A 55443-nucleotide genomic window follows, 5' to 3' on the forward strand; every position below is an offset into this window, starting at 1 on the left:
CCTGCTCAAGCTTTTGTTGCTGTCGCCGGACTTGCTCAAAATGCACGCCCACGGCTATGCCGATCTGGCGACCGAGGAATGGGCGTTGCATGTGCGGGCTTGGCAAACCCGTTTGCTGTTTTATGCCTTGGGTACGGCAAGCTTGCTCCTTGGGGTCTTTTTGGCAGGGGTGTCCTTGCTGCTGTGGACTGCATTGCCTGAGGTCAATGCGCACAGTGCTTGGCTCATGTGGTTTGTGCCTTTGGCGCTGGGTCTGTTCGCGTTGGCCTGTTGGGCCCGAGCCAAGCGCATCAAGGTGGCGCGCCCATTTGGCAAACTCAAAGCACAAATTGCGCTGGACATTCTGGCCTTGCGCCAAAACCAAGAACCATGAGTACGCCACCGTCTGCCGAACAACGCCTGGAGGTCTCGCGTGCGCTGTGCCTTCAAGCCTTGCAGCAACCCGCATGGCTTTTGTGGGTGCAGCGCGTGTGTGCCAAACCGACACACAGCGCCAGCAACGCACCCGGCGACACACCTGGACAGAGTGTTGCTGAAGCGCTTTTAAGTCAATGCGTAAAAGCGTTTCTTGACCAGCTCGACGACAAACACATACGCCAAGGTCAAAACGATCATGCCCAGCATCAAGGGCCCCGGTAAAGGCACAAACCCGAAGACCGCACTGAAGGGCAAATAGGGCAATGCCAGCGCCACCACCAGCACCACCAACGTGCTGACCCACAACAACCTGCCTGGCCGGCTTTGGTAAAACGGACGCCGGGTCCGCACCACCAGGGCAATGACCAACTCGGTCATGAGCGATTCGACAAACCAGCCCGTTTGAAACTCTGGCGCAGCGGCTTTGAAAATCCACAACAAAGCTCCAAAGGTCAAGAAATCAAACACCGAACTGAGCAAGCCAAAAACCACCATGTAGTTGCGAATGAACCGGGTGTTCCAGTGCCGGGGTTTGGCCACCCACTCGGGGTCCACCCGGTCCCCCGCAATGGTGGCGGCGGGTATGTCCGACAAGAAGTTGTTGAGCAAAATTTGGGAGGCCAGCAGCGGCAAAAAAGGCAAGAATACAGAAGCCACCGCCATGCTGACCATGTTGCCAAAATTGGCACTGATGGTGGTCAGGATGTATTTGAGGGTGTTGGCAAAGGTCACCCGCCCCTCGTCAATGCCCTGGCTCAAGATGCCCAAATCTTTGCGCAGCAGCACAAAGTCTGCGGCATCCTTGGCCACATCTACGGCGGTGTCGACCGAGATGCCCACATCGGCCGCATGCAGCGCCAACGCATCGTTGATGCCATCGCCCATGTACCCCACCACATGCCCGGTTTTTTGCAAAGCGAGAATGATCCGCTCTTTCTGGTTCGGATCGACTTCGGCAAAAACAAGCGTGTTTTTTGCGGCATGCATGAGCGCGTCATCGGCCATGTCATTGAGTTCACGCCCCGTCAAAATACGCCCCTCAGGGAACCCCACCACCTGCACCAAATGCTTGGCCACCTGCCGGTTGTCGCCCGTGATGACCTTGAGCTGAACACCCCGCTGCGCCAAATCCTGCAGGGTCTGGCGCACATCGGGTTTGGGCGGATCCATGAACAACAAGAATCCATCAAAATTCAAGCCCGATTCATCCGTGCGCACATAAGGCGTGACGCGCTCGTCAATGGGCCGTGATGCCACGCCCAGGACGCGATAACCCTGAGCGCTCCAGGCTTCAAACAAGGTGACCAAACGGGCACGCTGGTCATCGTCCAGCGGGCTGCGGCCTTCACCCTGCGTGGTGCACAAAGACTGCACTTTCTCAAAGGCCCCTTTGGTGATCAGGGTGCAACGGCCTGGCCCATCCAGTACCACCACCGACAAGCACTTGCGCACAAAGTCATAGGGAATTTCGTCCACCTTGGTGACTCCCGCAATATCCACCTGCGCTTGGCGCACCGCCACACCAATGGCATCGTCCATCGCATTAGCCAAGCCCGACTGGTACTGGGCATTGATCCCTGACAGACGCAACACTTTGGCCGATGCCACGCCCTGGGTATCCAATGCCCCATCCAGGGCCACCACGCCAGCGGTCAAGGTGCCTGTTTTATCGGTGCACAACACATCCATAGCCCCCAGATTTTCAATCGCATTCAGCCGACGCACGATCACCCCCAGCTTGGCCATGCGGTTGGCACCGTGCGACAAGGTGATGCTGACAATCGCGGGCAACAGCTCCGGGGTCAACCCGACCGCCAAAGCCAGCGCAAACAACAAAGAATCAATGGGGGGCTTGTTAAAAAAAACATTGATCGCCAAAACAAGCACGACCATCACCAGCATGACGCGGGTCAACAAATACCCAAAATGCTGAACGCCCCGCTCAAAATCGGTCATGGGCGGACGCAAAGCCAGTTTGAGTGCAATTTTTCCGAACACACTGGCCTTGCCCGTCTGCACCACCAAAGCACGCGCTGTGCCGCTGCTGACACTGGTGCCCATGAAAACGCAGTTGCTGCGCTCACTCAAACTGGCTGACTCCGCCACCACGCCCGGCTTTTTCTCGACCGGAAAGGTCTCCCCGGTGAGCACCGCCTGGTTGATGAAAAAATCTTTGGATTCCAAAACCACGCCATCGGCGGGTATCAAGCTGCCAGCGGACAACACCACCACATCGCCAGGCACTACGCTTTCGGACGGGATCGTTTTCAACCGCCCATCGCGCAGCACCTGCGAGTGGATTTTCACTTTGGCACGCAAGCGCTTGATGGCGTTGCTGGCCACGTATTCCTGCGTGAACCCCAACAAAGTACTGCCGAGCACGATGGCCAACACCACACCCGCGTCGACCCATTCGGCAGCCACCATCGAAATGCCCGACGCCACCATCAAAATCAACACGAGGGGATTTTTGAACTGGCTGATCAGCAAACCCAAAAACGTGGACCCCTGTGTCGAATCCAGCGCGTTGCCCCCCCAACGCCGGAGTCTGTCGCTGGCTGTTTTTTGTGTGAGCCCGCCCGTTTTCGAGGCCATCTCCTGCGTCAAATCCTGTGCAGTCCGACTCCAATAAGCCCCCATGTCAGCCTGTGACGATGTGCTGGAATGGGCGCCATTTCTGGCATTGACCTTGAAGGGGGACACGACTGCTCCTTGACGCCATTCATTCGCAAGAGGATTTGCTGAACGAGGCAAGTCCGATCATGCGCAGCTCTTGCAGGGCAGCACATGACTTGGGTCAAGTTTTGAGCAGAGCCTTTTCTGGTTGGCCCGATAGGGTGGGGCCGATCTGGTCGGTGTTGAGCATCGTGCCCCGGCATTTTTTGGAACCGCAATGGCAGGCATAGCGGGCCTTGAGTGCGTCGGTCATCGGCTCGTCGCTGAACAGGCTGTAGTCAAACGTCAACTCTTCGCCCCGAAACACCGGCCTGCGCGTTTTGATGAAAACGCGCCCCTTCACCAGATCGGGCACGCAATTGGGTCGGCACGAATGGTTGATCCATTTGGAATCGTTACCGCCATACAGCGCATCGATCACCCGGCCATCATCCAGATGAAAGTAGAACGTGTGGTCGGGGTTGTTGGCATCGTGCGGGTGGCGGGCAATCGCCTCGGCCATGGTGATGACCTCGCCCACATACTCAATGACCCGCTCGACCGCAGCCAGATGCCGCGTGGCGAACACGCCTTTGCCGTGAACGCCCGAGGACTCCACCGCCCAACAGGCTTCGGGTCTTGACATCACAACGCCCCCTGCACCAAAGAACCGGCCTGCCCGTAGGGCAACACATCCACATCGGTTCTTGCTTGCCGAAGATCACCGCCATAAACCAGGTGCTGACTTTTCACACGCTCGCCCAGCAGGGCGCTGACGGTGCGCAGATTTTTAAACAACGGTGCCGCCACGGTTTGCGACGCCTTGATTTCGATCAGCTGAACGCCATCGGCATGCTCCAGCAACAGATCGACCTCGAGACCATTGCTGTCTCTAAAGAAATACAAAGGATCACGCAAGCCTTGGTTGCGCAAAGACTTCATCACCTCCACCACCACCAGATTTTCAAACAACGCACCGCGCAAAGGATGGTGCTGCAACTGCTCGACTGTCTTGATGCCAAGAAGCCAACAGGCCAGGCCCACATCGTAAAAATACACCTTGGGGCTTTTGACCAAGCGCTTGCCAATGTTCACGCTCCAGGGTGCCAGGCTGAACACCAAAAATGACGCCTCCAGCAGACTCAACCACTGCGTGATGGTGTTGCTGCTGACCCCCACTTCGTTGCCCAAGCTGGTCTGGTTCAACAGTTGCCCCGTACGCCCGGCCAACAAACGCACACACTGGCCGAACTCGCGCAGATGCCTGAGGTTGATGAGCTGGCGCACGTCACGCTCGACATAGGTGGCAAAGTAATCCGACAGCATGACCTCGGGCGGCAAGTCTTGTGCATGAATGCGCGGATAGCCACCTTGCAGCATCATTCGATTCACATCATCGGGGCCAAGGGTTACGCCATCGCCGACCGCTGCCAACTCTGACAAGCTCAGAGGCAGCAATTCCAGCACGGCGGTTCGCCCTGCCAAGGATTGAGTGATGTGCGCATTGACTTGCAATTGATGGCTGCCGGTCAACACAAAACGACCTTTGCGTGGATCGGCATCGGTCAACACCTGAAGCCACGACAGCAGCGTGGGCACGTTCTGGATTTCGTCGAGCACCGCACCATCAGGGTATTGCGCCAAAAAGGCTTTGGGGTCCTGCTGCGCAAAATCCCGCACATCGGGCTGTTCCAGATTGACATAGGGCTTGTCTGGAAACGTCATGCGGCAGAGCGTCGTTTTGCCCGATTGGCGCGGCCCGAGCACGGTCACCACAGGGTAAAGCGCGGCCCGCTGAAGCAATACGGCATGCGCTTGCCGATCAATTATTTTCATGCAAAATTTAACTTCAAGTTATTTTTTGCATGAATTTAAGCTGTTTAGGCGGTGGTGTCAATTACTCCACCGTCACCGACTTCGCCAAATTCCTCGGCTTGTCCACATCGGTTCCCCTTGCGCACGCCGTGTGATAGCTCAGCAGCTGCAGCGGCACCACATGCAAGATCGGTGACAACACGCCATAGTGCTCGGGCATGCGGATGACGTTGACGCCTTCGCTGCTTTCGATCTTGGTGTCGCCATCGGCCAGCACATAGAGCACACCGCCACGGGCGCGCACTTCTTGCATATTGCTTTTGAGCTTTTCCAGCAGTTGGTCGTTGGGGGCCACGGTGACCACCGGCATGGCGCTGGTCACCAGGGCCAGCGGGCCGTGCTTGAGTTCGCCGGCGGCATAGGCTTCGGCGTGGATGTAGGTGATCTCTTTGAGCTTCAAAGCGCCTTCAAGGGCGATGGGGTAGTGCGTGCCGCGCCCCAAGAACAGCGCGTTTTCCTTGCTGGCAAATTCTTCGGCCCAGCTGATGATTTGCGGCTCCAGCGCCAGCACGGCTTGCAGCGCGGCGGGCAGGTGGCGCATGGCTTTGATGTGCCCGGCTTCTTCTTCGTCGCTCAAACGGCCTTTGGTTTGCGCCAGTGCCAGCGTGAGCAAGAACAGGCCGGCCAGTTGGGTGGTGAAGGCCTTGGTGGAGGCCACGCCAATCTCGGCCCCGGCGCGGGTCACATAGGCGTGCTTGCACTCACGCACCATGGCGCTGGTGGACACGTTGCAGATCGTCAGCGTGTGCGTCATGCCCAGGCTTTGCGCGTGGCGCAGCGCGGCCAGGGTGTCGGCGGTTTCGCCGCTTTGGGTGATGGTGACGATCAGCGTGTTGGGGTTGGGCACCGATTCGCGGTAGCGGTATTCGCTGGCGATCTCGACCTGGCAGGGCACTTTGGCGATGGCTTCGATCCAGTACTTGGCCACGCAGCCGCTGTAATAGCTGGTGCCGCAAGCCAGGATCAACACGTTGTCAATCGCCTTGAAGGTGCTGTACGCGCCGTCGCCAAACAGCTCGGGCGTGATGCCCTCCACGCCCTCGAGCGTGTCGGCAATGGCGCGGGGCTGCTCAAAGATTTCCTTTTGCATGTAGTGGCGGTAAGGGCCCAACTCGGCCGCGCCGCTGTGCGCGTGCACCGTCTTGACAGCGCGGGTCACGGCCTTGTGATCACGGTCCACCACCCAGTATTTGCCCAGCTGGATGTCGACCACATCGCCCTCTTCCAAATACACGATCTGGTCGGTCACGCCGGCTAGGGCCATCGCATCGCTGGCCAAGAAGGTTTCGCCTTGGCCAACGCCCAAGATGAGAGGCGATCCGGCGCGCGCGCCAATCACGCGTTGCGGTTCGTCTTTGTGGAACACGGCAATCGCATACGCGCCGTGCAGTTGGCGAATGGCGGTTTTGACGGCTTCAAAAATGTCGCCGTCATACAGGCTGTCCACCAGGTGGGCGATGACTTCGGTGTCGGTCTGGCTCAAAAACACATAGCCCTTGGCTTGCAGGGCGGCGCGCAGTTCTTCGTGGTTTTCGATGATGCCGTTGTGCACCAACGCCACCTTGCCCGGCTTGCCGTCGGCCGCACCCGTGCCATGACTAAAGTGCGGGTGCGCATTGTGCACAGCGGGCGCGCCGTGTGTGGCCCAGCGGGTGTGGGCAATGCCAGTGCCGCCTTCGATGTGGTCGGCGCTGACTTGGTCCATCAGCTCGGCCACACGCGCTGTGCTGCGTGCGCGCTGCAGGCCGCCTTTAGGCCCGTTCGCGCCGTTCAGGCTGGCCGCATGAACGGCCACACCGCAAGAGTCGTAACCCCGGTATTCGAGCCTTTGCAGGCCTTGCACCAAGATGGGAACGATGTTGCGGGAAGAAACGGCGCCGACGATGCCACACATAAGGGGAACTCCGAAGATGGTGCTGGGATGGGACTGCGGCGATGTTAGACCTGCTGACTTGAAATTTCAGATCAATTTTTTGAATTTAATAAACGTTAATTTCATTAAATCATCACCATGAAATTAAATTTCAATAAAATACCATTCATGGAATCTATTGAACTCGACGCCATCGACCTGCAACTGCTGGACCGCCTTCAGCACGATGCCAGCCTGAGCAATGTGGCTTTGGCCCGCCAAGTGAATGTGTCGCCCCCCACTTGCTTGCGCCGCGTCAAGCGGCTGGTGGATGCGGGCTGGATCGAGCGGCAAATGGCCGTGCTGAACGCCGACAAGCTCAGCGCCCATCTGGGCCACGGACTGACCGCCTTGGTGGAAGTGTCGCTGGACAAGCAAGGCAGCGAGCACCTGGACGCGTTTGAGGCCCGGGCCGTGGCCCACGATGCGGTGCAGCAATGCTGGCGCGTCTCGCCAGGGCCAGACTTCATGCTGGTGGTGCAGGCCCGCGACATGCCGCACTATTTGGCCATCAGCCAGGCGCTGTTTACGCAAGACGCCAATGTGCGCAATGTGAAAGCGTTTTTTGCCACCAAACGGGCCAAGTTCACAACGACTTGGCCGGTGCTCGAATAAACGCACACTGTCGCTGTCGCTGCCGCATTCGATACCACTCTTGTCATACCTGGGCTGATCGGGCGACAGGGGTTGGCTGCGATGGATGCCCACCTTCGCGGGCATAACGGACTCGTGTGCGAGCGCGGTTGACCCACGTGCATCTGCTCATGGCTTGGGCTTTTTCTGTGGCCGCGCCCAGTTGGCGATGCTGATCTGTTTGCCACGCGCCACGCTCAAGGCCCCCGGCTCGGTGCTCTTGGTGATGGTCGAGCCGCCGCCGACGGTGCCGCCTGCGCCAATCGTCACCGGGGCCACCAGCACGCAGTTGCTGCCAATGTGCACGTCGGCCTCGATCACGGTGCGGTGCTTGTTGGCCCCGTCGTAGTTGGCGGTGATGCTGCCCGCGCCGTAGTTCACGCGTTCGCCCACGGTGGCGTCGCCCAAATAGGCCAAGTGGTTGGCTTTGGCGCCTTGGGCCATCGTGGAATTTTTCACCTCGACAAAATTGCCAATGTGCACTTCGGCCCCCAACTGAGCGCCCGGACGCAGGCGGGCAAAAGGGCCAATCAACGCACCCTCGCCCACCGACACGCCCAATTTTTCGCCGTCAATGTGGGTGAAGGGGTGGATCACCGCACCGGCCGCGATGGTGCAGTTGGCGATCACGCAGTTCGCGCCGATCCGCACGCCTTCGCCCAAGGCCACGCGGCCTTCAAACACGCAGTTCACATCGATCTCAACGTCTTGCGCGCAATCGAGCTGGCCGCGCAGGTCAAAGCGGGCCGGGTCTTGCAGACGCACGCCTTGTGTCATCAAGCGGTGCGCTTGACGCAGCTGGTGGGCACGCTCCAGCTCAGCCAGTTGCACCGGGCTGTTGATGCCGGCCACTTGCAGTGCGTCATCAATTTTGTGGGCCACCACGGGCACCCCGTCAGCCACGGCCAACTTGACCACATCGGTCAGGTAGTACTCGCCTTGGGCGTTTTGGTTGTCAATGCGGCCCAGCCAGCGTTTGAGCCATTGGGCAGGCACGGCCATGATGCCGCTGTAAACCTCGCTGATCTGGCGCTGCGCGTCGCTGGCGTCTTTGTGCTCGACGATGGCTTGCACCGCATCGCTCTGGCCTTGACCCTGAGCACTGCGCACGATGCGGCCATAACCGGTGGGATCGGCAAAATCGATGGTCAGCAGCGCCAACTTGTCACCGCCGCATTGGGCGATCAGCGCTTGCAGGGTGTCGGCCTGCGTCAGTGGCACATCGCCCGACAAAATCACCACCACCCCGTCGTCGGCCAGCGCGGGCACAGCTTGCTGCACGGCGTGGCCCGTGCCCAACTGAGGCTCTTGGCGCACGCACTGTACCGCCAGCGCCTGGCCGGGGGCCAGCAAGACGGGCTCGACCTGCTCGGCGCCATGCCCGGTGATGACCACGGCCGAACGGGCGTTCAGTTGCGCGGCGGTGTTGATCACATGCTGCACCAGCGGCACGCCCGCCAAACGCTGTAAGACCTTGGGCAGGCGGCTTTTCATGCGCGTGCCTTTGCCAGCGGCCATCACAACAACATCAATGGGAAACGGGGTGTTCAAGCTCATGAACGACTTTCTAAAGTGGCCAAACAGAGGCTGCAAATACAGGTATCCATTATCGCCAGAGTCAAGTCGGTGACTGAAGGGCTTGATTGAGGGCGCCAGTCCAGCGCTTGAACACAAGGAAGTGTCGGGATCTGGTTTGATGGACAATCGCGGCTTCGGGCTTGGGTGCACCCTGTTGAGGCACTCACGCCATTGACACCATGCGGAGCTTTCGATGCGATCATCACTTTGGCTTGCCCATTGGCACTGGACGATGCAAAACTGTGCAGCCAAACATCGGGTGGTGGAAGATAAAGTGAGCCACGCAAGCCCGAGGCATTTTGAGGGCGGGTCGTTCGTTGTGAAGGGCTTCAATTGATCCACCGGACCCTGCTTGTGTTTTGCTTGGTGTTGCTACAAGGCTGCAGCACCATCAAGCTGGGCTACCAGCAACTGCCCACGCTGTCTTATTGGTGGCTGGACAGCACGGTGTCGTTCAGCAGCGCACAGTCCAAGGGGGCCAAAGAGGCCATAGACCAGCTGCACCAGTGGCATCGCCGCGAAGAGCTGCCCGCCTATGCCGAACTGCTGCAACGCGCGCTGCCACTGACCGCAGGCCCCGTGCAGTCTGAACAGGTGTGCAGCGTGTGGGCCGATGTACAAACCCGACTGGACACCTTGATGCGCGAGGCCGTGGTGCAAGTGGCCCCGGTGGCCATGGCCTTGGGGCCACGCCAGTTGAGCCACATGGCCCGGCATTGGGAGCGCCAAAACGAAGAATGGGAACAAGAGTGGCTGCAAGGCAACACCAGCGAACGGCTGCAGCGCCGACTGGACAAAACACTGGAACGCTACCGCTCGTTTTATGGCGATCTGAACCCGGCTCAAGAGGGCTTGATCAAGACGCAACTGGCGCAGTCGCCCTGGACCGCGGAATGGGGCAGACAAGACCGGCAGCGCCGCCAGCAGGATTTGCTGTCGGCTTTGCAGCGCATCAGCCAAGACGGCATGACACGAGCCCAAGCACAAGCGCAGTTGTGGGGGGTTTGGCAGCGCTGGTTGTTGCCGCCCGACGCCGGGCAGCGCACCATGGTGCAAAGCCTGTCGCAACGCGCCTGTGACAACCTGGCCCAGTTGCACAACACCACCACGCCCGAGCAACGCCAGCAAGTGGCTCGCAGGCTGCGCGCCTACGACAGGGATATCCGGGACTTGATCAAACCCTGAGCATGCGGCCTATTGCCCTGCGCGGACCAACAGGCAATACCGCCCTCAAAAACAGAAACCCCCGATCAGGTCGGGGGTGACAGATAGGGCCAAAAGGCGTTGTCGCGCCGGGGTGACCTTTGGAGCTTAAGGGCGTTGTCGCGCCGGGGTGACCTTTGGGGCTTAAGGGCGTTGTCATACCCGGCTTGACCGGGTATCCATGGCTGGTCAGCTTTGCAGCGCTTTCCACATTTCCATGTCGCGCTCGGCAGTCCAGATGCGGGGGTTCTTGATGCCGCTGGCCTCGTCATAGGCGCGGGTCACGTCAAACGGCAGGCAGTGCTCATAAATGAATACGTGGCCAAACACCGGGTCCATGCTCTTGCGGGTGTGGGCCATGGCGGCTTTCAGGTCCATCTTGCCAGCCACAGCTTCTTTGCCCGCTTGGAACAAGGTGCTCACCCAGCGCTGGGTGTAGTCCAGCGCCTTGTTGACGTTGGCATTGCCCTTCATGGCTTCACCACGGCCCGGCACAAGGAACTCGGCCTTCAAGTCGCGCAGGGCTTCCAGGGTGGCGGGCCATTCCTCGAGTTGGGCATCGCCCGTGTAGACACCGGCTTCGTATTCGACCAAGTCGCCCGAGAACAGCACTTTTTCTTCTTCCACCCAAGCGATCGTGTCGCCACGGGTGTGGCCAGGGCCCGGATGCCAGATCTGCACCACCACGCCACCCAGGTTGATGCTGAGCTTGCCGGGCACTTCGCCTTTGGTGGGGTTGCCGCCAGCGACCACCATGGTGGGCCAAGTCAGTCCAGGGATGCTGTCCGCGCCGCGGAACAGGCGCGGGAAGCGTTCCATCTCGCTTTTCATGTCCTGCGCGCCGCGCTCTTTGATCAGGTCCAGCGTGCCTTCGCTGGCGATGATCTCGGTCGCGCCTTCGGCCGCGTAGGCGTAAGCGCCCAGCACGCGCACGGCGTGGTAGTGGGTCAGCAGCACGTATTTGATGGGCAGGTCGCTGACGGTGCGGATTTTTTTAATCAGGTCTTGCGCCATGGCGGGGGTGGCCGTGGCGTCGCTGACCATGATGAAACGGTCACCGATGATCACGCCCGAATTGGGGTCACCTTCGGCGGTGTAGGCCCAGCAATGCGGGCTGAGTTGCTCGAACGTGGTCTTTTTTTCGCTCAGGTCGGCCTGGCTGGCAAAGGCTTTAACAGGGGCCTTGGCAGGCGCTTTATTGGGGACTTGGGACATGAAAATAGCTCCGGTCAATGAATGGGCTGGATTTTACCTAAACGAAATGCGTTACGCATTGTTGAATTTCAGCCCACTCAACCGAGACCCTTTTCCAGCATGGAAATGACTTCATCGGCAAAAGCGGCATAGCTGATGGGGCCGCCGGGGCGCAGCCAAGTGAAGGTCCAGTTGATCATGCCCAGCAGCATCATGGTCAGGGCGGTTTGGTTGGTAGGCGTCAGGCGCTCGGGGTAAGCGCGTTTCATGAAACGGGTCATGGCGGCCACGATGTCGCGCTGGCGGTTCAGGATCAATTCGCGCGGCGATAACGTGCCCGAGGGCAAGGCTGGATCGGGGGCATCGCTCAAGAACTGGGTGTCATTGAGCAAGGCCGCGTGCCGGGTCGCCGAGGTTTCATATTCCTGCAAAAACGCCCGCACCAGCTCGTGCAAGGTGGCGCGGTCGTCCAGGTTTTTGCGCTGGGCCGTGGCCTCGGTCTGCGCAATCAGCGCCAGCAGGCGCTGGGTGTGCCGATCGAGCAAGTCAAACAAGATCGCTTCTTTGCTCTCGTAATAGTGGTACAGCCGCGCCTTGGACGTGCCACAGGCCGCGGCGATCTCGTTCATGCTGGCAGCAGGGTAGCTGCGCTGGGCAAAGCATTGCGCTGCGATGTCAAGGATCGCGTCGCGCTTGATGTCGTGGGTTGCTGATTTGGGTCGGGCCATGGCGTATCGGGTGCGGCCTCAAACCGGCCACACCACCCCGTTGTCGTTCAAGATGGCGTCCAGTGGCTCGTCGTGGTTCTCGGGCTCCAAGTCGTCCACAAAGCCTTGGGTAAAACCCAAACCCACCGTGAACGGTTTGGGCTGCAAAGTGGCCAGCGTGCGGTCGTAAAAACCACCGCCATAGCCCAGCCGGTAGCCGCCCGTGCCATAGCCCACGCAGGGCACAAACAGCAAGGTGGGCACAATGACTTCGGTGTCTTTGGGTTTTGGGATGCCGTAGGCGTCTTCTTCCATGGCGCAGCCGGGGTACCAGGTGTGGAACGTCAAGGTTTTGTGCAGCTTGTTGACCACGGGCAGGCCAATGCGGCGGCGTTGGGGCTCGCCATTCAATTCGCCGTCTTCTTTCCAGCGGTGCAGCACAGGCAGCGGATCAAATTCGCCCTTGATGGGCCAATAGGCCCCGATCACGGTGTCGGGTCGGTCAAACAGCCAGATGCGCATGACGCGCTGCAAGGCTTCGGCCCTTGTCAGGCGGTCGGGCAGGTTCAGCCTTTCTTCAATCAAGGCTTTTCGTAAGGCTTTTTTAGCTTCAGCTTTGTCCATAATCGACCCATGAAATTCACTCAGATTCTGACACTGGTTTACGCATTGGCCATGACAGGCCTTTGGAGCCCCCTCGCCCATGCCCAAGTTCAGGCCGCCAACAAGGGCGATGACGTCATCCTCGAGATGGGCCAAGCCTTCAAAAAAGGCGACAAAAACCGCCTGTCGGCCCTGCTGCCCCAAACCCGAGGCCATGTGCTGGAACCCTTGGCCGCTTATTGGGAAATCCGCACCCGCTTGGACACCGCGCCTGAATCAGAGATTCGCAGCTTCTTGAGAAGCTATGCCGGCAGCTACTACGAAGACCGCTTGCGCACCGACTGGCTGCTGCAACTGGGCAAGCGCCGCGACTGGGCCAACTTCACCGCCGAATACCCGCGCTACCGCATGCGCGACGACCGCGAAGTGCGCTGTTACGCCTTGGCCACCGAGGCCATGAACAGCAAGGCCGATGTGGCCGAAGAAGCCAAACGCCTTTGGTACGCCCTGCGCGAAGCCGACGATGGCTGCACCTATGTGGCCGAGCATTTGCACTCGGGCAAACAGATCAATGGCTTGGACCTTTGGCGCAAGGCGCGGCTGGCCATAGACGCCAACCGCCCTCGCCCGGCCCAAGCGGCGGTCGACATCGAAGCACCGCGCTTGTCCGAACAAGTGGCTCTGATCTACGCCGACCCGGCCAAATACCTCGACAAACGCATCATCGCCATCACCAAGAACCGCAAAGAGCTGGCGGTGCTGGCCTTGATCAGGCTGGCCGCCAAAGACCCCGACGAAGCCGCCGATTGGCTGAATCGGCGTTGGTCCATCCAACTGAGCCAAGAAGAACGCAACTGGACTTGGGGCGTGATTGGCAAACAGGCCGCGCAAAAACTGCAAGACAACGCCAGCAGCCACTTTGCCAAGGTGCAAAAAGACAGCGACCTGAACGACGACTTGCTGAGTTGGAAAGTGCGCGCCGCTTTGCGCATGGGCCAATGGCGTCAGGTGTTGAGCGCGACCCAGGCCATGAGCCCCGAATCGCAAAAAGACCCGACTTGGGTTTACTGGCGCGCCCGTGCCTTGAGCGCCACGGCGCAAGACAACGCCCAAAAACAAGAAGCCCAAAACCTGCTGCGCAGCATCGCCAGCGTCAGGGGTTTTTACGAGCAACTGGCGCTCGAAGAACTGGGCCAAGCCATCACTTTGCCTGAACGCCCCATCACCCTCAACCCGCAAGAAAAAGCCGCGGCGCTGATCAACCCCGGGCTGCAACGCGCCTTGTACGCCATCCAGATCGGCCTGCGCCCCGAAGGCAACCGCGAGTGGAACTACACCACCAACTTGCACACACCGGGCGGCATGAACGACCGCGAACTGTTGGCCGCTGCCGATCTGGCTTGCCAGCGCCAGGTGTGGGACCGCTGCATCAACACCAGCGACCGCACCAAAGAGGCCATTGATTTTGAGCAACGCTTTCCGATGCCGCTGCGCGAGATCGTGGTACGCAAAGCAGGCGACATCCGACTCGACCCGGCTTTTGTGTATGGCCTGATCCGCCAGGAAAGCCGCTTCATCATGGACGCCCGCTCGCAAGTGGGCGCCTCGGGCCTGATGCAGGTCATGCCCGCCACCGCCAAATGGACGGCTAAAAAAATCGGCTTGACCAGTTTCACCCCTGACCAGATCACCGACCGCGAAGTCAACGTGGCCATTGGCACGGGTTATTTGAAGCTGGTGCTGGACGACTTTGAAGGCTCAATGCCTTTGGCCACAGCAGCCTACAACGCCGGGCCAGGCCGATCACGCACTTGGCGAAACGGCCCCATGCTCGAAGCGGCCATTTGGGCTGAGAACATCCCGTTTCAAGAAACGCGCGATTACGTGAAAAAAGTGCTGTCCAACACCACCAACTACGCCGCCATTTTGACGCGCCAACCACAATCGCTCAAAGCCCGCTTGGGCTCGATCGGGCCACGCAACTCCCCCATGGCCGAGGTGAACAAGGATTTGCCTTGAACGAGCGTTGCACCTCGTACGCTTAATGCCTCGCCCACTTGATTCGTCACCCCGACCCAATCCGAGAGCCAGGCCAAGTCGCCAGTCACCCCCGACTCGATCGGGGGTCCATGCCTGAGCTGCAGTCACCCCCGACTCGATCGGGGGTCCATGCCTGAGCTGCAGTCACCCCCGACTCGATCGGGGGTCCATGCCTGAGCTGCAGTCACCCCCGACTCGATCGGGGGTCCATGCCTTCGATCACCATGGATACCCGGTCAAGCCGGGCATGACGTCAAGTGGCCGGGCATGACGTCAAGTGGCCGGGTATGACGTTACGTGGCCGGGCATGACGTCAAGCCGGGTATGACGTTACGTGGCCGGGCATGACATTGAGTTACTGGGTTTGATGCCAAGTGGGCTGGATGTACTCAAAGGATTCAGGCCACAGGCCCCAATAAGGCGTCCAGATTGGCGCAGATTTTTTCTTCGATCTTGCCGCTGTAGGCCCCCAACAAAAAGCCCAGCTTCAGATGCAGGTCAAAGCGGGACTCGGTCACCGTCAGTTCACCGCTCACACCACTGCGGTCAAAGCGCATGCGATCAGTCACCTCACCCGGCTCGCATTCGCAAGCCATGCCCCACTCCTGCTCGGCTTGCTCGCGCCAGCGTTCGGCCACGGCACGGGCACCGGCCAGGCCCAAAGCGTGTTCGCGTTCGATTTTCAGCTCAGGCATGTTGCGCTTTCTGTTCGGGTTTTTCGGTCATCTGCACGGGCGTTGGGGTTTCGGCGGCCACCTCCACCAAACAGTCGTAAAACACGGGCGCACGGCCCAGGTCGGTCAGGTTCTGGCTGGTCAGCTCGTTCACATTGGTGCCGTTCAGGCCCAGCTTGCGCCACCAAATGCCCAAGCCATTGACCACGCCCGGCCGCGCACGCTGGTTCAATCGGGCTTTGCAGTGGTAGCTGCCCCGGTCGTTGAACACCCGCACCACCGCGCCATCGACGATGCCGCGAGCAGCGGCATCGTCAGGGTGCATCTCCAGCACAGGCTCGGCCTCGATGTCGCGCAGGCTTTGCACGTTGACAAAGGTCGAATTGAGAAAGTGGCGTGCAGGCGGCGAGATCATGGCCAGTGGATAGAGGCAGCCCGGCGTGGCCAGCTCGTAATTGGGCAAATGATCGGGCAAGCCGTCCAAGCCCTGATCGGCCAAGCGCTGGCTGAAAAACTCGCAGCGCCCTGAAGGCGTTGGAAAGCCGCCCAGTGCAAACGGCGCATCGGGCAGTGGCAAAGAGGCAAAGCCATGCGCCAGCAACTGCTCAAAATCTTTCTCGTCACCGATGGCACTGCGGCACAGGCTTTCATCGCTCTGGACAAAACACGGGTCATCAAACCCCATGCGCTGGGCCAGCGCGCGGAAGATGTCGGTGTTGGTGCGCGCTTGGCCCACGGGCGCGATGGCCGGGCGGTTGAGCAGCACATCGGTGTGTCCGTAGCTGGTGTGGATGTCCCAGTGCTCCAGCTGCGTGGTGGCAGGCAAGATGAAGTCGGCGTAGTCGGCGGTGTCGGTCTGAAAATGCTCCAGCACCACGGTAAACAGATCGTCTCGGGCAAAGCCTTGGACCACCTTGCCCGATTCGGGGGCCACCGCCACCGGGTTGCTGTTGTAGACGATCAGCGCTTCAATTCGGGGGCCGAATTCGGGCGATGCCGGGCGCAACAAGTCGTCGCCAATGGTCGTCATATTGAGGGTGCGGGGGCGCCTGTCGCCCAGCAAGTCGGGCCGCTGCAAGGCCGCACGCCGCACCGGAAAATGGCCCGAACTGCTGAGCAACAAGCCACCCGCCCGGTGCCGCCAAGCACCGGTGAGCGCAGGCAAACACGCGATGGCCCGCACCGCGTTGCCACCGCCGCGCACACGCTGCATGCCGTAATTCAGCCGGATGGCAGCAGGCTGGGTGGTGCCCCAGTCGCATGCCAGTCGCTTGATCTGCTCAACGGGCACGCCGCAGACTTCGGCGGCGCGTTCAGGCGTCCACTGCAAAGCACGCGCTTTCAGGGCGTCCCAGCCCAGCGTGTAGCGGTCGATGTAGTCTTGGTCGAGCCAGCCATGCACGATCAACTCGTGCATCACGGCCAGCGCCAGCGCGGCATCGGTGCCGGGTCGAAGGGCGATGTGTTCGTGGCATTTGTCGGCGGTTTCGCTGCGCCGGGGGTCGATGCACACCAGCTTGGCGCCTTGGCGCTTGGCCACTTGGGCGATGCGCCAAAAGTGCAAGTTGCTGCCAATCGAGTTGCTGCCCCAAATGACGATCAGCTTGGATTCGGCAAAAAACTCGACCTTCATGCCCACCTTGTTGCCCAAGGTTTGGGTCAAGGCTTCGGCCCCGGCCGAGGCGCAAATCGTGCGGTCCAGCAGCGAAGCGCCCAGTTGGTGAAAAAACCGCGCGGCGATCGATTCACCTTGCACCTGCCCCATGGTGCCTGCATAACTGTAGGGCAGCACCGCCTGCGGGTCGCGTGCGGCAATGCTTTTCAAGCGCTGGGCAATGGCGTCCAGCGCCTCGTCCCAGCCCACGGGTTCAAACTGGCCCGAACCCTTGGGGCCGACACGGCGCAGGGGCTGCAGCAAGCGATCGGGGTGGTAAGTGCGCTCGGCGTAGCGCGAGACCTTGGTGCACAGCACACCGTCGGTCATGGGATGTGCAGGATTGCCTTGCACTTGGGTGGCTCGACCGTTTTCCACCGTGGTCAGCAAGGCACAGGTGTCGGGGCAATCGTGCGGGCAAGCGCCGCGCACCACGGCAGTGGCAGGAGTGGGGTTCATGGTTGGGGCAGGTCAAAAGCCGATTGTCGCGCAGCCCGGCAGGCACCGCCTTGCCGCTTTCAACGGGCTGGGACTTTTTGCCCCGCCACACACTGCCCCACCGCCACATCGCCTCGCTGCCAGCAAGGGCTGGCTGCACGGCCATCGCGTTCAGGCATGCCGTCCATGCGGATTTGGGCCACATGGGTGTGAAAGCCCCGCACCCCATGCCGGTCAAGATCCAGGCGCAGCACCCAGCCCCGACGCTGGTGGTCGTTGTCGGTTTCTTTCATCACGAAATTGCCCACGCTGTAAATGACGGGCTTGCCCTGGATGTGTTCGATGTCTTGCGTGACATGCGGATGGCCGCCAATCACCGCATCGGCCCCGGCCTCAACCATCAAACGCGCCAGTTGCCGCTGGCGGGCATTGGCCACGCGCTCGTTCTCCCAACCCCAATGCATGATGGGAATCACCAGATCCGCGCGGTGCACCTGACGCGCATTGCGGATGTCGTCCACCACTTGTTCGTCCTCGCTCCAGGCCACGCCGGGGGCATCGTGGTCGGCCTCAAAGCTCCGTGGCATGAATTCGTTGTAGCTCAAGAAAGCGATCCGCAAGCCCTTGCGCTCCACCACCCAAGGTGTGTGGGCCTGAGACAAATTGCGCCCACCACCGAGTTGGCTCAAGCCCGCCTGATCGAGCAGGCCCAGCATCTCGGCAAATGCCTCGCGCCCAAAATCACCCGAGTGGTTGTTGGCCAGCGCCACCGCATCGAAATGGGTCTTGAGCACGGGAAGCACACGCGGGTGCGCCCGGAATGTGAAATTCTTATCGCCCGCACTGCCGCTCGTGGCCACCACACACTCCAAATTGGTCATGCGGATGTCGGCGGCAGCGAACACCGATGCGAACGGGGCAAAAGGGTCGCCACCACGGGCGATCAAAGCGCCAGGGGCGTCATCGAGCACGGTGTCGCCCGCAAACACCACGCTCACGGTGGGGCCTGCAGAAGGGCCAGACTGCGCCCAGACAGGCACCCACAAACAACAAGCCAACACCAGTACCAAGCGTGTTTTCATGGCGTCAGCCCCTCCAAAGTGCAGCTGTAGATCAACTCCCGCTCAAGGGGTCCGGCATACACATGCTGCTGCCCCGTGATGGCCCAAGGCTGCGGTGTGCGCGGGTAAGGCGGCAGGTATTTGGCTTGGTGCACCAAGACCGGGTGGGGCTTGGCGTCTTGGTAGGCATACAACAAGATGCGCTGGACCTTGCCTGCATCCCCCACCATGACGGCCTTGAACCAGAACCGCCCCCCAATGTCCACCGAGGGCACAGGGTAAGGGTCTGCCACAGGCCGCGCCAGCACCGTGTGGCTGGTGCCGGCGTACGTCACTTGGCAGCTGAGTTGAGGTGCGGCAGATGCGACGTCCAAAAAAAAGAGCGTCCCTAGGGCGCTCAGCACAGCCCGCCAAGGCCTTGAAATCGGTGAATTACGCATACAAATTGAGAGTCAATGTTTGCCCGATTTTGCACGGGGTTTCGGCCGCCAAGGTGACAACCGGGACATTTGAGGCTACAGCTTGGCAAAGGTCTGCAAGTCCCGCTAGACTGTATTCATGAAAATCCTCGACGCCATCCTCACCGACGCGGCCAGCATCGCGGCCATTCGCAAAGACATTCATGCGCACCCTGAGTTGTGCTTTCAAGAAGTACGCACGGCTGACGTGGTGGCCCAGCAACTGACCCACTGGGGCATCCCCATTCACCGGGGCATGGGCACCACCGGCGTGGTGGGCATTGTGCATGGGCGTGATGGTGGTGCTTGCGGGCGTGGCATCGGCCTGCGCGCCGACATCGACGCATTGCCCATGCAAGAGTTCAACACCTTCGCCCACGCCAGCAAGCACCAGGGCAAGATGCACGCTTGCGGCCACGACGGCCACACGGCCATGCTCTTGGCTGCGGCCAAGCACTTTGCCAAACACCGCGACTTTGACGGCACGGTGTATTTGATTTTCCAGCCCGCCGAAGAAGGCGGCGGCGGTGCCCGCGAGATGATCAAGGATGGTCTGTTCGACAAATTCCCGATGCAGGCGGTTTACGGCATGCACAACTGGCCAGGCGCGGCCGTGGGCACCTTCGCCGTGAGTGCGGGCCCGGTCATGGCGTCCAGCAACGAGTTCAAGATCACCATCCGGGGCAAAGGCAGCCACGCGGCATTGCCACACAACGGCATCGACCCGGTGCCCATTGCCTGCCAAATGGTGCAGGGCTTTCAGACCATCATCACCCGCAACAAAAAGCCGGTGGACGCGGGCGTGATCTCGGTCACCATGATCCACGCAGGCGAAGCCACCAACGTGGTGCCTGACTCGTGCGAACTGCAAGGCACGGTGCGCACCTTCAGCATCGAGGTGCTGGATTTGATCGAGACCCGCATGAAGCAGGTGGCCGAGTCGATTTGCGCGGCCTTTGAGGCGCAGTGCGAATTCGCGTTCGAACGCAACTACCCGCCCACCATCAACAGCGCCGCCGAATCCGAGTTTGCACGCCAAGTCATGTCGGGCATCGTGGGCGCGGAGCATGTGATCGACCAAGAGCCCACCATGGGCGCCGAAGACTTCTCGTACATGTTGCAAGCCAAGCCCGGCGCCTATGTCTTCATCAGCAACGGCGATGGCGCGCACCGCGAAATGGGCCATGGCGGTGGCCCTTGCACCCTGCACAACCCGAGCTACGACTTCAACGACGACCTGATCCCGCTGGGCGGCACTTACTGGGTCGAACTGGCCACACAGTGGTTGGCCAACCCGACACAAAAATAACCCCCTTCAGGAACGTCCATGTCCGATGTCCAAAGCGGCTTTTCAGCCAGCTATGCCCAAGCCCGCCAAAAATTCTTGAATGCGGCGCAGTCGGCCGGCCTGTCTGTGGACTCACAAGCCCACCCTCTCAAAGGCCGGGACGCTGAAGCGCTCGCCATGGACGTGGTGTTGGATGGCGCCCCCGACGCCCAAGCGCTGCTGATCATCAGCAGCGCCTGCCACGGGGTGGAGGGTTATTGCGGCTCGGGCGTACAAGTCCATGCGCTGCAAAACGCCGCTTGGCGTGCCGCCGCTAAAGCTCAGGGCGTGGCGGTGCTCTACATCCATGCGCTCAATCCGCACGGGTTTTCGCATGTGCGGCGCGTGACCCACGAAAACGTGGACATCAACCGCAACTTTCAAGACTTCACGCAAGCGCTACCGGACAACCCAGCCTACCGCGAAATCCAGCCCTTGCTGTTGCCCGAAGTCTGGCCCCCCGATGCGGACAACACCGCGGCAACCAACCAGTTCATCGCTGAGCGAGGGATGAAAGCCTTTCAGTCCGCCATCTCCAAAGGCCAACACGAATTCCCGGATGGCCTGTTCTTTGGCGGACAAGCCCCCACTTGGAGCAACCTGACGCTGCGCAAGGTGCTGCAAAAATACGGCCAAGCTTGCAAAAAATTGGCCTGGATCGATCTGCACACGGGCTTGGGGCCCAGCGGTGTGGGCGAGCGCATCTTTGCCTGTGCCGACGACGCGGCCGCCTACACCCGCGCCAAAGCCTGGTGGGGCCAAAGCATCACCTCGATTTACGACGGCTCCTCCACATCGCCCATGCTCACCGGGCTGATGTGGATGTCGGCCTACCAGGAATGTCCGCAGGCCGAGTACACCGGCATCGCCATGGAATATGGCACCCAGCCCACAGACAAAGTCATGCACGCGCTGCGTGGCGACCACTGGCTGCAACTGCACCCCGAAGCGCCTGCTGCGTTGCGTCAGCAGATCAAACTGGATCTGATGGACGCGTTTTATGTGGACACCGATGCTTGGCGCACACAGATCGTCGAGCAGGCCATGGAAGCGATGCACCAGGCTGCCACGGGTTTGAACAAGGGATTTAAAAAATGAACACGCCGCGCATTCTGGTTTTGGGGGGCAGCGGCTTTGTGGGTCGCCATGTTTGCGAACAACTGGCCCGGCTGGGCTGGCAGATCACGGTGCCCACCCGCCGCGCTGTCAATGCCAGCAGCGTCCAAAGCCTGCCCGGACTGACCGTGATCGAGGCTTCGGTGCACAAGGAAGCCGACCTGGCCCGCTTGATGCCCGGGCACGATGCGGTCGTGAACCTGGTGGCGGTGCTGCACGGCAACGAAGAACGCTTTGAGCAAGTGCACGTCGAATTGCCCGGAAAAATCGCCAGCGCCATGAAAAAAGCTTCGGTGCAGCGGCTGGTGCATGTGAGTGCACTGGGTGCCGAAGCGCAAGCCCCTTCGATGTACCTGCGCAGCAAGGCGCGCGGCGAAACGGCACTGCAAGGCGGGGGGCTGCAGCTCACGGTGTTGCGCCCCAGCGTGGTCTTTGGGGCCGAAGACAAATTTCTCAACCTGTTTGCCGACCTGCAGGCCGTGCTGCCCTTCATGCCTTTGGCGGGCAGTGGCACACGCTTTCAGCCCGTTTGGGTGGCCGACGTGGCACGCGCCGTGGTGGCTTGCCTGCAACAGCCAAACACCGTCGGCCAGACCTATGATTTGTGCGGGCCAGATGTGCTGACCTTGGGCGAGCTGGTCAAACTGGCCGGTCAATGGGCGGGTGTAAACCACGGCCAAGGCCGCCCCGTTTTGCCTTTGCCAAACTGGATCGGCTGGCTGCAAGCGGCGACCATGGAGCTGGCACCGGGCGAACCACTCATGAGCCGAGACAACTTGGCGTCAATGAAGGTGGACAACATCGCCACTGGCCGATACCCGGGTTTGAAAGACTTGGGCATCGCCGCCGCGTCTGCTGCAGGGGTTGCCCCCACTTATTTGGGCCATCGCGGTCCACGCAGCCGCTTAAATGGATGGCGCGAACGCGCTGGGCGCTGACTTGTCACACCCGACGGGATCGGGTGTCCATGCCGTCGAGCGCATTGGATACCCGCATGCGCGGGTATGACAGTGGGGAATATGTCGCTCCCGAACAGGCGGCTGTCCCCGTTACCATGCAGCCCTCACCTCGGGAGATAAACCATGATCCAGCTTTACATCGCCAACAAGAACTACTCGTCGTGGTCCATGCGCCCTTGGGTGCTGTTGCGCCAGGCGGGCATTGCCTTTGAAGAGGTCTATGTCCGCTTTGACAGTTTCGCGCCCGACTCCAACTTCAAGGCCAGCATGAAGGCGGTCAACCCGGTGGGCAAAGTGCCCGTGCTGGTGCACGATGGTCTGGCCGTCTGGGACACCTTGGCGATTGCCGAATATGTGGCCGAGCAGTTCCCTGAAAAACAGCTCTGGCCACAAGACCGCGCCGCCCGTGCACGCGCCCGCAGCATCTGCGCCGAAATGCACAGTGGCTTCACTGGTCTGCGCAGCGCCTGCCCGATGAACATCGAAGCGCACTTGCCCGAAATCGGGGCACTGGCCTTGCGCGACAAACCCGCTGTTCGTGCCGACCTGGAACGCATCAGCAAGCTGTGGAGCGGGCTGCTCCAAGAACACGGTGGCCCCATGCTGTTTGGCGAATTTTCCGTAGCCGACGCCTACTTTGCCCCCGTGGTCATGCGCCTTAAAACCTATGCCCTGCCGGTGCCTGCTGAGGTGGCTGCCTACATGGCGCGTGTCTGCGCCCTGCCCGGTGTGAAAGCATGGATCGACGACGCCCTGGCCGAAAAGGACTTCATCGACTTTGAAGAGCCTTTCCGCGTGGCGCGTTGAGTGACCCCGCGAACCAGCAGAAACGCCCCATGAAGATTTACGCCGTTGGAGGTGCCGTACGCGATGCGCTGCTGGGCCTGCGTGTACAGGATCGTGACTGGGTCGTGGTGGGCAGCACGCCAGAGGAGATGGCCACACAGGGCTTCACGCCAGTGGGCAAAGACTTCCCGGTGTTTTTGCACCCCCGCACGCGCGAGGAATACGCACTGGCCCGCACCGAGCGCAAGACCGCGCGGGGCTACAAGGGCTTTGCCGTGCAGGCCGATCCCAGCGTCACGCTCGAAGAAGACCTGGCCCGGCGCGACCTGACCATCAACGCGATGGCGGTTCCACAGGCCGTGGCCGCGCGCCTGAAAACGCCCACACCCAACTGGCTGAGCGACATCATCGACCCGTGGGGCGGCCTTGCCGACCTGCAAGCCCAACAATTGCGCCATGTGACCCCGGCTTTCGCCGAAGATCCGGTGCGCATCTTGCGCGTGGCCAGGTTTGCAGCCCGCTTCACCGGCTTTGAAGTGGCGCCGGAAACCATGGCACTGATGCAGGCCATGGTGTCAAACGCCGAAATTGACCACTTGGTGCCCGAACGCGTCTGGCAGGAACTGGCCAAAGGCCTGATGGCCGACAAACCCTCGCGCATGTTCCAAGTGCTGCGCGAATGCGGTGCGCTCAAGGTCTTGCTGCCCGATCTGGACCGTCTATGGGGCGTGCCCCAGCGTCAGCAATACCACCCCGAGATCGACACGGGCGTTCACATGATGCTGGTGATGGACATGGCAGCGCGTTTGAACATGCCGCTGACCGTGCGCGTGGCCTGCCTGATGCACGACCTGGGCAAAGGCAGCACGCCTGCTGATGTGCTGCCGCGCCACATCGGCCACGAGGGCCGCAGCGTCAAGCTCTTGCAAAAGGTGTGTGACCGCCTGCGCATACCCAGCGACTGCAAAGAGCTGGCCGAGGTCGTCGCGCGTGAGCACGGCAACATCCACCGCAGCGCAGAACTGGGCCCCGAAGCCGTGCTGCGCCTGCTCGAACGCTGCGACGCCATCCGCCAAGCCGAGCGCTTTGAGCGTGTGCTGCAAGCCTGCGAATGCGATGCGCGAGGGCGCTTGGGTTTTGAAGAAGCGGCTTACCCGCAGGCCGCGCGGTTGCGGCAAGCCCAGCAAGCAGCGCTCTCGGTGGATACCGCACCCATCGCCCAAGCTGCGGCAGCGCAGGGCCTAAAAGGCCCTCAAATTGGTGCACAAATCGCCCAAGCACGGATCGAGGCCATCGCGCACAGGGCGCATTGACGTGCACGCCCGTCTCAAAGGTGTGAACGTGTCCAATCAGCGATATCTTGTGCCGTGCGAAATGCCCCGGCCTGCCGGGCGACTTCTTTGCCGCCGACAAACAAGGCCAAGGTGGGAATACTGCGGATGTTGAAGCGGGCGGCAATGGCTTGTGCGTCTTCGGTGTTGAGTTTGGCCACCCGCACTTGGGGCTCCAAAAGGCTTGTCGCCTGCTCGTAAGCAGGGGCCATCATGCGACAAGGGCCGCACCAAGGCGCCCAAAAATCCACCAGTACAGGCACTTGGCTGCGCCCAATGTGCTTGTCAAAAGTGGCTGCATCCAGCGCCAGCGGATGTCCGTCAAAAAGGGCTGTGTGACATTGTCCGCAATCGGGGGCATGCCCCATATCGGCCACACGCACCCGATTGGTGATGTGGCAATGCGGACAAACAATGTGCAAGGCGTCGGCTGAGGCGGTCATGAAATCCCCTGTGTTGGATCTCATCTGGGGGGCATGCTGCTCGATTCAAGGGCTTTGCAGTTTGACGCCGTCATCGTGATCGCCCATGTCCCGCTCAACCCAAGCGGAAGGACATGCCCTACAGCCGTGGCACACACCACGGACGACGGGGCTCGGGGCTCGTGGCTCGTGGCTCGTGGCTCGGGGCAAAAACTCCAAAGTCATGGGAAATTCGCAAGCAAATTGCCAAAAAAATCAAAAGCTGCCCTCAAATTATTTTTAATACAAATTCGCTATAATTACATCTGAAAAATTTTCTTATATTTTCTTTTTTGCACGAACTCTCCATGAGTACGGCTCGCTTGAAGTCTGAGACTAGGTATGAACATGGGATTTCAAAAAATGAACACCGGCAGCTTCATTAAAAGAGCAAAGCCGCGCTTGGTGAGCACGGGATGGCTTGGCATCGCGCTTTGCATCAGCCCCGCATGGGGCCAAACTGCGGTGCCAGCACCCGATTCGCAAGCCCTCACGATCCATGCGCTGTATGCGGCAGCCCAACAAAGCCACCCCCTGTTGGTAGCGGCGCGTTTGGAAGCGGACGCTGGAAAAATCGATGTCACCGCCGTAGAACGCCAACGCTGGCCGACTTTTTCTGCGGTATTCGAGTCGCACGTTGGCAACAGCTCAACGCAGCCGTCACGCAGTTTGCGCGTACAGCAAATCATTTGGGATGGTGGACTGAACTCATCACGGGTCACCGAGGCCGAAAACCAGGTGCTCATCAGCCAATTCAAAGTGCAATTGCAGCAAAGACAACTTTTTCTGCAAATCACCCAGGCATGGCAAGCCATGCGAGCCGCCCACGCACGCGTTCAAGTAGCGCAAAAAACCATGGCGCGGCTCAACGGTTTTAGGGTGCAAATGCAACGGCGAGTCGACGCTGAAGCCTCTTCCAGCATTGACTTGGTGTTGGCCAACTCCCGCCAGTTGCAAACGCAGGTGGAGTTGGATGCGTCCCAAAGAAACCTGAGAGTGTCACTGCTCAAGCTGGAACAACTGTCGGGCGAAGTGAATCTGGGTGAACGCTTACCGACCCTGACACCCTTTCCCACCTTGACCAGTTCGGTGGCATTTCTCCAGCAACTGCAGCAAACCGACTGGGTCGACTTGGCCACGCGCTCGCCTTCGGTGCAGATTGCCAAAAGCGATGTGGTTTCAGCGCAAAACCGCTTGCTGACCAAAGAAGCCGAAAAATGGCCTCATTTGTATGTGCGCGTAGACAAACCGGTTGGCAACAATGCCTTCAACACCAACAACTCAGCGGTGGCTTTTGCAGGCTTGAGCTACTCACCAGGGGCCGGATTTGCCAATCTGGTAGAGGCAGAAGCTCTGACCAAGCGCATCGCCAAATCCGATCAAGGCGTAGCGACTGCGATGAAGGATATTCAGGAAACGTTGCAAAACGACCGTGAAGAATTCCTGAATGCCTACGCCCAAATTTCGGCGCTCGAAAAATCGGTTTCGGGCGCCGACATGGTGCTGGCCTCGTTTGAACGCCAGTTTCAGGCCAACCGGAAAACCTGGCTGGACCTGCTCAACCAAGTGCGTGAACTGGCGCAAAACGAATATGCGCTGGTCGACGCGCAAGCCAGTTTGGTCGGTTCGCGCTTGCGACTTGACATCAATATGGACCCCAACACCCTAGCCACGGCACAGCCATGATCAACAAAATTCAACTTGAATGGGCCATGCTGCGCGTGGCGCAAATGCAAGGCGCGGCCGCCGATGTCTTGGCGCTCAGAGCCAGTGTGGCCAGCCTGGATCAGGCAGACGCGCCCATGCTGCAACTGCAAAAAGTCGCATCCCAAATGGGCTTGCAAACGCCCTTGTACATGGATCAACCGGATCGCGCCCACCTGCCCTTGCTAGGTCACACCGTTCAATGGGGCTGGGTCATCTTGGTCGACTGCGACCCATCAGGTCAGTGGGTCTTGGTCAATGCGGATGGGCAGCACAGCTTGGCACCCACGGCTTTACAAGGCCAAGTGGCCTTGATCAAGTTCAACGCGCAAGCAGATGCGCACAAACTGTCGCAGGCCATGGGCGATAAGCCTGCCATGAAAACCTTCGCTCAGCAACTGCAACAGACCCTGCGCCAGCATCGACTGCCAATGATTGAAGCAGGGCTGGCCTCGGCCTTCATCGGCATGATTGCCCTGGCCACCTCACTGTTTTCAATGCAGGTCTATGACCGTGTGATTCCGTCTCGCAGTGAATACACCTTGGTAGTGCTCAGCACGGGCGTGTTGCTCAGCATCTTGATTGAATACGCCATGAAATTGGCCCGATCCCATTTGATGGATTATGTGGTTGCAGGGGTTGACCAACAACTCTCGCGTGAAGTGTTCCAGCAGCTGCTCAGCCTGCGCGTGGACCAGATACCCAGCTCGGTCGGCAGTTTGGCAGGGCAATTGCGGGGCTATGAACAGGTGCGCAGTTTTTACACGGCCAACACCCTGTTCACCCTGATCGACTTGCCCATGAGTTTGTTGTTTTTGGTGATCATTGCCTTGATCGCCAGCCCCTTGGTGGCGCTGGTACCACTGGTGTTTGGCGGTGTGGCTCTGTTTTTGGGGCTCAGAATTCGCAGCCAAATCAAAGAGCTGGCCAGAGAAAGTGCTGCTCTGTCAAATATGCGCACCGGTCTGTTGGTCGAGGCGGTAGAAGGCATTGAGACCATCAAGGCCGGTTCGGGCGGCTGGAAGTTTTTGTCCCGCTGGGTCAACTACAACAAGATGACCATTCAAGGCGACTTGCGCATGCGCAGTGCCACCGAGAATGTGGGCTACCTGTCCGTCGTGCTGCAGCAAATGAGCTATGCCGGCTTGGTGGTGGTGGGTTCGTTGCTGGTGATGCAAGGCCACATGACGATGGGTGCGTTGATTGCGTGCTCCATCTTGAGCGGACGCATTTTGGCACCCGTCATGGCCTTGCCGGGTTTGTTGGTGCAGCACTCCCACGCCAGCGCGGCTTTGGAGGGGCTAGAGCGCCTGTACACCCTTGAGTCAGACAACCACGGCATCCAGCACCCCTTGGTGCCAACGCACATCAAAGGCCATTACCTTTTGACCGATGTGCAGTTCGCCTATGGCCAAAATCCACCCGTGATTGCGGTGCCCAAACTGGAAATCAAACCCGGCGAACGCATTGCCATTGTCGGCCCGATTGGCGCAGGCAAATCCACGCTGCTGCGCATGCTGAGCGGCATGTACAGCCCGCAAAAAGGCAACATCCACATTGATGGCTTGGAGCTGGGTCACATCAGCCGACAGCTGCTGAGCCAAAAAATCGGTTTCTTGCAGCAAGACCACCGCCTGTTCCAAGGCTCCTTGCGCGAAAACTTGCTGATCGGCCTGCCCGACCCTGGCGATGAAGTGATTTTTGCCGCCATGACCCGCACCGGCATGGACCGCATTGTCGGCAGCCACCCCAAAGGCCTGGAACGCCCCATCATGGAAGGCGGAAAAGGCTTGAGCAATGGACAAAAGCAACTCGTGGCCTTCACCCGCTTGATTTTGTGCAAACCCGACATCTTGCTGCTCGACGAACCGACCGCCACCATGGACGATACGCAAGAGCGCCAGTGCATGGCCGTGCTGGCAGAAGAAGCTCGCGCTGGAAAAACCCTTGTGATCGTGACCCACAAACCCAGCACCTTGGCACTGGTCAACAGGATCATCGTGGTTGCCGGAAGCTCGATCGTCCTTGATGGCCCGCGCGACACGGTGCTGCAACAACTTCAACAGCGCCCTATTGCGCAACCTGCGAGCTGAACATGTCATTGACCCACTCCAATCTGCCCAAAGCACCGGCCCCCTCGGGCGTTGGCCTGCATTCAGAAACCGTCAGCGACGTGACCGCCAAACCTGCCACGTCGCCCATGCCGGTCGGCGACTTCAAACCACCGCACCGTTCGCGTGCTGTTTTGTTGGTATTCATGCTGTCGCTGATTGCGGCGGTCGTTTGGGCATCGGCTGGGAAAATTGACCAAGTCACGCGAGCACAAGGTCAAATCATTGCGGCAGAGCGCACGCAAATTATTCAATCCCCAGACGGCGGGATTTTGACCGAATTGCACGTGAAAGAAGGTGATCTGGTGAAAGCAGGCCAACTGCTGGCGACCCTGCAAAAAGAGCGCGCACAAGCGGCCGTGTCCGACACCAAGGCCAAAGTGGCCGCCTTGCGCATCACCCTGACCAGACTGCAAGCTGAGATCTTTGAAAAACCCTTGCAGTTCGATCCCTCGTTGCTGTCTTACACCAGCTACATTCAAAACCAGACCGAACTGTTCAACAAGCGACAACGCGCTTTCAAAGACGAGATCAGTGCGTTGAAGAAAATCCTGGCGCTGGCCGACGATGAATTGAAAATCAACCGCCTTCTCGAAGCCTCAGGCGACGTCAGTCGGGCTGAGCTCTTGCGCCTAGAGCGTTCCAGCGCCGACATTGGGGCGCAATTGACGAGCAAGCGCAACAAGTATTTTCAAGATGCACAGGCTGAGATGACCAAGACCCAAGAAGACTTGAGTACGCAGACCGAGCAATTGAATGACCGCACCAGCTTGTTGGAGCACACCGAGCTGGTGGCCCCTGTGGACGGCGTGGTCAATAACATCAAGGTCAACACCTTGGGCGGCGTGGTGCGTCAGGGCGACACGGTGATGGAGTTGCTGCCCGGTGGCAACAACCTGATTGTCGAGACAAAGATCTTGCCCGCAGACATCGGCTTTATAAAGATCGGCCAAACGGCCAGCGTCAAACTCGACGCCTACGATTACTCAATTTATGGCGGAATGCGAGGCAATGTGAGTTACATCAGCCCCGACGTGTTGACCGAAGAAACCAAGCAAGGCCCTATGACCTACTACCGCGTGCGCGTCATGATCACGGGCACCGAGTTCAAAGGCGAGAAAGCCAGTCAAATTCAAGTGCGACCTGGTTTGACGGCCAACGTGGAAATCAAAGCCATGGAGCGCACTGTGCTGAGCTACCTGATCAAGCCTTTGAGCAAGACCATGAGCATGAGCATGGGCGAGAAATAAGCGCTTGAACGCAAAAAGGGCGTGCCGGTGAAAGCACGCCCAATGAGGACTCAGAGTCCTTTGCTTATTTAGCGTGCAGGTGGGCGGCGTGGTGCCATCGGGGCACGGCCAGCCAAATGACGGAAGCTGATGCGGCCTTTGCTCAGGTCATAAGGCGAGAGCTCGAGCGTCACACGGTCACCCGCCAGAATGCGGATGTGGTTTTTGCGCATCTTGCCAGCAGAATAGGCGATCAATTGGTGGCCGTTGTCCAGCGTCACACGAAAACGCGTATCGGGCAAAACTTCGTTCACCACGCCCATCAGTTCAATCAGTTCTTCTTTAGCCATTTAAAACGTCTTTCTCAAAGCAGGATCGGTTTGGAGGTCTGGCGCTCCACCCACAACATGCCTTCATCGAGGGCGTATTGGCTGGCGGCGGCAGGTGTTGCAAATTCGGGCACAAAACGCATCACGCGGTCGGTGCTGGCGCTACCATGGCCACTGGCCACGGACACTTGCGCGCCAAATGCGCCATTGGGCAAAGCCCTAGAGCAAGGTTGAATTCGGAATTTTCCCATGGAGATGGGTTGGTGTGAACAGTAATGAATGGTCATGTATTTTAACTAACGGGGTCTTGCCGCTTTGAATGCCTCTTGGGGCTTTGCAGCGGCTAGGGTATTGGCATGTCCTGGTGCCAAAAACGCCCCCGATGTGCAAACCCTAGGGTCTGCCACAGAACATCACCGTGCAGAGGTGCGTCAAAAGGAAGCAAAAAATCGTCTGGGCCCAGCTCTCAATGAGCATGGCGGGCGATGTGCGCAGTGGAGGACAAGACTGGCATCCCTCTGCCGGGATGCGCTATCGGCTCAGAAAGAGCGAGATGGGCATAAGTCGCCAATGGCGTGCCGCACTGTACCACGTTCACGGTTTTAGTGCTTTTGCACTCTTTACGACTCACAACCAGCGGGCCACCGCCGCGGCCATCATGCTCAACAACAAGGTGCTGGTGATGGGGATGAACCATTCCCGCCCAAACAGCCTGAAGCGGAAGTCGCCGGGCAAACGGCCAAAACCCAGTTTTTGAAGCCACGGCTGCAGGCCACTGAAAATGACCAGCGCCAGCAAAACCACGATGAGCCAACGCAACATGCTGTGCCTTGCAGTCGTTTACAGGCGATGAGACCGGTCGCCCCGGGCAAAGCCCTGGGCCACACCATCGGCCGAGGTGGTCAAACCGATCACTTTGAACAACTCGCCCATTTCATGCTCATTCACCAGGCGTTGGGCTTGGCTGCGTTCGGCCAAAGAGGCTTGCGCCATGCGTTCGGCAAGGCCCAAGTTCAACAAAAACCACGCCTGACTGGCATAGCCCGCCACGGACAGGCCGGCATTTTGCGCAGCCAGCGCCACGCCCGTGAAATTGACATGGGCGGTAATGTCTTTTTGGCCCACGGCCAGCAAAGGGTTGTCGTCGGCTTGGTGCAACTGGTGACACATGACGGTGCCCATGTGGCGCTGAGGATGAAAGTATTCGGCCTCAGGAAAACCGTAATCAAGAAAAAATGCCGCACCGCCCTTGCCCGCCAAGAGCCGCTCGGCAAGGCTGGTGACGAAGGCCTCGGCCTGCGGATGGATTTCGGTCAGGTAGTCGTGTTCGCCTTCGATGTCGATGGGCGGGCGCAAGTCAGTCGGGCGGTCTTGCCAAGCAAAACCCTGGCCTGTGCTGACCACCCCGCGCTCGTGCCAGACGCCGTCTGTGCGCTGCAAGAGTTGCACCGGCATAGCATCGAGCACCTCGTTGCCGACCACCACGCCCTCGATGGCGTTAGGCCAGCTGTCGAGCCAGCGCACTTTGTCGGCATATTTCAACAAGGTATCGGCCTGGCGGGCCTGCAAAGTGCCCGACAAATCGATGATGGTGTAGCGGGCAAGATCGTCGCCCAGGCTGTCCAGCAACTGCAACGCCAATGCACCCGTGCCTGCGCCAAACTCCCAAACCTCGTCGGTGCCCGTGGCCTGCAAAGCCTGGCGCACCTGCACGGCCAGTGTTTGGCCAAACAGCGGCGATAGGCCGGGCGCGGTCACAAAATCACTGCCCGAAGAGGGCATGGTGCCGAACTTTTGCAGCGCATTGGTGTAGTACCCCAGCCCCGGCTCATACAGCGCCATGGCCATGAAGCGGTCAAAAGCCAGCCAACCACCCGCCTGGTCAATGGCCTGGTGGATGCGCTGGGTCAATTCACAAGAGGGAGTGGGCTTGGGCGTGGACACCCAGGGATTGTCGCCGAAGGCGTTCAGGGTTTTGCGCCGAATGAACGCCAGCATAGGCCGCTTGCCCGATAATTGGAGTTTTGTTTCATGCCTTGTCATGCCGGACGCAATCCGACATCCAAACATCGACAAGCATGCCCCCGGGTCAAGTCCGGGGTGACAAACAGGCATCGATCCCCGATCTTTTTCAGGGTGACACCTCAAGCACACAGCACAAGTTAGCAACAAGCCACCATTTATGAAACAAGTTCTGGTCACCGGAGGCGCTCACCGCCTGGGCGCAGAGATCGTTCGCCAATTTGCGGCGGCGGGCTGGCGCGTGTGGTGCCATTACCAAAGCTCGGCCATGGCAGCGCAAGCGCTTCAGGCCGAACAGGGCGCCCAAGGGGCGTGCGTCGAATTGGTACAGGCCGATCTGGCACAACACGCCGAAGTCGAACGCATGGTGGCCCACATCACGCAAAGCCACGGCCCACTGGATTGCTTGGTCAACAACGCTTCGCTGTTCGAGCCCGACACCGGGGCTGCAATGGACCTGACCGGCACCCGCCAGCAGCTGGAGGTGAACCTGATCGCGCCACTGGCTTTGGCGTCTTTGATGGCAAGGCAAAACGCCCCCGAGTCCACGCCCGGCCAGCGCAGCGTGATCCACATCTTGGACCAGAAGGTGTTCAACCTGAACCCAGACTATTTTTCATACACCGTCTCCAAACTGGCGCTGGAGCGCTCGGTGGCCTTGCAGGCGCAGGCCTTGGCCCCTTTGCGTGTGTGCGGTGTGGCACCTGGCCTGATGTTTTTGAGCGGCCCGCAAACGCAGGACAACTTTGACCGCGCCAGCCGCGTGAACCTGATGCGCCAGCCGATCGACCCGGCGCAGGTGGCCGCCACCTGCCTGTTTCTGGCACAAAACCCCTGCATCACCGGCACCACGGTGTGCGTGGACAACGGCCAGCATCTGGTGCCCCTGGACCGCGATGTGATGTTCTTGGCCGACACGCCCCACCCGAAAGACGCGTCATGAGCGACAAACTGAACACGGCCATGACCGAATTGGCGCTCAACTGCCGCCGCCTTTTTTTGCGCAACCACACGGTGGACGTGCGCATTGGCGCACACGACTTTGAAAAGCTCGGCCCCCAGCGCATCGTTTTCAATGTGGAACTGTTTGTGCCCTACAGCGCCTCCACCCCCACACAGGACGACCTGACCGAGGTGCTGGACTACGACTTCATCCGCGAGGTGATTGCGCGCCGTGTGGCCCAGGGCCACATCGTGTTGCAAGAAACTTTGTGCGACGACCTGATGCGCGAATTGATCGCGCACCCGCAGGTGCAGGCGGTGCGCCTGTCCACCTGCAAACCCGATGTGTACCCGGACTGTGAAGCCGTCGGGGTCGAAATTTTCCAGATCAAACCAGCCTCATGAAAACCCCTGCCGGACACCAAACACTGGAGCTGACTGGTTTGCGCTTTGACGCCAACCTGGGCATCCTCGAACACGAAAAAATCGACCCTCAGCCGATTCAGGTCGATGCCGAGCTGAACTTGGGCACACAGCCTCTGCTGCCCAGCGACGACGACATCCACCATGTGCTGGATTACCGCAAGGTGCGCAAGATCATCATCGACGAATGCACGGCCGAGCACATCAACCTGCTCGAAACGCTGATCGGCAAACTCTCCAACCGCTTGATGCAACTGCCTGGCGTGCTGGGTGTGCGCGTCAAGATTGCCAAACTTGAAATTTTTGAAGACTGCGAAGTGGCCATTCGCATGGAAACCGGACAGTGGTGAACATGAACACAACAACTGAAAACACCTGGGTGGACGCTGAAAGCCAAGCCGATGCGGCGGCCAAGGCCGTCAAGATCGAGCGCGAAACCCACAAGCTCGAAAAGCGCCTGTGCCGCCAGATGGGCCAAGCCATCAGCGACTTCAACCTGATTGAAGCGGGCGACCGCATCATGGTCTGCATGTCGGGCGGCAAAGACAGCTACGGCATGCTGGATATCCTGCTCAAGATGAAGGCCCGCGCCCCGGTGGACTTTGAGCTGGTGGCGGTCAACCTCGACCAAAAGCAACCCGGTTTTCCCGACCACATCCTGCCCGCTTACCTGAAAGAGCTGGGCGTTGAATACCACATCGAAACGCAGGACACGTATTCGATCGTGAAGGACAAAATCCCCGAAGGCAAAACCATGTGCAGCCTGTGCTCGCGTCTGCGGCGAGGTATTTTGTACCGCGTGGCGCGTCAGCTGAAGTGCAACAAGCTGGCTCTGGGCCACCACCGCGACGACATGCTGCAAACCTTCTTTTTGAACATGTTCTTTGGCGGCAAGCTCAAGGGGATGCCCCCGAAGTTGGTCAGCGACAACGGCGAGTTCATGGTCATCCGGCCACTGGCCTATGTGGCTGAGACCGACCTGATCCGTTGGGCAGCGCACCGACAGTTCCCCATCATCCCGTGCACACTGTGCGGCAGCCAAGAAAACCTGCAACGCCTGCAGGTGGGCAACATGCTGCGTGAGTGGCAAAAGAAACACCCTGGCCGCATTGAAAACATGTTTGCCGCTTTGCAAAATGTGGTGCCCTCGCACTTGATGGACGCCAAGCTGCACGGCTTCAAGGACCTGAAGATCACTGGCATCGAATCGGATGACGGCGACAAGGCTTTTGACGAAGAGGCATTCTCCGAACCCGGCTTGCCTGGCATTCAAGTGGTCTCGATGTAAATCCAGGAGGTGCGCCATGCACAAGGCAACACAAGAGCTCTCGCGGCGTTTTTCAGTGGCCTTGGCTGCACTGACCTTGACCCTTTTGACGGGCTGCGCCTCGATGCGCCTGATCGACAGCGATGTGGTTTCCGTGGCGGCAGTGCCGTCGGGCATGAGCCTGCAGGGCGCCAAGTACCGTTTTGAGCGCCTGCCTTCACAGATCAACAACCCTGAAGCCGGACTGGCCGAACAACAAGCCCAGGCGGCCATGACGGCCGTGGGCTTGGTGCGCGACGACGCAAGCGCCAGCCTGAGCGTGATGGTGGGCTTCAGTGGCACCCAATACCAAGCTGATCCTTGGGGTCGCCCGATCGGGCCGGGCTGGACACCTTACGGCAATGTCGGCGTGGGCATTGGCATTGGCATTGGTGCTGGCTCGCACATCGGACTGGGCACGGGCATGCGCTTTCCGCCGCCCACTCAGTTCCGCCGCGAGGTCAGCGTGATCATGCGCGACTTGAAATCAGGCCAAGTGGTCTACGAAACCCGCGCCAGCCATGCGGGCCCATGGAGCGACAGCGTGCCGATTTTTGCCACACTGTTCCAGGCCGCACTGGCCAACTTCCCCAACCCGCCCACAGGCTTGCGCCGGGTGAACATCGAACTGCCGCGCTGAACCGCTCAACCCACATCAAATTCATGGAACCGACCCGCATTTTGGCAATTCGCCACGGAGAGACCGACTGGAACGTGGACACACGGTTGCAAGGTCACCTTGACATCCCGCTCAATGACGTGGGCCTGCGCCAAGCGCAGCATTTGGCCAGGGCGCTGGTGCAGCGCGATGCCATCGATGCCATTTATGCCAGCGACCTTTCTCGCGCCCATACCACCGCCCAAGCGATTGCACAGCTTCTCGGCCAAAGCGTGACCACACACACAGGCCTGCGCGAACGGCACTTTGGCGCCTTCCAAGGGCGCACCTTTGCAGAGATCGAAACTGAACTTCCCGAGCACGCTTGGCACTGGCGCAAGCGCACCCCCGACTGGACGCCGCCTGAAGGTGGCGAATCGCTGATGGTGCTGCGCGAACGCATCGTCAACACGGTGGACGAACTGGCTGCCAAGCACCCAGGTCAGCAAATCGTGCTGGTGGCGCACGGCGGCGTGCTCGACATCCTGTACCGCGCCGCTACCCAATTGGCGCTGCAAGCACCGCGCAGCTGGCAACTGACCAACACCGCCGTGAACCGCCTGCTGTGGACGCCGCAAGGCCTGTCACTGGTCGGCTGGGGCGACACCTCGCACCTGGAGGCGCTGGGCAAGGACGAAACAACCGTCTAAGCGGCAAGATAAAGACGTGCAAGCGGCGGCTTCTGCCCGAACATGCGTTGACGATCGGGGGAAGATGACCGGCGCTGAAGCCACCGATCTACCCATCCCTCATCACTGCCCAAACGACTTGGGCGGTGTCACGCCCAGATGCTTGAAAGCCGCCAGCGTGGCCATGCGCCCACGCGGGGTGCGCTGCAAATAACCTTGCTGAATCAAATACGGCTCGATCACATCTTCGATCGTGTCACGCTCTTCGCCGATGCTGGCAGCGATGTTGTCCAGCCCCACCGGGCCGCCGTCAAAGCGGTGGATGACCGCTTCGAGCAGCTTGCGGTCCATCAGGTCAAAACCTTCGGGGTCCACATCGAGCATGACCAGGGCTTTTTGGGCAATCCCCTTGTGAATGGTGCCGTCGCCTTTGACATCGGCATAGTCGCGCACCCGCCGCAATAGGCGGTTGGCGATGCGGGGCGTACCGCGTGAACGGCGCGCGATCTCAAACGAGCCTTCCGGGTCAATCGGTGCTTTGAGCAAGCCGGCGCTACGGGTCACGATGCGGGTCAGCTCTTCAGGCGTGTAGAACTCCAGTCGCGAGACAATGCCAAAGCGGTCGCGCAACGGGTTGGTCAACATGCCGGCCCGGGTGGTCGCGCCCACCAGCGTGAAGGGTTGCAGATCGAGCTTGATGCTTCGGGCCGCCGGGCCTTCACCGATCATGATGTCGATCTGGTAGTCCTCCAGCGCGGGGTACAAAATCTCTTCGACCACCGGTGACAGGCGGTGAATCTCGTCAATGAACAGCACATCGTTGCGCTCCAGATTGGTGAGCAGCGCCGCCAAATCTTTGGGTTTTTCAAGCACCGGGCCGCTGGTCTGGCGCAGGTTCACCCCCAGCTCGGCCGCGATGATGTGGCTCAGCGTGGTCTTGCCCAAACCCGGCGGGCCAAACAGCAAGACATGGTCCAGCGGCTCTTCGCGCATCTTGGCGGCGCTGATGAAAATCTCTAGCTGCTCACGCACCTTGACCTGCCCGACGTATTCATCGAGCAGCTTGGGACGCAGAGCGCGTTCAATGGCCTCTTCTTGGTGGGAAACGGGGGCCGCCGAAATGACCCGAGCTTCGGGTTGGGGGGCGAAATCGTCGGTGCGGATGCTCATGGCTCAGTTCGTCTTCATTTGTTCAAGGCTTTGAGCGCGAGCTTGATGCCCTCGCTCACACCCACATCCACGGGCAGGCTCTTGAGGGCGGCGGCCGCCTCTTTGTCGCTGTAGCCCAACGCCAGCAAAGCTTGTTGGATGTCGTTTTGCGCATCGCTGGTGTTCACGGCGAACAAACCACCCAGGTCACCGCCCAGCTTGCCTTTGAGCTCCAGCAACAAGCGCTCGGCGGTTTTCTTGCCGATGCCGGGCACTTTGACCAGTCGCCCGACCTCTTGCGTGGTGATGGCTTGGGCCAAATCGGTCACGCTCATGCCCGACAGCACGCTCAAGGCGGTGCGAGGGCCGACGCCCGAGATTTTGATGAGCTGGCGAAAGGCCTCGCGCTCACTCAAGGTGGCAAAGCCATAAAGGATTTGCGCGTCTTCGCGCACCACAAAATGCGTGACCAAGCTGACTTTTTCACCCGTGGCAGGCAGGTTGTAAAAAGTGCTCATGGGCACATTGACTTCGTAGCCCACCCCATGGCAGTCCACGATCACCTCGGGTGGGTTTTTGTCGCTCAGGATGCCGGTGAGTTTGCCAATCATGGGGGGCCTTTGGGTTGCATGGATATGGAGGAGAATCGGGGCTCATTGGCCTGCAAATCACCAGCGAAACCACCCTCGGACAGGATTATCCCCTTGATCGTCAGACACACATTCACGCCGCACAATAACACCCGCTTGTCGCACCTGTGCGGCCCGATGGATGCCCATCTGCGCACCATCGAGGCGGGCTTGCAAGTGAGCATTGCGCACCGCCATGAGCAGTTCAAGGTGGATGGCCCCAAAGCGGTAGCCCTGAAGGCCATGGAGATTTTGCAGGCCATTTACGAACGCGCCGACCGCCCGATTTCACCCGACATGGTGCAGCTCATGCTGGTGGGCGACAGTGGCGGCGAAGAAGCCGACCTGCCCGCCTTGCAAACCCGCCGCACCGACCTGAAGGCCCGCACCCCGGTGCAGGCGGCCTATCTGGAAAGCATGGCCAGCCACGACATCACCTTCGGCATTGGCCCGGCGGGCACCGGCAAGACGTATCTGGCCGTGGCCTGCGCGGTGGATGCACTGGAGCGCGCCAGCGTGCAGCGCATCGTGCTGACGCGCCCGGCGGTGGAAGCCGGTGAGCGGTTGGGCTTTTTGCCCGGCGACTTGTCGCAAAAGGTCGATCCGTATCTGCGCCCGCTGTATGACGCGCTGTACGACCTGATGGGCTACGACAAGGTGCAAAAAGCGTTTGAGCGCAACGCGATCGAGATCGCACCACTGGCCTTCATGCGCGGGCGAACGCTGAACAATGCTTTTGTGATTTTGGACGAAGCCCAAAACACCAGCACCGAGCAAATGAAGATGTTCCTGACCCGCATCGGCTTTGGGGCCAAGGCGGTGGTCACCGGCGATGTGAGCCAGATTGATTTGCCCAAGGGCCAACTGAGCGGCCTGATCGACGCCGAGCGGGTCTTGAAGCGCGTCAAAGGCATTGCTTTCACGCGCTTTTCGAGTGCCGACGTGGTGCGCCATCCGCTGGTGGCCCGCATCGTGGACGCTTACGAGGCACAAGGCAGTGCCGCCATGCGCGCGGGTGTGAACACCCGCCGCAAATCTTTGCCCACCGACGATTGACGCAGCTGCGACATCGCGATTTTTTCCATGCAGGCTGCGCCCCCTTTGAACGACACCCACAAAACAATGGCCCTTCAAAAACTCCAACTGTCTCTGCAATTCGGTGACATCCCTTATGCAGCCCGCCACCGCGCCGCGCTGCCCCGCCACGCGGTCGCCCGCGCCATTCGCCATGCGCTGGCCGATGACGCTGAAATCACGGTGCGCATCGTGGGCGAAGAAGAGGGCCGCCAACTGAACCTGAGTTACCGCAAAAAAGACTACGCCACCAATGTGCTGACCTTCGACTATGCGCAAGAACCGGTGGTGATGGCCGACTTGGTGCTGTGCGCTCCAGTGGTCGCGCGCGAGGCCAAAGAGCAAGGCAAAACGCTGGCGGCGCACTACGCGCATTTGCTGGTGCATGGCACTTTGCACGCGCAGGGCTGGGACCATGAAACCAGCAAGGCCGATGCTGAGGAAATGGAGGCCTATGAGGTGGCCATTTTGGAGGGATTGGGATTGAAGAACCCTTACCTCTAAGTTCTTTTGCTCTGGCTTGTGCGGTGAGGCCTTGTATGGGGTGGGGCCGGGCTCCTCATGACGGGGTACCGAAAATCGTCACCCGGCCCCACCCCATACAAGGTCGTTGTGCATTTTTAAAACCTAGCGAGCATCAAAATCACGTCGAACCTGCAGACCTCTGAGCAAAAGTCCGTCAGCAACAGCCGATCTCTTGCTCGAATGACCACTCAGGTGAGTGAGGGGATGCGGCGGGTGACGATTTTYGGTACCCCGTCATGAGGAACCCGCCGCATCCCCTCACTCACCGCCTAAGCGAAAGGCACACACCGCCCAAGCGAAAGGCACACTTTGCCCCGACAAAAGGCAAGGATGTCAGAGCAACCGCACCTTCACGCTCTTGCCCTTGATCTTGCCGTGCGACAGCTGCGCCTCCACCTTTTTGGCCAGTGCAGCCTGCACCGCCACATAGGTGGAAAACTCGTTGACGTTGATCTTGCCGACCTGTTCACGGGTCAGGCCGCACTCACCCGCCAAAGCCCCCATCACATCGCCTGCGCGAATCTTTTCTTTACGGCCTCCAACAATTTGCAAAGTGCGCATGGGGGGCTGCAAGGGCCCACCCGCAGCAGGCGTCAAGCCAGACAGCGGCTCCCATTTGGACTCGCGGCCCTGCATCACCTCGATCTTGCCGACCGCGCCCATCTCATCCATGCTGGTCAAAGTCAGGGCCAAGCCTTCGGCATCGCCTCGCCCTGTCCGACCAATGCGGTGGATGTGGATTTCGGGGTCGGGCGTCACGTCCACGTTGATGACGGCCTCCAAGCCCTCCACGTCCAGCCCGCGTGAGGCCACATCGGTGGCCACCAACACCGAACAGCTGCGGTTCGAAAACTGCACCAGCACCTGGTCGCGTTCGCGTTGCTCCAATTCGCCAAACAGCGCCAGAGCGCTGTAACCCTGCGCCTGCAACACGGCCACCAAGTCGCGGCACTGTTGTTTGGTGTTGCAAAACGCCAGCGTGCGCTCGGGGCGAAAATGCGCCAGCAATTTCGACACCGCATCCAAACGCTGACTCTCGCTGACTTCGTAATAAATCTGTCGAATCTTGTGCGCGCTGTGTTGCGCATCGACCTTGACGGTTTGGGGCGCGCGCATGAACTGCGCGGCCAGTTTGGCAATGCCTTCGGGGTAGGTAGCCGAAAACAACAGGGTCTGGCGGTCTTTGGCGCACTGGCGTACCACCTTGGCGATGTCGTCGAAAAACCCCATGTCCAGCATGCGGTCGGCCTCGTCTAAGACCAGTGTGTTCACGCCTGCCAAGCTGAGTGAGCCGCGCTCCAGATGGTCCAAGATGCGCCCGGGCGTGCCCACCACCACATCCGCGCCGTGTTCCAGACTCAGCGTCTGGCCACGCAAGGCCACACCGCCACACAAGGTGACGACTTTCACGTTCTGGCGGGCGCGGGCCAGGCGGCGAATTTCTTGCGTGACTTGGTCGGCCAACTCGCGTGTGGGGCACAGGATCACCGCCTGAATCGCCGCACTGGGGGAGCCCGCGCTTTGCAAGCGTTCGATCAGGGGCAGGCCAAAGGCAGCGGTTTTGCCGCTGCCGGTGCTGGCTTGTGCAATCAGGTCTTGCCCGGCCAAGGTCAGCGGCAAGCTGGCCGCTTGGATGGGCGTCATCTGGGTGTAGCCCAGTTGTTCGAGGTTTTGGAGTGTGGCGGGCGCCAGCTGGAGCTGGGCAAAGCGAACGGCGTTCGCGTCTGGAGTTTTTGCAGTCATGCCCCGATTATCGGGGGCGGGGATGGTGGGTGCAGATCGACACGCGTGGCCGCGTTCAAGCGCTCATGCGCATCGGGATCGTGATGGGCCCGTCATTGACCAAGGACACCTTCATGTCCGCCGCAAAGCGTCCGGTCTGCACCCCGGGGTGCGCTTGCTGGGCTTGGGCCACAAAGTGCTCGTACAGGCGCCGCCCGTCTTCGGGCGCTGCTGCCTGTGTGAAGCTGGGTCGGTTGCCACCCGCCACATCGGCGGCCAGCGTGAACTGGCTGACCACCAGCAAGCCGCCACCCACATCCTGTACGCTCAGGTTCATCTTTCCCGCGTCGTCACTGAAGATGCGCAGCTTGAGCATTTTGGCCAGCATCCGATCGGCCACGGCTTCGGTGTCGCCTTTTTCGGCGCACAGCAGCACCAGCAAGCCCGCGCCGATTTGGCCGATCACGGCCCCCTCGACCCGCACACTGGCTTCACTCACCCGTTGCAGCACCGCGATCATTTCAAATCCCGTGTGTCGTGAAAATGCGCTTCCACATCGCTGGGCAAGAGCTGGATGGTCGCGCGCAAGCCGGGCACTTCGCTCATCAATGCTTGCTCCACACTGCCCCGCAAGGCAGCCGCTCGCCCCAAGGTCCAGCTGGCGGGCATGTGCATGTGCACATCCACAAAGCGACGCTGCCCTGCTTTGCGGGTGTGCAAGTGGTCAAAGCGGATGATTTCGGTATCGCCGCGCTGATGGGCAAAACCGTCCAATACCTTCTGTACTTCGGCCAAAACTTCAGGCTCCAGGGCTTCGTCCATCAGGCCTTGCGAAGACAGCCAAATCAGGTGCCAGCCTTCTTTCAAGATGTTCAGGGCCACGCCAATGGCCACCACCGCGTCCAGCCACAGCCAGCCCGTCACGCTGACCAACGCAATGCCAATCACCACCCCGGCAGAGGTCCAGACATCGGTCACTAAATGCCGCGCATCGGCCTCCAGCGCCAGCGAGCGGTGCTGTTTGGCAGCGCGAAACATCAACCAGGCCAGCAGACCGTTCAAGGCCGAACTGCCCACCGACAAAGCCAAGCCCAGCCCCACTTGCTCGATGGGTTGCGGGTCAAACACGCGATGCCCGGCTGCCCAGATGATGCCCAGTGCCGCCACCACGATCAGAATGCCCTCGAAGCCCGAGGAAAAATACTCGGCTTTGTGGTGCCCATAGGGGTGTTCTTCGTCGGCAGGCATGGCCGCCACGGTGACCATCATCAAACCAAAAATGGCACTGGCCAGGTTGACCAGTGATTCCATCGCGTCCGACAACAAACCGACCGAGTCGGTCAGCCACCAAGCCAATGTTTTGAGGCCAATCGTGATCAACGCGACCAGCACGGAAGCCCACAGCATGCGTTTGGGCGTCATCCAAGAATCAAGGCTTTTCATGCGGTCAGGATAGCGTTGAGAAATGAACCGACGATGAAGACCTGCGGGTTCTGACGGCCGATCAAGACAGCGTCACCTTGGCAAACTTGCGCTTGCCCACTTGCACCACGTAGGTGCCCGCGTCGAGCTTCAAGCCTTTGTCGCTGACCACGCTCGAATCCACACGCACACCACCGCCCTCGATCAAGCGCCCAGCTTCGGTGGTCGAGGGCGCCAACCCCGCCGACTTGAGCAAAGCCCCGATGCCCATGGGCGCGCCCGACAAAGACACTTCTGGGATGTCGTCCGGCACGCCGCCTTTGCTGCGGTTGATGAAATCCTGTTCGGCTGCATCGGCTGCTGCGGAACTGTGAAAGCGCGCTGTGATCTCTTTGGCCAGCATGACTTTGGCGTCCTTGGGGTTGCGCCCGCCTGCCACCTCTTGCTTCAAGGCATCGATCTCGGCCATGGACTTGAATGACAACAAGGTGAACCAGCGCCACATCAACACATCAGAAATGCTGAGCACCTTGGCGAACATGCTGTTGGGCTCTTCGGCGATGCCGATGTAGTTGTTTTTCGACTTGGACATCTTGTCCACGCCATCGAGACCTTCCAACAGCGGCATGGTCAAGATGCATTGCTGCTCCTGGCCGTACTCGGCCTGCAAGTGGCGGCCCATGAGCAGGTTGAATTTCTGGTCGGTGCCGCCCAACTCCAGATCGCTTTTGAGCGCCACCGAGTCGTAGCCCTGCATCAAGGGGTAGAGAAACTCGTGCACCGAAATCGGCGTGCCGGCCTTGAAGCGGTCATGAAAATCATTGCGCTCCATCATGCGGGCCACCGTGTACTTGGCAGCCAACTGAATCATGCCCATGGAGCCCAGCGGTAGCGACCACTCACTGTTGTAGCGAATTTCTGTTTTGGTGGGGTCCAGCACGAGGCTGGCCTGCTTGTAATAGGTTTCGGCATTGGCCTTGATCTGCTCAGGTGTGAGCGGCGGTCGGGTGCTGTTGCGTCCCGACGGGTCCCCGATCAGGCTGGTGAAGTCGCCGATCAAAAAGATCACTTGGTGCCCCAAATCCTGCAACTGGCGCATCTTGTTGAGCACCACGGTGTGGCCAATGTGGATGTCGGGGGCCGTGGGGTCCAAGCCCAATTTGATGCGCAAAGGCACGCCCGTGGCTTCGGATTTGGCCAGTTTTTGCAACCAATCCTCCTTGGGAATCAGCTCCTCGCAGCCCCGCAAAGTGACTTCCAAAGCATTCCGTGTCTTGTCCGTGACCGGAAATTTTGTAACGAGCGCTTGATTCATAAGGGTTTTTTCTAAAGTCAAATGGATATAGAACAGTACAATGATTCGCTATCTCCAGATCGCCCATTTTAAAGGGCGCGCTGACTCTACCTGTCGTGTTGCCACATCGCCAAAACTTTGGCCGGCACGAAACACCTCCGAATTGATGCATTTTCTCGTTTCCATCCAGTCCCGACTGGCCTCCTTGTTGATTGGCTTCTTGTTCCTTTGCACCACGGTGCTCGGCGCAGTGCTGATGGCCGTCCAGCGCGCACTGACTTGGCTGGACGGACAGCACCCTCAACTCGTACACACGCTGCATGCTTTCACCCGTTGGTTAAGCCGCCACCCCAAAGCCATCAGCGCGACACTGGCTTCGGTTTTGCTGGCCGGCGGTGGTGGCGCATTCGCCATCGCCAACTTGGGACCCGATATTGCCGATCAGCCTGTTGTCACACTCACCGTGCCCGTCGAGATTGCCCGACTGCAAGAGCAAGCCCAGTCTCTGGATCTGACCCAAATGCGCCTGTCGCGCACCGACAGCACGCGCTCATCGGACACGCCCGAAAGCTTGCTGCGCCGCCTCGGTCTGGTGGACCCTGATGCCGCTAATTTCCTGCGCAAAAATCCTTTGGCCAAACAGGCCCTTAAACAGGCTGGTCGTTCCGTCGTAGCTGAAGCCGATGGACAACAGCGCTTGCTCAATCTCAACGTGCGTTGGCTGAACAACGAAACTGACACATTCTTCCAGCGCTTGGCCATCAAGCGCACAAACCAAGGCCTGGAAGCGGCCCTGGAAACCTCGCCAATGAACACCAGTGTCCGCATGACGGGTGGCACGGTGGCGAGCTCTCTTTACGATGCGGCGGATGAAGCTCGCTTGCCTGATGCGGTGATTGGCCAGCTGACGCAGATTTTTTCCAACCAAATCGACTTTCACCGCAACTTGCGCAAAGGTGCCCGTTTTTCAGTGGTTTACGAGGTGCTGGAGGCTGACGGCGAGCCCGTGCGCACGGGTCGCGTGCTGGCCGCCGAGTTCAACAACGACAACAAGACCTTCGAAGCCGTGTGGCACCAGGAGCCTGGCCAAAAAGGCAACTACTACAGCATCGACGGCAAAAGCCTCAGCCGCACCTACCTGGCATCACCCGTAGCCTTCTCCCGCAAGACCAGTGGCTTCAGCATGCGTCTGCACCCCATATTCCAGACCATGAAAGCCCACTTGGGGGTCGACTATGCAGCCCCGACCGGCACACCCGCGCAAACAGTGGGTGACGGCGTGGTCGAATTCGCGGGCGTTCAAGGTGGCTTTGGCAACATGGTGATTATTCGCCATGGCAACAACCACTCCACCGTCTATGCCCACCTCAGTCGCATTCAGGTACGCAAGGGACAAACTGTTCAAAAAGGACAAGCCATTGGTGCCGTTGGCACGACGGGCTGGTCTACCGGCCCTCACCTGCACTTCGAATTCCGAGTCAACGGCACACACGTTGACCCACAAAAAGTCATTCAGCAAGCCCAAAGCACACCGCTCAGCCCGGCTGGCATGGCGCGGTTCAAGTCCGCTGCAGCGCAGGCCAAGGCGCAACTGCTGGCGGCTGCTCAAATGAGAGAAGTCACCTCACAGTGACCATCGAGGGCCGAAAGGCCCTTTTTTGATGCCATGACCGCACCCTGCGACATGCCCTCATCTTTTAGCGGAATGCTACCCCGAGCCAGTACCGCCCGCTTTAACCATCCAAATGACTGAACACTTCATAGGCCTGATGTCAGGCACTTCGCTGGATGGTGCCGATGGTGTGCTGGCACGAATGGACGCACGCGGACAATTGCAAGTTCTGGCCCATGCCTTTCTGGCTTTTGATGCACCTTTCAAAGCCGAACTCATGGCTCTGAACCAAAGCGGCCCCGATGAATTGCACCGCAGCGCACTGGTGGGCAACCAGATCGCACGCCACTATGCAACGGTGGTGCACACTTTGTTGCAGCAAGCTGGCTTGAGATCCCCCAGCATCACAGCCATTGGCGCACACGGCCAAACCGTGCGTCACCGCCCGCTTGAATTTGATGGAGACGCCACCCGTCAACAGCCCGCCGTCGGCTACACCATACAACTGATCAATCCGTCTTTGCTCTCCGAACTTACTGGCATCGATGTGGTGGCGGATTTCCGCAGCCGCGACCTGGCTGCTGGTGGTCAAGGTGCACCACTGGTGCCGGCTTTTCACCACGGCGTTTTTGCGCAGGCTGATGCTTGTGTAGCGGTGCTCAACATCGGGGGCATATCCAACCTCAGTGTGCTCAAACCCGGCAGGTTGGTCACCGGCTGGGACTGTGGGCCCGGTAATGCACTGATGGATCACTGGTGCGCCACCCACACAGGACAGCCCTTTGATCAAGACGGGAAATGGGCCGCAGCAGGCCACGTCAATGCCCCCTTGCTGACGGCGTTGCTGGCCGACCCTTTCCTTCAGCGCACGCCCCCCAAAAGCACCGGGCGAGACTTGTTCAACCCGGCCTGGTTGGCCCAGCATTTGCAAAACCACGCAAACATAACAGCCATCGACGTTCAGGCCACATTGACCGAATACACCGCCTTGGCCTGCGCCAATGACGTGAAAAGGCACGCCAACGAAGCGGCTTCTTTGGTCGTTTGTGGTGGTGGCGCCTTGAACGGGCACTTGATGCGACGTCTGGCCCACCATTTGCCCACGCTGCAGGTCATCAGCAGCGAAGCGCGGGGCTTGCCACCCTTGCAAGTTGAGGCTGCGGCCTTTGCTTGGCTGGCTTGCAAGGCCATGCGACGAGAGACAGCAAGCCTTCCAAGCGTCACGGGCGCCAGAGGCGCCCGTGTGTTGGGGGCAATTTACCCCCGCTGATGTTTTGCGAGCCCTGCCCGCTGCCTCATCCGATCAAGTCGAAAAAGAAGAACCGCAACCGCAAGTGGATGTGGCGTTTGGGTTCTTGATCACGAACTGAGCCCCTTGCAGGTCTTCTTTGTAATCAATCTCAGCCCCAATCAGGTATTGATAGCTCATGGCATCGATCAACAATGACACGCCATTTTTGCTCATGGTGGTGTCGTCTTCGTTGGTGATTTCGTCAAAGGTAAAGCCGTACTGGAAACCTGAGCAACCGCCACCTTGCACAAACACGCGCAGTTTCAGGTCCGGGTTGCCTTCCTCAGCAATCAGGTCAGCCACTTTGGCTGCCGCGCTGTCGGTAAAGACAATCGGGGTAGGCATTTCGGTCTGGATATTTTCAGCAAGAGCGCTCATGGTGTTTCTCCGGGTTCAATGCCAAATAGTATAGCGCGTTGGTCGGGAATTACCGCCTAAAGCAGCCAGTAACGCTACTGGGCTTGTGGGCATTTTGAGGTGCCCCAAAAGCAAAAAGCCGCCACGGCAGAACCGGTGCGGCTTTTTGGCGAAACAGGAAAAGCGGATTAACGCTTCGAGAACTGCTTGCGGCGGCGGGCTGAGTGGAAGCCGACCTTTTTACGTTCGACTTCACGAGCGTCACGAGTGACAAAACCAGCTTGGCTCAGCATAGGCTTGAGCGTTGCATCGTAGTCAATCAGAGCGCGGGTGATGCCGTGGCGCGATGCACCGGCTTGACCGGATTCACCGCCACCGTGCACGTTGATCATGATGTCGAAAGTTTCGGCATGGTTGGTCAACATGAGGGGTTGCTTGGCGATCATGATCGAAGTTTCGCGGCCGAAGTAGGCTTGGATGTCCTTGCCGTTGACCGTGATCTTGCCAGTGCCTTTTTTCAGAAACACGCGGGCGACGCTGGATTTGCGACGGCCTGTGCCATTGTTCCATTCACCAATCATCTCAAGGCTCCTTAGATGTCCAGCACTTTAGGCTGTTGGGCGGTGTGTGGGTGCTCAGCGCCACCATACACCTTGAGTTTCTTGATCATGGCGTAACCGAGTGGGCCCTTGGGCAACATGCCCTTGACAGCCTTCTCGAGTGCGCGGCCAGGGTGCTTGGCTTGCATGTCGCGGAAGTTGGTGGCAGTGATGCCACCAGGATAGCCGGAATGGCGGTAATAAATTTTGTCGATCGTCTTGGTGCCAGTTACTTTGAGCTGGGCAGCATTGATGATGACGATGAAGTCACCGGTGTCGACGTGAGGCGTGTAAATGGCCTTGTGTTTGCCGCGCAAACGGAGAGCAACTTCGCTGGCTACTCGTCCGAGGACCTTGTCGGTCGCGTCAATCACAAACCACTCGTGCACGACCTCAGCGGGTTTGGCGCTGAAAGTTGTTGTCATGAGTTTTCTCTTTAAAGAAAGGTTTGTCGGGCCCTTTTCCACGGTCGGTGTTCCTCTGTTGGGAACCTCTTAGGTGGGAGATTGCTTCGACCTTGAGGGTCTTGGCGTCTTCGCCGCGGGGCCACTAAATCGCTGCGAAGCCCATCATTATACGAAAAATCAAGGACTTGCGGGCCAGTTCTTGGGAAGCTTATTGGTTACCATCGGAGCATGTTCAGTTATCGACACGCTTTCCACGCCGGCAACCATGCGGATGTGCTCAAACACATCACCTTGCTGGCCACCATGCGCCACCTCATGCAAAAAGAGGCCGGCATCACCCTGATTGACACCCACGCCGGGGCCGGCTTGTACCGACTGGACGGCGATTATTCGCAAAAAGGGGCCGAGGCCGAGGACGGTCTGTTCAAGCTCTTGGGGGCCGCAGAAAAGCTCGATGCACTGCCAGAACCGGTGCAGGACTACCTGGAACAAATTGCCAGCTTCAACCCCAACGGGCAAGCCAAAATTTACCCCGGCTCGCCTTTTTTGATGCACAAACTGATGCGCCACGAGTCCCGAGACCGCTTGCGCCTGTTTGAGCTGCACCCAACAGACAGCAAATCGCTGACCTCCAACATTGCACAGCTTGATGCCGGGCGCACCATCACCGTCAGCCGGGAAGATGGTTTCGAAGCCCTTAAAAAGCTGTTGCCGCCCCCGGCATCGGCCACGGGATCCAAACGGGCGATGGTGTTGATCGACCCCAGCTACGAAATCAAATCGGATTACGCCAAAGTCGCCAACGTCATCCAGGAATACCTGAAGCGTTTTTCAACTGGCACGTATCTGGTCTGGTACCCCATCATTCCACGCCCCGAAGCACACGACTTGCCAAAACGTTTGCGCACATTGGCAAATCAGTCCCAAAAACCCTGGCTCAACGCGACCTTGTCGATTGGCCGTGGCCCCGACGATGTGGGCGGCTTGGTGGCCAGTGGCATGTTTGTCATCAACCCGCCCTTCACCCTGAAAGACCAGATCCGCAAAGCGCTGGATATGGTGGGCCCCGCCTTGGCGCGGGGGTCTGGCAAAAACTGGGCCGTTGAATCGTCCTGAACGACGCTGGATGCGCGAGGCACTCGCCTTGGGCACCTGACGTTTCAGGCCAAAAACAGCATCAGGGAAATACCTGATCCCAGAACCTCCAAATTAACCGACCGAACGGTCGGTTAATTGATATACTGGCATCCGCGCCGCGATCATTCCATCCTGTTTGGCGCAGGAGTAGCCCATGTACACGCAATCTTTCAGCGTCCCGGACGGTTCCGACGACGCCAAGTCGGTCGGCCTGAAGGCCGTTCCCAAAGCCCTGAATGCGCACGATGCCGCTTTGCAGGCCCAGTTCGACGCCCGCATCGACGCCGACGGCCGCATCGAACCCCGTGAATGGATGCCTGAGGCCTACCGAAAAACCCTGGTGCGCCAGATCAGCCAGCACGCGCACAGCGAAATCGTTGGCATGCTGCCCGAAGGCAACTGGATCAGCCGTGCACCCAGCTTGAAGCGCAAAGCCATCCTGATCGCCAAAGTGCAAGACGAAGGCGGTCACGGTCTTTACCTCTACAGCGCCGCCGAAACCTTGGGCACCAGCCGCGACCAGATGCTGGACGCCCTGCACACCGGCAAAGCCAAATACAGCTCCATCTTCAACTACCCCACACTCAACTGGGCCGATGTGGGCGTGGTCGGCTGGTTGGTCGACGGTGCGGCCATCATGAACCAGGTGCCGCTGTGCCGCTGCTCTTATGGCCCCTATGCCCGCGCCATGGTGCGCGTGTGCAAGGAAGAATCTTTCCACCAGCGCCAAGGCTACGAAGCCCTCTTGGTGATGATGCAAGGCACAGCCGAGCAAAAAGCCATGGTGCAGGACGCCGTCAACCGCTGGTGGTGGAAATGCCTGGCCATGTTTGGGCCACCCGACGCCGACAGCCCCAACAGCGCGCAAGGCATGCGCTGGGGCATCAAGCGCATCAGCAACGACGACCTGCGCCAAAAGTTTGTGGACGCCACCGTGCCACAGGCCAAAGTGCTGGGTGTGACCTTGCCCGACCCTGATTTGAAGTGGAACGAAGCGCGTCAAGCCCACGACTACGGCCAAATCGACTGGGATGAGTTCTGGGCCACGGTGAACGGCAACGGCCCTTGCAACAAGGAGCGCTTGGGTGCTCGCGTCAAGGCCTGGAACGATGGCGCTTGGGTCCGCGAAGCCGCCTTGGCCCACGCCCAAAAACAACAAGCGCGCCAACAGAAAGAAGCAGCATGAGCACGACGACCAGCACCTCCGCATTGAAAGAATGGCCCCTGTGGGAAGTTTTTGTCCGCAGCAAGCAAGGCCTCGAGCACAAGCATTGCGGCAGCCTGCACGCATCCGATTCTGAGCACGCGCTGCAAATGGCACGCGATGTGTACACGCGTCGCCAAGAAGGCGTGAGCATCTGGGTGGTGCCCTCGGCCAGCATCTCGGCCAGTGAGCCCAATGACAAGCCTGAATTTTTCGATCCAGCCAGCGACAAGGTCTACCGCCACCCCACTTTCTACGTGATCCCCGACGAAGTCGGCCACATGTGAGCACGACCATGAACGCACCCGCTGAATACTTGCTGCACTTGGCCGACAACGCGCTGATCCTCGGACAACGCAACGCCGAATGGTGTGGCCACGGCCCCATTCTTGAAGAAGACATCGCGCTGTCCAACAACAGCCTGGACCTGATCGGTCAGGCCCGAATGCTGTACCAACACGCTGCCGAACTGCAAGGCGGCGGCGCCACCGAAGACAGGCTGGCTTATTTCCGTGATGTGCCGGATTTTCGCAACTACACGCTGTGTGAATTGCCCCATATGCCATTGACAGCCCCGACCTCGGCGGGCGATCGCGACTTTGCCAGCACCATCGTGCGCAACTTTTTGTACAGCAGTCTGATGGTGTTGGTGTGGGACCAGTTGCAAAGCTCGAAAGACGCCCAACTGGCGGCCATCGCGGCCAAGTCGCTCAAAGAAGTGCGCTACCACCTGCGCCACTCGCGTGACTGGCTGGTGCGCATGGGCGATGGCACCGACGAATCGCACGCCAAAGCACAGACTGCGCTCGACCAATTCATGCCTTACACACAAGAATTCTGGAGCGCCAGCCCCTCAGAAGCTGCGGCGCTGGCCAACGGCACCGGCATTGACATGGCGGCACTGCAAAACGACTGGAACCAGATCGTGGACGAAGCCCTGCAAGAAGCCACGCTGCAACGCCCCGCCGCAGGCAGTTTTGTGCCCACGGGCAAGCAAGGCATCCATTCGGAACATCTGGGCTTTGTGCTCGCCGAAATGCAAAGCTTGGCCCGCGCGCACCCGCACGCGACCTGGTAACCCACGCCAATGACCCCCCACATTTCGCCCCCGCGCACAGCCACTGTGGCCCATGCTTGGGGCTTGCTCGAATCGCTGACCGACCCCGAAATCCCGGTCGTCACGCTGCGCGAGCTGGGCATTTTGCGCGATGTGCGCGAAGGCGCCGCAGGTTTGGAAGTGGTCATCACGCCGACCTACAGCGGTTGCCCGGCCATGGGCCAGATCGAAGACGATGTGAAAGCCCTGCTGCAAGCCAACGGGCTGCAAGGCCGTGTGGTCACGCAACTGGCCCCGGCCTGGACCACCGACTGGATGACCGAGGTCGCCAAGGACAAACTGCGCGCTTATGGCATCGCCCCACCACACGCCTGCGCCAGCCAAGCATCAGGCAGTGCCAACGTGGTGCAGTTTGCGGCGCGCAGCGCCAAACCCGAGGTGGTGCACTGCCCGCAATGCGGCTCGGCCAACACCACCGAAACCTCCCACTTCGGCTCCACCGCATGCAAAGCCCTTTACCGGTGCTTGGCTTGCATGGAGCCCTTCGATTACTTCAAACCTTACTGAGCTGCCTTGCCGCAGTGAAGCACCATGTCCGCAACCCGCTTTCATGACCTCCAAGTTGCACGCGTCGCGCCCGAAGCTGCAGGCGCTGTCGCCATTTCACTGGTCGTGCCACAAGACCTGCGCAGCCGCTTTGACTTTCAACCCGGTCAGTTCCTGACCCTGCGTGCCAGCATCGGCGGTGAGGATGTGCGCCGCAGCTACTCCATCAGTTCGGCCCACAGCCAACTGCAAAAACAAGGCTTGCTCGAAGTGGGCATCCGTCCAGTCGAAGGTGGTGTGTTCTCCAACTGGGCTGCGACCCAACTCAAAGCCGGTGACACTTTGCGCGTGATGCCGCCCGATGGCCGGTTTGTGGTGCAACGGCCGCGCGCCATTCACCGCGTGGGCTTTGCTGCAGGTTCAGGCATCACGCCCATCTTGTCGATCTTGTCGAGCACGCTCGAAGACCTTCCCGAATCAAAGTTCACCCTGGTCTACGGCAACCGCCGCATGGACAGCGTGATGTTCAACGAAGCGCTGCAAGACCTGAAAGATCGCTACCCCGACCGCCTGACACTGATTCACATCTTGTCGCGCCAAGCCCAAGAGGTGCCCTTGCTAGAAGGCCGCATCGATGGCGGCAAAGTGCGCGCCATCATCGACGCATTTTTGCCCGTGGGCAGCATGGACGAAGTCTTTGTCTGTGGCCCGGAAGCCATGATCGAGGCCACCGAGCGAGCGCTGCTGACCGCAGGCGTCAAGGCCGAACGCATCCGCACCGAACGGTTCAGCTCGCCCACACTCGATGCGCTCAGCCCGGAGCAACGCAGCCAAGCCGTGCTGGGTCACCAGGCCACACGCGATACAGGCGAAGTGCAACTCACGGTGGTGCTGGACGGCAAGCCCTACGACATGCCGATGAACCGGAACGAAAAAATCCTCGACATCGCCTTGTCACTGGGCCTCGACCTGCCCTACTCATGCAAAGCCGGTGTGTGTTGCACCTGCCGCTGCAAAGTAGTCGAAGGCACGACCGAGATGGAGAAAAACTTCACACTCGAAAAGCCCGAGGTCGAGCAAGGCTTCATCCTGTCGTGCCAAGCTCGCCCCACCAGCAAGCGGGTGGTGGTGAGCTTCGACGAACGTTAATGCACGGTCTGTTTTAAAAGGGCATCAAAAACGATAACCGAGGCCCACTCCCACCAAAACAGGGTCGAGCTTCAAGGTGCCCTGATTGGCCGCGCCGATAAAAACATCAGAACGGATGTACACCTTCTTGATGTCAAAGTTCAGGGACCAATTTTTGTCCAATGGAATGTCCATGCCCACTTGCAAAGCACCGCCCCAGCTGTGGTCGTCCAATGTCGCGCCGCCATCCAGCAGATTGACGCTTGTGATCTTGGTGTAATTCACGCCCGCGCCGACGTAGGGCTTGTAGCCATCCAGGCCTGTGAAATGGTATTGCAAGAGCAAGCTCGGAGGCAAATGCTTGAACGTGCCAATTGGTGCACCGCCCAAGGACACGGTCTGTTTTTGGGGCACCGTCAAGACCAGCTCGGCCGCGATGTTCGGTGTGAGGAAATAGCTGACATCCACTTCCGGGATGGTCTTGTTATTGACCGACAAGCCCAGCCCCGTACCGTCTCTGTTGGCCATGTCCAAGTGCACAGCGCGGGCACGCACCAACCAAGGGCCTTCACCCGAAGCTTGAGCCATGGCGGCAGTCGCAGAACAAGCAGCCAGCACGGCTGCAACGATGGTGAGTTTTTTCATGTTGACTTTCCTTATGAACGAAGAGAAGAGCTTTGTGCTCAAGTTCATTGGATGTCCAAACCACCACCGCTCATTTGAGGTTGATCAAACCTCTCGGCGCGAAGCAGCGCCATCTTCTCTGGGCTTGGTTCATGTCAACCAAGTCCGTCAAAAAGCACGCTGTGTGCGCTTCACAACCGACGCAAAATATCCGTCGTGGCTGCACTCTGGTTCATTGTGTAAAAGTGCAAAGCAGGTACACCGCCATTGATGAGTTGCTCGCACAAGTCGGCCACCACATCGAGACCAAACGCCTTGATAGAGTCAATGTCGTCGCCATAACCTTGCAAACGCAAACGGATCCAACGGGGAATCTCAGCACCACAAGCGTCTGAAAAGCGCAGCAACTGCGACGAACTGGTGATCGGCATGATGCCGGGCACGACAGGCACATCCACACCCAGTTTGTACGCATCGTCCACAAAGCGGAAATACGCATCGCTGTTGTAAAAATATTGCGTGATGGCCGAATTAGCGCCGGCTTTGACCTTGGTGGCAAAGGCCTGCAAATCGGACTCAGGTGACTTGGCTTGCGGGTGAATTTCAGGATAGGCCGCCACTTCGATGTGGAAGTCATCGCCGGTCTCCGCGCGGATGAACGCCACCAGATCGCTGGCGTAATGGAACTCGCCACCTGCGCCATAGCCGCTTGGCAAATCGCCGCGCAAAGCCACCAAGCGCTTGACACCCATGGCCTTGAGCGTGGCCAATTCGGCACGCACCGAAGCCTTGGTGGCACCAATGCACGAGAAGTGCGAAGCCGCTGCCACGCCTTCAGCCAGGATCGCGCCCACGGTGGCAAAAGTACCTTCTTGCGTAGAGCCGCCCGCACCGTAAGTCACTGAACAAAATTCAGGCTTCAATGCGTACAGCTTCTCGCGCACGCCTTTTAACTTTTCTGCGCCCTCAGGCGTTTTGGGCGGAAAAAACTCCAAGCTGATGGGCAACTTCAAACCAGACATCACAACACCTTCCAAAATTCAATAGTCGTTGGCCTTGGCATAGGCCTTGGCGGCCAGATCGGCCTCGTGCGCCAGGCGGGCGTCTTCGCGTGCGGGCAGCACCGCAGCCGGATCAGGCCAGCAGGCCTGTACAAAAAATTCACGGTTGCCGTCACCGCCCTCAATCGGGCTGTTCAACCAAGCCGTCACTTGCATGCCCAGATCGGTCA

At 59.6% G+C, this 55443-nt stretch carries 57 protein-coding genes (2 of these 57 running past the window's edge); 28 read left to right on the plus strand and 29 right to left on the minus strand.

The window, feature by feature from the left end:
* Positions 1 to 373, plus strand: the 3' portion of a protein-coding gene (locus BN3544_RS12290; protein ID WP_019430189.1) for a hypothetical protein. It extends 11 nt beyond the left edge of the window; 373 of the gene's 384 nt are visible here — the last part of the coding sequence; its start codon lies beyond the left edge, outside the window; the stop codon is at positions 371 to 373.
* Positions 374 to 543: 170 nt separating this feature from the next.
* Here the strand turns inward: BN3544_RS12290 and mgtA are convergent, their stop codons facing one another.
* The 4 genes from mgtA to glmS form a co-directional block, all read right to left on the minus strand.
* On the minus strand, positions 544 to 3120 hold the full coding sequence (mgtA, locus tag BN3544_RS12295) for a magnesium-translocating P-type ATPase (protein WP_197409914.1): 2577 nt from the start codon (positions 3118 to 3120) through the stop codon (positions 544 to 546).
* Between the two features lie 94 nt (positions 3121 to 3214).
* A complete protein-coding gene (locus tag BN3544_RS12300; RefSeq protein WP_019430187.1) occupies positions 3215 to 3718 on the minus strand; it encodes an SET domain-containing protein in 504 nt (167 codons plus the stop codon).
* Positions 3718 to 4908 (minus strand): ATP-binding protein, encoded by a 1191-nt coding sequence (locus BN3544_RS12305; protein ID WP_019430186.1) that lies wholly within the window; start codon positions 4906 to 4908, stop codon positions 3718 to 3720. Before BN3544_RS12305 ends, BN3544_RS12300 begins: the two co-directional genes overlap by 1 nt.
* 61 nt (positions 4909 to 4969) lie before the next feature.
* A complete protein-coding gene (glmS, locus tag BN3544_RS12310; protein ID WP_019430185.1) occupies positions 4970 to 6841 on the minus strand; it encodes a glutamine--fructose-6-phosphate transaminase (isomerizing) in 1872 nt (623 codons plus the stop codon).
* Positions 6842 to 6988: 147 nt separating this feature from the next.
* Between glmS and BN3544_RS12315 the strand changes: the two genes are divergently transcribed.
* Positions 6989 to 7474 (plus strand): Lrp/AsnC family transcriptional regulator, encoded by a 486-nt coding sequence (locus tag BN3544_RS12315; protein ID WP_019430184.1) that lies wholly within the window; start codon positions 6989 to 6991, stop codon positions 7472 to 7474.
* Between the two features lie 147 nt (positions 7475 to 7621).
* On the opposite strand, the gene glmU is transcribed toward BN3544_RS12315, so the two are convergent.
* Positions 7622 to 9049, minus strand: coding sequence for a bifunctional UDP-N-acetylglucosamine diphosphorylase/glucosamine-1-phosphate N-acetyltransferase GlmU (gene glmU, locus BN3544_RS12320; protein ID WP_019430183.1), 1428 nt, complete (start codon positions 9047 to 9049; stop codon positions 7622 to 7624).
* Positions 9050 to 9424: 375 nt separating this feature from the next.
* Between glmU and BN3544_RS12325 the strand changes: the two genes are divergently transcribed.
* Complete coding sequence (locus BN3544_RS12325; RefSeq protein WP_231733979.1) at positions 9425 to 10255, plus strand: DUF6279 family lipoprotein; 831 nt, start codon at positions 9425 to 9427, stop codon at positions 10253 to 10255.
* 207 nt (positions 10256 to 10462) lie between these two features.
* Here BN3544_RS12325 and BN3544_RS12330 read toward each other — a convergent pair whose 3' ends face one another.
* The 3 genes from BN3544_RS12330 to BN3544_RS12340 form a co-directional block, all read right to left on the minus strand.
* Positions 10463 to 11488: an MBL fold metallo-hydrolase gene (locus BN3544_RS12330; RefSeq protein WP_019430181.1), complete on the minus strand. Its 1026-nt coding sequence runs from the start codon at positions 11486 to 11488 to the stop codon at positions 10463 to 10465.
* A 77-nt stretch (positions 11489 to 11565) separates the two neighbouring features.
* Positions 11566 to 12195 carry a TetR/AcrR family transcriptional regulator gene (locus tag BN3544_RS12335; RefSeq protein ID WP_019430180.1) on the minus strand — a complete coding sequence of 210 codons (630 nt, stop codon included), beginning with the start codon at positions 12193 to 12195 and terminating at the stop codon, positions 11566 to 11568.
* Between the two features lie 18 nt (positions 12196 to 12213).
* Complete coding sequence (locus BN3544_RS12340; protein ID WP_019430179.1) at positions 12214 to 12798, minus strand: 5-formyltetrahydrofolate cyclo-ligase; 585 nt, start codon at positions 12796 to 12798, stop codon at positions 12214 to 12216.
* 9 nt (positions 12799 to 12807) lie between these two features.
* Here BN3544_RS12340 and BN3544_RS12345 point away from each other — a divergent pair, with 9 nt between their 5' ends.
* Complete coding sequence (locus BN3544_RS12345) at positions 12808 to 14796, plus strand: lytic transglycosylase domain-containing protein (protein WP_019430178.1); 1989 nt, start codon at positions 12808 to 12810, stop codon at positions 14794 to 14796.
* 419 nt (positions 14797 to 15215) lie between these two features.
* Here BN3544_RS12345 and BN3544_RS12350 read toward each other — a convergent pair whose 3' ends face one another.
* Genes BN3544_RS12350 through BN3544_RS12365 form a run of 4 tightly spaced genes read right to left on the minus strand, consistent with a single transcriptional unit; the run spans position 15216 to position 19018 of the window.
* Positions 15216 to 15512, minus strand: a complete 297-nt coding sequence (locus BN3544_RS12350) for a polyhydroxyalkanoic acid system family protein (RefSeq protein WP_019430177.1) — start codon at positions 15510 to 15512, stop codon at positions 15216 to 15218.
* A complete protein-coding gene (locus BN3544_RS12355; protein ID WP_019430176.1) occupies positions 15505 to 17604 on the minus strand; it encodes a molybdopterin-containing oxidoreductase family protein in 2100 nt (699 codons plus the stop codon). Before BN3544_RS12355 ends, BN3544_RS12350 begins: the two co-directional genes overlap by 8 nt.
* A 59-nt stretch (positions 17605 to 17663) precedes the next feature.
* Positions 17664 to 18665: a CapA family protein gene (locus BN3544_RS12360; protein ID WP_019430175.1), complete on the minus strand. Its 1002-nt coding sequence runs from the start codon at positions 18663 to 18665 to the stop codon at positions 17664 to 17666.
* Positions 18662 to 19018 (minus strand): hypothetical protein, encoded by a 357-nt coding sequence (locus tag BN3544_RS12365; protein WP_026036684.1) that lies wholly within the window; start codon positions 19016 to 19018, stop codon positions 18662 to 18664. Before BN3544_RS12365 ends, BN3544_RS12360 begins: the two co-directional genes overlap by 4 nt.
* 184 nt (positions 19019 to 19202) lie before the next feature.
* Between BN3544_RS12365 and BN3544_RS12370 the strand changes: the two genes are divergently transcribed.
* The 5 genes from BN3544_RS12370 to BN3544_RS12390 all read left to right on the plus strand — a co-directional run bounded on the left by BN3544_RS12370 (position 19203) and on the right by BN3544_RS12390 (position 24603).
* Positions 19203 to 20411, plus strand: a complete 1209-nt coding sequence (locus tag BN3544_RS12370; RefSeq protein WP_019430173.1) for a M20 aminoacylase family protein — start codon at positions 19203 to 19205, stop codon at positions 20409 to 20411.
* Positions 20412 to 20429: 18 nt separating this feature from the next.
* The gene (locus BN3544_RS12375) at positions 20430 to 21527 is read left to right on the plus strand and encodes a M14 family metallopeptidase (RefSeq protein WP_019430172.1); all 1098 of its coding nucleotides are present in this window, start codon (positions 20430 to 20432) and stop codon (positions 21525 to 21527) included.
* The gene (locus BN3544_RS12380) at positions 21524 to 22483 is read left to right on the plus strand and encodes a complex I NDUFA9 subunit family protein (protein WP_019430171.1); all 960 of its coding nucleotides are present in this window, start codon (positions 21524 to 21526) and stop codon (positions 22481 to 22483) included. Before BN3544_RS12375 ends, BN3544_RS12380 begins: the two co-directional genes overlap by 4 nt.
* A gap of 144 nt (positions 22484 to 22627) precedes the next feature.
* Complete coding sequence (locus BN3544_RS12385; RefSeq protein ID WP_019430170.1) at positions 22628 to 23311, plus strand: glutathione S-transferase family protein; 684 nt, start codon at positions 22628 to 22630, stop codon at positions 23309 to 23311.
* A gap of 29 nt (positions 23312 to 23340) precedes the next feature.
* Positions 23341 to 24603: a multifunctional CCA addition/repair protein gene (locus BN3544_RS12390; protein WP_026036683.1), complete on the plus strand. Its 1263-nt coding sequence runs from the start codon at positions 23341 to 23343 to the stop codon at positions 24601 to 24603.
* A gap of 14 nt (positions 24604 to 24617) precedes the next feature.
* Here BN3544_RS12390 and trxC read toward each other — a convergent pair whose 3' ends face one another.
* Positions 24618 to 25064, minus strand: coding sequence for a thioredoxin TrxC (gene trxC / locus BN3544_RS12395; protein ID WP_019430168.1), 447 nt, complete (start codon positions 25062 to 25064; stop codon positions 24618 to 24620).
* A 366-nt stretch (positions 25065 to 25430) separates the two neighbouring features.
* On the opposite strand from trxC, the gene BN3544_RS12400 reads away from it, so the two are divergent.
* From BN3544_RS12400 to BN3544_RS12410, 3 genes are read left to right on the plus strand one after another with little or no spacing between them, the layout of a single operon-like run.
* On the plus strand, positions 25431 to 26768 hold the full coding sequence (locus BN3544_RS12400) for a TolC family protein (RefSeq protein WP_162131425.1): 1338 nt from the start codon (positions 25431 to 25433) through the stop codon (positions 26766 to 26768).
* The gene (locus tag BN3544_RS12405; protein WP_019430166.1) at positions 26765 to 28879 is read left to right on the plus strand and encodes an ATP-binding cassette domain-containing protein; all 2115 of its coding nucleotides are present in this window, start codon (positions 26765 to 26767) and stop codon (positions 28877 to 28879) included. Before BN3544_RS12400 ends, BN3544_RS12405 begins: the two co-directional genes overlap by 4 nt.
* A gap of 2 nt (positions 28880 to 28881) precedes the next feature.
* Complete coding sequence (locus BN3544_RS12410; protein ID WP_019430165.1) at positions 28882 to 30147, plus strand: putative HlyD family type I secretion protein; 1266 nt, start codon at positions 28882 to 28884, stop codon at positions 30145 to 30147.
* A 68-nt stretch (positions 30148 to 30215) separates the two neighbouring features.
* Here BN3544_RS12410 and infA read toward each other — a convergent pair whose 3' ends face one another.
* The 4 genes from infA to BN3544_RS12430 form a co-directional block, all read right to left on the minus strand.
* Complete coding sequence (gene infA, locus BN3544_RS12415) at positions 30216 to 30476, minus strand: translation initiation factor IF-1 (protein ID WP_019426546.1); 261 nt, start codon at positions 30474 to 30476, stop codon at positions 30216 to 30218.
* A 14-nt stretch (positions 30477 to 30490) separates the two neighbouring features.
* Entirely contained in the window at positions 30491 to 30706 is a 216-nt protein-coding gene (locus BN3544_RS12420; RefSeq protein ID WP_231733981.1) for a hypothetical protein, read from the minus strand.
* Between the two features lie 376 nt (positions 30707 to 31082).
* Positions 31083 to 31277 (minus strand): DUF2905 domain-containing protein, encoded by a 195-nt coding sequence (locus BN3544_RS12425; RefSeq protein WP_019430163.1) that lies wholly within the window; start codon positions 31275 to 31277, stop codon positions 31083 to 31085.
* 18 nt (positions 31278 to 31295) lie between these two features.
* Entirely contained in the window at positions 31296 to 32453 is a 1158-nt protein-coding gene (locus tag BN3544_RS12430; protein ID WP_019430162.1) for a class I SAM-dependent methyltransferase, read from the minus strand.
* Positions 32454 to 32637: 184 nt separating this feature from the next.
* Between BN3544_RS12430 and BN3544_RS12435 the strand changes: the two genes are divergently transcribed.
* From BN3544_RS12435 to BN3544_RS12460, 6 genes are read left to right on the plus strand one after another with little or no spacing between them, the layout of a single operon-like run.
* Positions 32638 to 33420 carry an SDR family oxidoreductase gene (locus tag BN3544_RS12435; RefSeq protein WP_019430161.1) on the plus strand — a complete coding sequence of 261 codons (783 nt, stop codon included), beginning with the start codon at positions 32638 to 32640 and terminating at the stop codon, positions 33418 to 33420.
* Positions 33417 to 33824 (plus strand): dihydroneopterin aldolase, encoded by a 408-nt coding sequence (locus tag BN3544_RS12440; protein WP_019430160.1) that lies wholly within the window; start codon positions 33417 to 33419, stop codon positions 33822 to 33824. The genes BN3544_RS12435 and BN3544_RS12440 overlap by 4 nt, the downstream gene beginning before the upstream one ends.
* Positions 33821 to 34192, plus strand: a complete 372-nt coding sequence (locus BN3544_RS12445) for a dihydroneopterin aldolase (RefSeq protein WP_019430159.1) — start codon at positions 33821 to 33823, stop codon at positions 34190 to 34192. The genes BN3544_RS12440 and BN3544_RS12445 overlap by 4 nt, the downstream gene beginning before the upstream one ends.
* Positions 34193 to 34194: 2 nt before the next feature.
* Positions 34195 to 35130 carry a tRNA 2-thiocytidine(32) synthetase TtcA gene (gene ttcA, locus BN3544_RS12450; RefSeq protein ID WP_019430158.1) on the plus strand — a complete coding sequence of 312 codons (936 nt, stop codon included), beginning with the start codon at positions 34195 to 34197 and terminating at the stop codon, positions 35128 to 35130.
* Positions 35131 to 35146: 16 nt separating this feature from the next.
* Complete coding sequence (locus BN3544_RS12455; RefSeq protein ID WP_019430157.1) at positions 35147 to 35788, plus strand: DUF4136 domain-containing protein; 642 nt, start codon at positions 35147 to 35149, stop codon at positions 35786 to 35788.
* Between the two features lie 23 nt (positions 35789 to 35811).
* Positions 35812 to 36456 (plus strand): histidine phosphatase family protein, encoded by a 645-nt coding sequence (locus tag BN3544_RS12460; RefSeq protein ID WP_019430156.1) that lies wholly within the window; start codon positions 35812 to 35814, stop codon positions 36454 to 36456.
* Positions 36457 to 36558: 102 nt separating this feature from the next.
* Here the strand turns inward: BN3544_RS12460 and ruvB are convergent, their stop codons facing one another.
* Together ruvB and ruvA are read right to left on the minus strand one after the other, a co-directional pair.
* The gene (gene ruvB / locus BN3544_RS12465; RefSeq protein ID WP_019430155.1) at positions 36559 to 37605 is read right to left on the minus strand and encodes a Holliday junction branch migration DNA helicase RuvB; all 1047 of its coding nucleotides are present in this window, start codon (positions 37603 to 37605) and stop codon (positions 36559 to 36561) included.
* 14 nt (positions 37606 to 37619) lie between these two features.
* A complete protein-coding gene (gene ruvA, locus BN3544_RS12470; protein ID WP_019430154.1) occupies positions 37620 to 38195 on the minus strand; it encodes a Holliday junction branch migration protein RuvA in 576 nt (191 codons plus the stop codon).
* A 93-nt stretch (positions 38196 to 38288) separates the two neighbouring features.
* Between ruvA and BN3544_RS12475 the strand changes: the two genes are divergently transcribed.
* The gene (locus BN3544_RS12475) at positions 38289 to 39269 is read left to right on the plus strand and encodes a PhoH family protein (RefSeq protein WP_036075163.1); all 981 of its coding nucleotides are present in this window, start codon (positions 38289 to 38291) and stop codon (positions 39267 to 39269) included.
* Between the two features lie 66 nt (positions 39270 to 39335).
* Positions 39336 to 39791 carry an rRNA maturation RNase YbeY gene (ybeY, locus tag BN3544_RS12480; protein WP_026036679.1) on the plus strand — a complete coding sequence of 152 codons (456 nt, stop codon included), beginning with the start codon at positions 39336 to 39338 and terminating at the stop codon, positions 39789 to 39791.
* Between the two features lie 354 nt (positions 39792 to 40145).
* Here ybeY and dbpA read toward each other — a convergent pair whose 3' ends face one another.
* The 4 genes from dbpA to tyrS all read right to left on the minus strand — a co-directional run bounded on the left by dbpA (position 40146) and on the right by tyrS (position 44271).
* Positions 40146 to 41555, minus strand: coding sequence for an ATP-dependent RNA helicase DbpA (dbpA, locus tag BN3544_RS12485; RefSeq protein ID WP_019431023.1), 1410 nt, complete (start codon positions 41553 to 41555; stop codon positions 40146 to 40148).
* A 55-nt stretch (positions 41556 to 41610) separates the two neighbouring features.
* On the minus strand, positions 41611 to 42054 hold the full coding sequence (gene dtd / locus BN3544_RS12490) for a D-aminoacyl-tRNA deacylase (protein ID WP_019431022.1): 444 nt from the start codon (positions 42052 to 42054) through the stop codon (positions 41611 to 41613).
* Entirely contained in the window at positions 42051 to 42977 is a 927-nt protein-coding gene (locus tag BN3544_RS12495) for a cation diffusion facilitator family transporter (RefSeq protein WP_019431021.1), read from the minus strand. Before BN3544_RS12495 ends, dtd begins: the two co-directional genes overlap by 4 nt.
* A gap of 61 nt (positions 42978 to 43038) precedes the next feature.
* Positions 43039 to 44271 carry a tyrosine--tRNA ligase gene (gene tyrS, locus BN3544_RS12500; protein ID WP_019431020.1) on the minus strand — a complete coding sequence of 411 codons (1233 nt, stop codon included), beginning with the start codon at positions 44269 to 44271 and terminating at the stop codon, positions 43039 to 43041.
* Positions 44272 to 44416: 145 nt separating this feature from the next.
* Between tyrS and BN3544_RS12505 the strand changes: the two genes are divergently transcribed.
* Both BN3544_RS12505 and BN3544_RS12510 read left to right on the plus strand, forming a co-directional pair.
* A complete protein-coding gene (locus BN3544_RS12505) occupies positions 44417 to 45883 on the plus strand; it encodes a M23 family metallopeptidase (RefSeq protein ID WP_019431019.1) in 1467 nt (488 codons plus the stop codon).
* Positions 45884 to 45995: 112 nt separating this feature from the next.
* The gene (locus BN3544_RS12510; protein WP_026036841.1) at positions 45996 to 47132 is read left to right on the plus strand and encodes an anhydro-N-acetylmuramic acid kinase; all 1137 of its coding nucleotides are present in this window, start codon (positions 45996 to 45998) and stop codon (positions 47130 to 47132) included.
* Between the two features lie 33 nt (positions 47133 to 47165).
* Here BN3544_RS12510 and erpA read toward each other — a convergent pair whose 3' ends face one another.
* The 3 genes from erpA to rplM all read right to left on the minus strand — a co-directional run bounded on the left by erpA (position 47166) and on the right by rplM (position 48534).
* Positions 47166 to 47531 carry an iron-sulfur cluster insertion protein ErpA gene (gene erpA, locus BN3544_RS12515; protein WP_019431017.1) on the minus strand — a complete coding sequence of 122 codons (366 nt, stop codon included), beginning with the start codon at positions 47529 to 47531 and terminating at the stop codon, positions 47166 to 47168.
* A 167-nt stretch (positions 47532 to 47698) separates the two neighbouring features.
* Entirely contained in the window at positions 47699 to 48091 is a 393-nt protein-coding gene (gene rpsI, locus BN3544_RS12520) for a 30S ribosomal protein S9 (RefSeq protein WP_019431016.1), read from the minus strand.
* 11 nt (positions 48092 to 48102) lie between these two features.
* Positions 48103 to 48534 (minus strand): 50S ribosomal protein L13, encoded by a 432-nt coding sequence (gene rplM, locus BN3544_RS12525; protein WP_019431015.1) that lies wholly within the window; start codon positions 48532 to 48534, stop codon positions 48103 to 48105.
* 210 nt (positions 48535 to 48744) lie between these two features.
* Between rplM and BN3544_RS12530 the strand changes: the two genes are divergently transcribed.
* The 6 genes from BN3544_RS12530 (at position 48745) to BN3544_RS12555 (ending at position 53609) form a co-directional block, all read left to right on the plus strand.
* Positions 48745 to 49632: a 23S rRNA (adenine(2030)-N(6))-methyltransferase RlmJ gene (locus BN3544_RS12530; protein WP_019431014.1), complete on the plus strand. Its 888-nt coding sequence runs from the start codon at positions 48745 to 48747 to the stop codon at positions 49630 to 49632.
* Between the two features lie 175 nt (positions 49633 to 49807).
* Entirely contained in the window at positions 49808 to 50839 is a 1032-nt protein-coding gene (gene paaA, locus BN3544_RS12535; protein WP_019431013.1) for a 1,2-phenylacetyl-CoA epoxidase subunit PaaA, read from the plus strand.
* Positions 50836 to 51144 carry a 1,2-phenylacetyl-CoA epoxidase subunit PaaB gene (gene paaB / locus BN3544_RS12540; protein ID WP_036075505.1) on the plus strand — a complete coding sequence of 103 codons (309 nt, stop codon included), beginning with the start codon at positions 50836 to 50838 and terminating at the stop codon, positions 51142 to 51144. Before paaA ends, paaB begins: the two co-directional genes overlap by 4 nt.
* An 8-nt stretch (positions 51145 to 51152) precedes the next feature.
* Positions 51153 to 51935 carry a 1,2-phenylacetyl-CoA epoxidase subunit PaaC gene (gene paaC, locus BN3544_RS12545; RefSeq protein ID WP_026036840.1) on the plus strand — a complete coding sequence of 261 codons (783 nt, stop codon included), beginning with the start codon at positions 51153 to 51155 and terminating at the stop codon, positions 51933 to 51935.
* Positions 51936 to 51944: 9 nt separating this feature from the next.
* Complete coding sequence (paaD, locus tag BN3544_RS12550; protein WP_019431010.1) at positions 51945 to 52481, plus strand: 1,2-phenylacetyl-CoA epoxidase subunit PaaD; 537 nt, start codon at positions 51945 to 51947, stop codon at positions 52479 to 52481.
* Positions 52482 to 52505: 24 nt separating this feature from the next.
* Positions 52506 to 53609: a 2Fe-2S iron-sulfur cluster-binding protein gene (locus tag BN3544_RS12555; RefSeq protein WP_019431009.1), complete on the plus strand. Its 1104-nt coding sequence runs from the start codon at positions 52506 to 52508 to the stop codon at positions 53607 to 53609.
* A gap of 24 nt (positions 53610 to 53633) precedes the next feature.
* On the opposite strand, the gene BN3544_RS12560 is transcribed toward BN3544_RS12555, so the two are convergent.
* From BN3544_RS12560 to BN3544_RS12570, 3 genes are all read right to left on the minus strand, one after another.
* Positions 53634 to 54233, minus strand: a complete 600-nt coding sequence (locus tag BN3544_RS12560; protein WP_019431008.1) for an OmpW/AlkL family protein — start codon at positions 54231 to 54233, stop codon at positions 53634 to 53636.
* A gap of 170 nt (positions 54234 to 54403) precedes the next feature.
* Positions 54404 to 55234 (minus strand): methylenetetrahydrofolate reductase [NAD(P)H], encoded by an 831-nt coding sequence (gene metF, locus BN3544_RS12565; RefSeq protein ID WP_019431007.1) that lies wholly within the window; start codon positions 55232 to 55234, stop codon positions 54404 to 54406.
* 18 nt (positions 55235 to 55252) lie between these two features.
* Positions 55253 to 55443 carry the 3' end of a TlyA family RNA methyltransferase gene (locus BN3544_RS12570; RefSeq protein ID WP_019431006.1) on the minus strand. Its footprint extends 658 nt past the window's final position, so only the last 191 of its 849 coding nucleotides appear in the window; its start codon lies off the right edge, out of view; the stop codon is at positions 55253 to 55255.

The sequence above is a fragment of the Limnohabitans sp. Rim47 genome, from assembly GCF_001517545.1.
Lineage (GTDB): Bacteria > Pseudomonadota > Gammaproteobacteria > Burkholderiales > Burkholderiaceae_C > Limnohabitans_A.

What these genes read in the sequence shown, in the direction of transcription:
- infA (WP_019426546.1), bottom strand. Translation starts at nt 30,476, where the DNA reads ATGGCTAAAGAAGAACTGATTGAACTGATGGGCGTGGTGAACGAAGTT.
- BN3544_RS12350 (WP_019430177.1), bottom strand. Translation starts at nt 15,512, where the DNA reads ATGCCTGAGCTGAAAATCGAACGCGAACACGCTTTGGGCCTGGCCGGT.
- glmU (WP_019430183.1), bottom strand. Translation starts at nt 9,049, where the DNA reads ATGAGCTTGAACACCCCGTTTCCCATTGATGTTGTTGTGATGGCCGCT.
- BN3544_RS12405 (WP_019430166.1), top strand. Translation starts at nt 26,765, where the DNA reads ATGATCAACAAAATTCAACTTGAATGGGCCATGCTGCGCGTGGCGCAA.
- ruvA (WP_019430154.1), bottom strand. Translation starts at nt 38,195, where the DNA reads ATGATTGGCAAACTCACCGGCATCCTGAGCGACAAAAACCCACCCGAG.
- erpA (WP_019431017.1), bottom strand. Translation starts at nt 47,531, where the DNA reads ATGAGCGCTCTTGCTGAAAATATCCAGACCGAAATGCCTACCCCGATT.
- BN3544_RS12370 (WP_019430173.1), top strand. Translation starts at nt 19,203, where the DNA reads ATGAAAATCCTCGACGCCATCCTCACCGACGCGGCCAGCATCGCGGCC.
- BN3544_RS12455 (WP_019430157.1), top strand. Translation starts at nt 35,147, where the DNA reads ATGCACAAGGCAACACAAGAGCTCTCGCGGCGTTTTTCAGTGGCCTTG.
- ruvB (WP_019430155.1), bottom strand. Translation starts at nt 37,605, where the DNA reads ATGAGCATCCGCACCGACGATTTCGCCCCCCAACCCGAAGCTCGGGTC.
- BN3544_RS12385 (WP_019430170.1), top strand. Translation starts at nt 22,628, where the DNA reads ATGATCCAGCTTTACATCGCCAACAAGAACTACTCGTCGTGGTCCATG.
- BN3544_RS12410 (WP_019430165.1), top strand. Translation starts at nt 28,882, where the DNA reads ATGTCATTGACCCACTCCAATCTGCCCAAAGCACCGGCCCCCTCGGGC.
- BN3544_RS12375 (WP_019430172.1), top strand. Translation starts at nt 20,430, where the DNA reads ATGTCCGATGTCCAAAGCGGCTTTTCAGCCAGCTATGCCCAAGCCCGC.
- paaA (WP_019431013.1), top strand. Translation starts at nt 49,808, where the DNA reads ATGTACACGCAATCTTTCAGCGTCCCGGACGGTTCCGACGACGCCAAG.
- BN3544_RS12445 (WP_019430159.1), top strand. Translation starts at nt 33,821, where the DNA reads ATGAAAACCCCTGCCGGACACCAAACACTGGAGCTGACTGGTTTGCGC.
- BN3544_RS12495 (WP_019431021.1), bottom strand. Translation starts at nt 42,977, where the DNA reads ATGAAAAGCCTTGATTCTTGGATGACGCCCAAACGCATGCTGTGGGCT.
- paaC (WP_026036840.1), top strand. Translation starts at nt 51,153, where the DNA reads ATGAACGCACCCGCTGAATACTTGCTGCACTTGGCCGACAACGCGCTG.
- BN3544_RS12305 (WP_019430186.1), bottom strand. Translation starts at nt 4,908, where the DNA reads ATGAAAATAATTGATCGGCAAGCGCATGCCGTATTGCTTCAGCGGGCC.
- BN3544_RS12315 (WP_019430184.1), top strand. Translation starts at nt 6,989, where the DNA reads ATGGAATCTATTGAACTCGACGCCATCGACCTGCAACTGCTGGACCGC.
- BN3544_RS12390 (WP_026036683.1), top strand. Translation starts at nt 23,341, where the DNA reads ATGAAGATTTACGCCGTTGGAGGTGCCGTACGCGATGCGCTGCTGGGC.
- BN3544_RS12355 (WP_019430176.1), bottom strand. Translation starts at nt 17,604, where the DNA reads ATGAACCCCACTCCTGCCACTGCCGTGGTGCGCGGCGCTTGCCCGCAC.
- BN3544_RS12300 (WP_019430187.1), bottom strand. Translation starts at nt 3,718, where the DNA reads ATGTCAAGACCCGAAGCCTGTTGGGCGGTGGAGTCCTCGGGCGTTCAC.
- BN3544_RS12345 (WP_019430178.1), top strand. Translation starts at nt 12,808, where the DNA reads ATGAAATTCACTCAGATTCTGACACTGGTTTACGCATTGGCCATGACA.
- BN3544_RS12400 (WP_162131425.1), top strand. Translation starts at nt 25,431, where the DNA reads ATGGGATTTCAAAAAATGAACACCGGCAGCTTCATTAAAAGAGCAAAG.
- BN3544_RS12555 (WP_019431009.1), top strand. Translation starts at nt 52,506, where the DNA reads ATGTCCGCAACCCGCTTTCATGACCTCCAAGTTGCACGCGTCGCGCCC.
- BN3544_RS12560 (WP_019431008.1), bottom strand. Translation starts at nt 54,233, where the DNA reads ATGAAAAAACTCACCATCGTTGCAGCCGTGCTGGCTGCTTGTTCTGCG.
- BN3544_RS12420 (WP_231733981.1), bottom strand. Translation starts at nt 30,706, where the DNA reads ATGGGAAAATTCCGAATTCAACCTTGCTCTAGGGCTTTGCCCAATGGC.
- BN3544_RS12330 (WP_019430181.1), bottom strand. Translation starts at nt 11,488, where the DNA reads ATGTCCCAAGTCCCCAATAAAGCGCCTGCCAAGGCCCCTGTTAAAGCC.
- BN3544_RS12460 (WP_019430156.1), top strand. Translation starts at nt 35,812, where the DNA reads ATGGAACCGACCCGCATTTTGGCAATTCGCCACGGAGAGACCGACTGG.
- tyrS (WP_019431020.1), bottom strand. Translation starts at nt 44,271, where the DNA reads ATGAATCAAGCGCTCGTTACAAAATTTCCGGTCACGGACAAGACACGG.
- paaD (WP_019431010.1), top strand. Translation starts at nt 51,945, where the DNA reads ATGACCCCCCACATTTCGCCCCCGCGCACAGCCACTGTGGCCCATGCT.
- BN3544_RS12335 (WP_019430180.1), bottom strand. Translation starts at nt 12,195, where the DNA reads ATGGCCCGACCCAAATCAGCAACCCACGACATCAAGCGCGACGCGATC.
- BN3544_RS12505 (WP_019431019.1), top strand. Translation starts at nt 44,417, where the DNA reads ATGCATTTTCTCGTTTCCATCCAGTCCCGACTGGCCTCCTTGTTGATT.
- rpsI (WP_019431016.1), bottom strand. Translation starts at nt 48,091, where the DNA reads ATGATTGGTGAATGGAACAATGGCACAGGCCGTCGCAAATCCAGCGTC.
- BN3544_RS12530 (WP_019431014.1), top strand. Translation starts at nt 48,745, where the DNA reads ATGTTCAGTTATCGACACGCTTTCCACGCCGGCAACCATGCGGATGTG.
- trxC (WP_019430168.1), bottom strand. Translation starts at nt 25,064, where the DNA reads ATGACCGCCTCAGCCGACGCCTTGCACATTGTTTGTCCGCATTGCCAC.
- ybeY (WP_026036679.1), top strand. Translation starts at nt 39,336, where the DNA reads ATGGCCCTTCAAAAACTCCAACTGTCTCTGCAATTCGGTGACATCCCT.
- BN3544_RS12440 (WP_019430160.1), top strand. Translation starts at nt 33,417, where the DNA reads ATGAGCGACAAACTGAACACGGCCATGACCGAATTGGCGCTCAACTGC.
- BN3544_RS12340 (WP_019430179.1), bottom strand. Translation starts at nt 12,798, where the DNA reads ATGGACAAAGCTGAAGCTAAAAAAGCCTTACGAAAAGCCTTGATTGAA.
- dbpA (WP_019431023.1), bottom strand. Translation starts at nt 41,555, where the DNA reads ATGACTGCAAAAACTCCAGACGCGAACGCCGTTCGCTTTGCCCAGCTC.
- BN3544_RS12435 (WP_019430161.1), top strand. Translation starts at nt 32,638, where the DNA reads ATGAAACAAGTTCTGGTCACCGGAGGCGCTCACCGCCTGGGCGCAGAG.
- ttcA (WP_019430158.1), top strand. Translation starts at nt 34,195, where the DNA reads ATGAACACAACAACTGAAAACACCTGGGTGGACGCTGAAAGCCAAGCC.
- glmS (WP_019430185.1), bottom strand. Translation starts at nt 6,841, where the DNA reads ATGTGTGGCATCGTCGGCGCCGTTTCTTCCCGCAACATCGTTCCCATC.
- BN3544_RS12425 (WP_019430163.1), bottom strand. Translation starts at nt 31,277, where the DNA reads ATGTTGCGTTGGCTCATCGTGGTTTTGCTGGCGCTGGTCATTTTCAGT.
- paaB (WP_036075505.1), top strand. Translation starts at nt 50,836, where the DNA reads ATGAGCACGACGACCAGCACCTCCGCATTGAAAGAATGGCCCCTGTGG.
- BN3544_RS12430 (WP_019430162.1), bottom strand. Translation starts at nt 32,453, where the DNA reads ATGCTGGCGTTCATTCGGCGCAAAACCCTGAACGCCTTCGGCGACAAT.
- rplM (WP_019431015.1), bottom strand. Translation starts at nt 48,534, where the DNA reads ATGACAACAACTTTCAGCGCCAAACCCGCTGAGGTCGTGCACGAGTGG.
- dtd (WP_019431022.1), bottom strand. Translation starts at nt 42,054, where the DNA reads ATGATCGCGGTGCTGCAACGGGTGAGTGAAGCCAGTGTGCGGGTCGAG.
- BN3544_RS12360 (WP_019430175.1), bottom strand. Translation starts at nt 18,665, where the DNA reads ATGAAAACACGCTTGGTACTGGTGTTGGCTTGTTGTTTGTGGGTGCCT.
- BN3544_RS12510 (WP_026036841.1), top strand. Translation starts at nt 45,996, where the DNA reads ATGACTGAACACTTCATAGGCCTGATGTCAGGCACTTCGCTGGATGGT.
- metF (WP_019431007.1), bottom strand. Translation starts at nt 55,234, where the DNA reads ATGTCTGGTTTGAAGTTGCCCATCAGCTTGGAGTTTTTTCCGCCCAAA.
- BN3544_RS12380 (WP_019430171.1), top strand. Translation starts at nt 21,524, where the DNA reads ATGAACACGCCGCGCATTCTGGTTTTGGGGGGCAGCGGCTTTGTGGGT.